This is a genomic window from Flavobacterium circumlabens, from assembly GCF_004345565.1.
Taxonomy (GTDB): Bacteria; Bacteroidota; Bacteroidia; order Flavobacteriales; family Flavobacteriaceae; genus Flavobacterium; species Flavobacterium circumlabens.
On the sequence record NZ_SLWA01000008.1, the window covers coordinates 1 to 57,671 of the forward strand.

At 37.2% G+C, this 57,671-nt stretch carries 38 protein-coding genes (1 of these 38 running past the window's edge); 24 read left to right on the top strand and 14 right to left on the bottom strand.

Going from position 1 to position 57,671, the window contains the following annotated elements; all coding sequences use genetic code 11:
• Window positions 1-215: 215 nt before the first annotated feature.
• Both EV142_RS17625 and EV142_RS17630 read left to right on the top strand, forming a co-directional pair.
• Window positions 216-4,016 carry a T9SS sorting signal type C domain-containing protein gene (locus tag EV142_RS17625; protein WP_238698764.1) on the top strand — a complete coding sequence of 1,267 codons (3,801 nt, stop codon included), beginning with the start codon at window positions 216-218 and terminating at the stop codon, window positions 4,014-4,016.
• Window positions 4,017-4,557: 541 nt separating this feature from the next.
• Entirely contained in the window at window positions 4,558-8,964 is a 4,407-nt protein-coding gene (locus tag EV142_RS17630) for a T9SS sorting signal type C domain-containing protein (RefSeq protein ID WP_132037167.1), read from the top strand.
• Window positions 8,965-9,021: 57 nt separating this feature from the next.
• On the opposite strand, the gene EV142_RS17635 is transcribed toward EV142_RS17630, so the two are convergent.
• From EV142_RS17635 to EV142_RS17650, 4 genes are all read right to left on the bottom strand, one after another.
• Window positions 9,022-9,900 (bottom strand): cupin-like domain-containing protein, encoded by an 879-nt coding sequence (locus tag EV142_RS17635; protein ID WP_132037168.1) that lies wholly within the window; start codon window positions 9,898-9,900, stop codon window positions 9,022-9,024.
• Between the two features lie 80 nt (window positions 9,901-9,980).
• On the bottom strand, window positions 9,981-11,069 hold the full coding sequence (bioB, locus tag EV142_RS17640; protein ID WP_132037169.1) for a biotin synthase BioB: 1,089 nt from the start codon (window positions 11,067-11,069) through the stop codon (window positions 9,981-9,983).
• 171 nt (window positions 11,070-11,240) lie between these two features.
• Window positions 11,241-11,678: a hypothetical protein gene (locus EV142_RS17645; protein ID WP_132037170.1), complete on the bottom strand. Its 438-nt coding sequence runs from the start codon at window positions 11,676-11,678 to the stop codon at window positions 11,241-11,243.
• 119 nt (window positions 11,679-11,797) lie between these two features.
• On the bottom strand, window positions 11,798-12,727 hold the full coding sequence (locus tag EV142_RS17650) for a bifunctional riboflavin kinase/FAD synthetase (RefSeq protein ID WP_132037171.1): 930 nt from the start codon (window positions 12,725-12,727) through the stop codon (window positions 11,798-11,800).
• A gap of 196 nt (window positions 12,728-12,923) precedes the next feature.
• Here EV142_RS17650 and EV142_RS17655 point away from each other — a divergent pair, with 196 nt between their 5' ends.
• Entirely contained in the window at window positions 12,924-15,689 is a 2,766-nt protein-coding gene (locus EV142_RS17655) for a zinc-dependent metalloprotease (protein ID WP_132037172.1), read from the top strand.
• Between the two features lie 11 nt (window positions 15,690-15,700).
• Here EV142_RS17655 and EV142_RS17660 read toward each other — a convergent pair whose 3' ends face one another.
• Window positions 15,701-16,318 carry a ComF family protein gene (locus EV142_RS17660; protein WP_132037423.1) on the bottom strand — a complete coding sequence of 206 codons (618 nt, stop codon included), beginning with the start codon at window positions 16,316-16,318 and terminating at the stop codon, window positions 15,701-15,703.
• Between the two features lie 161 nt (window positions 16,319-16,479).
• Here EV142_RS17660 and EV142_RS17665 point away from each other — a divergent pair, with 161 nt between their 5' ends.
• From EV142_RS17665 to EV142_RS17685, 5 genes are all read left to right on the top strand, one after another.
• Complete coding sequence (locus tag EV142_RS17665) at window positions 16,480-18,018, top strand: glycine--tRNA ligase (RefSeq protein WP_132037173.1); 1,539 nt, start codon at window positions 16,480-16,482, stop codon at window positions 18,016-18,018.
• A 202-nt stretch (window positions 18,019-18,220) separates the two neighbouring features.
• Window positions 18,221-19,030: a LytR/AlgR family response regulator transcription factor gene (locus EV142_RS17670; protein WP_132037174.1), complete on the top strand. Its 810-nt coding sequence runs from the start codon at window positions 18,221-18,223 to the stop codon at window positions 19,028-19,030.
• 111 nt (window positions 19,031-19,141) lie between these two features.
• Window positions 19,142-19,459: a hypothetical protein gene (locus EV142_RS17675; protein ID WP_132037175.1), complete on the top strand. Its 318-nt coding sequence runs from the start codon at window positions 19,142-19,144 to the stop codon at window positions 19,457-19,459.
• A gap of 188 nt (window positions 19,460-19,647) precedes the next feature.
• On the top strand, window positions 19,648-21,612 hold the full coding sequence (locus EV142_RS17680; protein ID WP_306462580.1) for an ATP-binding protein: 1,965 nt from the start codon (window positions 19,648-19,650) through the stop codon (window positions 21,610-21,612).
• Window positions 21,609-22,307, top strand: a complete 699-nt coding sequence (locus EV142_RS17685; RefSeq protein WP_132037177.1) for a response regulator — start codon at window positions 21,609-21,611, stop codon at window positions 22,305-22,307. The genes EV142_RS17680 and EV142_RS17685 overlap by 4 nt, the downstream gene beginning before the upstream one ends.
• A gap of 82 nt (window positions 22,308-22,389) precedes the next feature.
• On the opposite strand, the gene thiL is transcribed toward EV142_RS17685, so the two are convergent.
• The gene (gene thiL / locus EV142_RS17690) at window positions 22,390-23,436 is read right to left on the bottom strand and encodes a thiamine-phosphate kinase (RefSeq protein WP_132037178.1); all 1,047 of its coding nucleotides are present in this window, start codon (window positions 23,434-23,436) and stop codon (window positions 22,390-22,392) included.
• Window positions 23,437-23,645: 209 nt separating this feature from the next.
• On the opposite strand from thiL, the gene EV142_RS17695 reads away from it, so the two are divergent.
• Window positions 23,646-24,125: a DinB family protein gene (locus EV142_RS17695; RefSeq protein WP_132037179.1), complete on the top strand. Its 480-nt coding sequence runs from the start codon at window positions 23,646-23,648 to the stop codon at window positions 24,123-24,125.
• Window positions 24,126-24,194: 69 nt separating this feature from the next.
• On the opposite strand, the gene EV142_RS17700 is transcribed toward EV142_RS17695, so the two are convergent.
• The 4 genes from EV142_RS17700 to EV142_RS17715 all read right to left on the bottom strand — a co-directional run bounded on the left by EV142_RS17700 (window position 24,195) and on the right by EV142_RS17715 (window position 28,892).
• Window positions 24,195-25,151 (bottom strand): helix-turn-helix transcriptional regulator, encoded by a 957-nt coding sequence (locus tag EV142_RS17700; RefSeq protein ID WP_132037180.1) that lies wholly within the window; start codon window positions 25,149-25,151, stop codon window positions 24,195-24,197.
• Between the two features lie 328 nt (window positions 25,152-25,479).
• Window positions 25,480-27,276: a translation elongation factor 4 gene (lepA, locus tag EV142_RS17705; protein ID WP_132037181.1), complete on the bottom strand. Its 1,797-nt coding sequence runs from the start codon at window positions 27,274-27,276 to the stop codon at window positions 25,480-25,482.
• Window positions 27,277-27,441: 165 nt separating this feature from the next.
• Complete coding sequence (locus EV142_RS17710) at window positions 27,442-28,176, bottom strand: NUDIX hydrolase (RefSeq protein ID WP_132037182.1); 735 nt, start codon at window positions 28,174-28,176, stop codon at window positions 27,442-27,444.
• Window positions 28,176-28,892, bottom strand: coding sequence for an NUDIX hydrolase (locus EV142_RS17715; RefSeq protein ID WP_132037183.1), 717 nt, complete (start codon window positions 28,890-28,892; stop codon window positions 28,176-28,178). The genes EV142_RS17710 and EV142_RS17715 overlap by 1 nt, the downstream gene beginning before the upstream one ends.
• Before the next feature lie 393 nt (window positions 28,893-29,285).
• On the opposite strand from EV142_RS17715, the gene EV142_RS17720 reads away from it, so the two are divergent.
• The 11 genes from EV142_RS17720 to EV142_RS17770 all read left to right on the top strand — a co-directional run bounded on the left by EV142_RS17720 (window position 29,286) and on the right by EV142_RS17770 (window position 51,096).
• Window positions 29,286-30,782 (top strand): xylulokinase, encoded by a 1,497-nt coding sequence (locus tag EV142_RS17720; protein ID WP_132037184.1) that lies wholly within the window; start codon window positions 29,286-29,288, stop codon window positions 30,780-30,782.
• Complete coding sequence (gene xylA / locus EV142_RS17725) at window positions 30,782-32,104, top strand: xylose isomerase (RefSeq protein WP_132037185.1); 1,323 nt, start codon at window positions 30,782-30,784, stop codon at window positions 32,102-32,104. The genes EV142_RS17720 and xylA overlap by 1 nt, the downstream gene beginning before the upstream one ends.
• 49 nt (window positions 32,105-32,153) lie before the next feature.
• Complete coding sequence (locus EV142_RS17730; RefSeq protein ID WP_132037186.1) at window positions 32,154-35,282, top strand: SusC/RagA family TonB-linked outer membrane protein; 3,129 nt, start codon at window positions 32,154-32,156, stop codon at window positions 35,280-35,282.
• Window positions 35,283-35,292: 10 nt separating this feature from the next.
• Entirely contained in the window at window positions 35,293-36,864 is a 1,572-nt protein-coding gene (locus tag EV142_RS17735; protein WP_164502539.1) for a RagB/SusD family nutrient uptake outer membrane protein, read from the top strand.
• A gap of 22 nt (window positions 36,865-36,886) precedes the next feature.
• Entirely contained in the window at window positions 36,887-38,257 is a 1,371-nt protein-coding gene (locus tag EV142_RS17740) for a hypothetical protein (RefSeq protein WP_238698762.1), read from the top strand.
• Window positions 38,258-38,381: 124 nt separating this feature from the next.
• Entirely contained in the window at window positions 38,382-40,868 is a 2,487-nt protein-coding gene (locus EV142_RS17745; protein WP_132037188.1) for a glycoside hydrolase family 2 TIM barrel-domain containing protein, read from the top strand.
• 10 nt (window positions 40,869-40,878) lie between these two features.
• Window positions 40,879-42,471 carry a GH39 family glycosyl hydrolase gene (locus EV142_RS17750; protein ID WP_132037189.1) on the top strand — a complete coding sequence of 531 codons (1,593 nt, stop codon included), beginning with the start codon at window positions 40,879-40,881 and terminating at the stop codon, window positions 42,469-42,471.
• 45 nt (window positions 42,472-42,516) lie between these two features.
• Entirely contained in the window at window positions 42,517-44,754 is a 2,238-nt protein-coding gene (locus EV142_RS17755) for a glycoside hydrolase family 3 C-terminal domain-containing protein (RefSeq protein ID WP_132037190.1), read from the top strand.
• Window positions 44,755-44,933: 179 nt separating this feature from the next.
• The gene (locus EV142_RS17760) at window positions 44,934-46,445 is read left to right on the top strand and encodes a cellulase family glycosylhydrolase (RefSeq protein WP_132037191.1); all 1,512 of its coding nucleotides are present in this window, start codon (window positions 44,934-44,936) and stop codon (window positions 46,443-46,445) included.
• Between the two features lie 100 nt (window positions 46,446-46,545).
• Window positions 46,546-48,495: a sialate O-acetylesterase gene (locus EV142_RS17765; RefSeq protein ID WP_132037192.1), complete on the top strand. Its 1,950-nt coding sequence runs from the start codon at window positions 46,546-46,548 to the stop codon at window positions 48,493-48,495.
• Window positions 48,496-48,687: 192 nt separating this feature from the next.
• Complete coding sequence (locus EV142_RS17770; RefSeq protein ID WP_132037193.1) at window positions 48,688-51,096, top strand: glycoside hydrolase family 95 protein; 2,409 nt, start codon at window positions 48,688-48,690, stop codon at window positions 51,094-51,096.
• Between the two features lie 79 nt (window positions 51,097-51,175).
• Here the strand turns inward: EV142_RS17770 and EV142_RS17775 are convergent, their stop codons facing one another.
• Window positions 51,176-51,727 (bottom strand): CvpA family protein, encoded by a 552-nt coding sequence (locus EV142_RS17775; RefSeq protein ID WP_132037194.1) that lies wholly within the window; start codon window positions 51,725-51,727, stop codon window positions 51,176-51,178.
• 333 nt (window positions 51,728-52,060) lie between these two features.
• Here EV142_RS17775 and EV142_RS17780 point away from each other — a divergent pair, with 333 nt between their 5' ends.
• From EV142_RS17780 to EV142_RS17795, 4 genes are all read left to right on the top strand, one after another.
• Complete coding sequence (locus EV142_RS17780; RefSeq protein ID WP_132037195.1) at window positions 52,061-52,417, top strand: hypothetical protein; 357 nt, start codon at window positions 52,061-52,063, stop codon at window positions 52,415-52,417.
• Between the two features lie 170 nt (window positions 52,418-52,587).
• A complete protein-coding gene (locus tag EV142_RS17785; protein WP_238698761.1) occupies window positions 52,588-53,037 on the top strand; it encodes a hypothetical protein in 450 nt (149 codons plus the stop codon).
• 99 nt (window positions 53,038-53,136) lie between these two features.
• Window positions 53,137-54,156 (top strand): phenylalanine--tRNA ligase subunit alpha, encoded by a 1,020-nt coding sequence (gene pheS, locus EV142_RS17790; RefSeq protein WP_132037197.1) that lies wholly within the window; start codon window positions 53,137-53,139, stop codon window positions 54,154-54,156.
• A 137-nt stretch (window positions 54,157-54,293) separates the two neighbouring features.
• Window positions 54,294-54,701, top strand: a complete 408-nt coding sequence (locus EV142_RS17795; RefSeq protein WP_132037198.1) for a hypothetical protein — start codon at window positions 54,294-54,296, stop codon at window positions 54,699-54,701.
• A 183-nt stretch (window positions 54,702-54,884) separates the two neighbouring features.
• Here the strand turns inward: EV142_RS17795 and EV142_RS17800 are convergent, their stop codons facing one another.
• The 3 genes from EV142_RS17800 to EV142_RS17810 form a co-directional block, all read right to left on the bottom strand.
• Window positions 54,885-55,880, bottom strand: a complete 996-nt coding sequence (locus EV142_RS17800) for an NAD(P)H-dependent glycerol-3-phosphate dehydrogenase (protein ID WP_132037199.1) — start codon at window positions 55,878-55,880, stop codon at window positions 54,885-54,887.
• A gap of 362 nt (window positions 55,881-56,242) precedes the next feature.
• On the bottom strand, window positions 56,243-57,400 hold the full coding sequence (locus EV142_RS17805) for an iron-containing alcohol dehydrogenase (RefSeq protein ID WP_132037200.1): 1,158 nt from the start codon (window positions 57,398-57,400) through the stop codon (window positions 56,243-56,245).
• Between the two features lie 95 nt (window positions 57,401-57,495).
• Window positions 57,496-57,671, bottom strand: the 3' portion of a protein-coding gene (locus EV142_RS17810; RefSeq protein ID WP_162304652.1) for a type 1 glutamine amidotransferase domain-containing protein. It continues 589 nt past the right edge of the window; 176 of the gene's 765 nt are visible here — the last part of the coding sequence; the start codon falls outside the window, past its right edge — the gene reads right to left on this strand; it ends in the stop codon at window positions 57,496-57,498.

Consider the following 57,671-nt stretch of genomic DNA (forward strand, 5'->3'; position numbering starts at 1 on the left):
TCATACGACGACTAAGAAAGTTATATTTCAATAAAACACAAACACTTTGTGTACTCCATAAAAAAAAACCATTCGCCGCGGCGAATGGTTTTTTTTATGCTCTTTCTTCTCATTTAAATAACGGCAAATATCCCCTGAAGTTGGTATTGCAACATTTGTGCAAGAATATTAAATTGCAGTAAAATCTTATAATTAGTAATTAAACATATTTCACTGTGATTAAAAAATTATTCTTTTTAGTAATGGTAATCAGTTTCTTTAATAGAACAGAAGTATATGCACAACAAGGAAAAGTAGACCGAACCTTTAATACAGCTGACGATGGAGTAATCGGTGATGGATTTGATAATAGTGTAAGAACTTTATTTTTACAATGGGATGAAAAGCTCATTATTGGCGGAGATTATTTAAATCTAAACGGAATACCATCGCCGTATTTAACCCGTTTGAATGCCGATGGTTCAATTGATGAAAGTTTTAACACAGGAAAGGGTTTAAATGGAAAAGTTTACAGCTCTTATGTTCAGTTAGATGGTAAAATTATCATTGGAGGAAGTTTTACAGCTTATAATGGCACAAGTTCAGGAAGGCTGATTCGTTTAAATAGCGATGGCTCACAGGATCCATCATTCAATACAACGATTGGAGCAACAAACGGAATCATATATAAAGTCTGCCAGCAAACGGATGGAAAAATTCTCATTGTTGGCAGTTTTACCAAATACAATAATGTTACCGTAAACAGAATTGCACGCCTTTTACCCAATGGGGAATTAGATACTTCTTTTACTACAGGAACTGGTTCTCCCTTAACTGTTACCAATGCTGAAATTTTAAACGATGATAAAATTCTTCTGACTGGAAATTTTACTGCTTTTAATGGAATTTCAACCAACAGAATTGTTCGCCTGTATCCTGATGGGAGAGTTGATCAGAGTTTTAATATCGGAACAGCTTTTAATGATGATGTAAATGCCATTGCAGTACAGCCGGATGGTAAAATTATCGCAGGCGGAAAATTTACAGCGTATAACGGAATTATAGCCAACAGAATTATTCGGTTAAATGAGGACGGAACCCTTGATAATACCTTTTTTTCAGGCTTAGGTTTGAATAAAGACGCAGTTCATATTATTAAAGTTGATGCTTCAGGTACTATTGCGATTGGTGGATCATTTAACGGTTTCTATGATGATAGTGAGGTCAACCGGTTATTTTTTTTAAATCCGGATGGGACTCTGAAAAGTGATTTTTATACAGAATCAGGGCCTGGTTCTGCTTCCGTTCTGGCTTTAGAAAATAATGCAGATGGATCTTGGTATGTCGGAGGATCGTTCTCCGTTTTCGATGGTCTCAATCAGGGCAGACTGGCTAGAATTAATGCTGATGGAGAATATGATACAGCTTATTTATCAGCAGGAATTGGTTTTAATAATTCTGTTTTAAAAGTTCTGGCATTAGAAAATAAACAGACTATGGTGTTTGGGAATTTCAATAAATTCAATGGAAAATTAACTTCAAAAATTGCGAGGCTTCTGGAAAACGGAACAGTGGATGATACTTTTAATTTGGCGCAACAGGGTGCCAATAATGTTATAAAAACAGCGGTTTTGCAAGAGGATGGTAAAATTGTTTTTGCTGGAAATTTTACAAAATACAATGGATTGACTTCTAATAGAATTGCACGCATCTTATCTGATGGAGCAGTTGATGCAACATTCAATTTAGGTTCAGGATTCAATAATCAGGTATATGCGATGGCGATTCAGCCGGATCAAAAGATTATTGTGGGGGGTAATTTCAGTTTTAATGTTGGTTTGGGTGCTAACGCGATTATTGACGTTATTATCATTCAGCCCGATGGAAAAATTTTGGTTGGAGGTCGATTTACTTCTTTTAATAGTCATCTATTTCCGGGTTTAGTACGCCTGAACAGTAACGGAAGTATAGATTCCAGTTTCAGTACAGGAGCCGGTTTTGATAAAAATGTTTATGCATTAGCCTTGCAGTCAGATCAGAAAATAATTGTTGGGGGATCTTTCCTAATGTACAACGGTGTTTCTCAAAAACGGATTCTCAGATTGAACCCAAACGGAGATTTAGACACTACATTTGATTCAGGATCAGGATTTAGTAAAGGAAATGTTTTAGCCATTCTCATACAGCCTGATGATCGCATTTTGTTAGGGGGAACTTTTTCGGGAACTTATAAAACGAAATCCTCCTTAAGAATGATAAGGTTACTAAAGACAGGAGAATACGATAGTAATTTTCAGGCTGCTTTAAATAATAAGTTGCACACCATGACTTTTACATCTGATCATAAACTGATGATTGGAGGAGATTTCAATTCTGTTTCCGGACTGTCCAAACATAGAATTGCACGTTTAAAAATTTGCCTTGAAAAGACAGTCTGGGATGGTATTTCCTGGTCTAATGGCTTTCCGTCGGGAGGCAAAGAAGTTACTTTTACAGAAGACTATTCAAATTTAACAACGGCTAATACCTGCAGTTGTACAATTAATGAAGGAAAAACGGTCACACTTTTAAGTGGAAATACTTTAAAAATTGAATTCGATTATAATGGTTCAGGAACTTTGATCTTAAATGATACAGCCAGTTTGTATCAGGATGATGATGAAATCATAAATAAGGGAATTGTCCGGGTTATTAGAAAATCGTCTCCTGTTTTAAAATTTGATTACACCTATTGGTCGTCTCCTGTAGAAAATCAAAAGTTAATTGATGTTTCTCCAAATACATTGGCCGACAAATTTTTCTCCTATAATTATCTACTCAAAGACTGGGATGTCGAAAATCCATCAAACAGTATGGTTTTAGGAAAAGGATATATTATTCGGGCCCCTCAGGATTTCTCCACAACAGTAGCTTCCAGATTCGAAGCCCTCTTTAAAGGGATTCCCAATAATGGAAAAATTACGTTAGATTGGGGAGAAGCGGATACTTTTAATTTGATTGGAAATCCGTACCCATCGGCTATTAATGCAGATTTATTTTTAGATAAAAACAGTGAAAACATTAAAGGAACTCTTTATTTCTGGACACATAACACTCCAATTACCAACTATGAATATTCTTCAGATGACTATGCCGTTTATAACTTACTGGGAGGTGTAGGGACAAGACCAGCATTATCTTCAGGCATAAATGAAACAATACCGGACGGAAGAATTGCTTCCGGGCAGGCCTTTTTTGCGCTGAGTAAAAATAGTGGAACTGTTGAGTTTAATAATAGTATGCGAATTATCGGCAGGAATTCGATTTTTTTTAAGTCAGATACAAACCTTAAAAACACAGAAAAATCAGGAATCGAAAAACATCGTATTTGGCTGAACCTTGAGAATACAAAAGGCGTTTTTAAACAAATTTTGATTGGGTATATTCAGGGAACATCTGATTTGACAGCAGATAATGATAAGTATAACGCTGAATCACTTAATGGGAATGAATATGTAGATTTTTTCACTATTCTTGAAAATAGAAATCTTGTCATTCAAGGCTCCAGTGCGCCTTTTACTATGTCAGATTCTGTTTCAATCGGGTATCATACAACTGTTGATGGGGATTTTACTATCAGAACAGATCACATGGATGGACTATTCGAAAATTTGAATGTTTATCTCGAGGATAAAACGTTGAAAGTAATCCATAATTTAAAAAATGGCCCCTACTTATTTAAAACTTCCGAAGGTACTTTTAAGGAACGTTTTATAATACGCTATAGCGACAGGAGTTTAAAAAATATAAGCTTTGGAAAACCTGACGATTTGGTTTTGATCGCAGTAAAAGACAGAATAATAAAAGTACAATCGACAAAAGAAAAAATTCACGAAATTGCTGTTTTTGATATTTCAGGTAAGTTGATTTATACTAAAAAAACAATTAATGAAGGAGAGTTTCAGTTGCCAAATTTACAACTGGGGAAACAGATTTTGCTGTTAAAAATTATGTTAGAAAATAATTACAAAATAACCCGAAAAATTGTTCTGCACTAATAAGGCATCGTATTACTTCTTAAAAAAAAATCATTTTAGACAAAAAAAAGCAACTTTTACGGATGTCTAAATGTTAAAATATATTTCTTTTTATATTCAAAATTGAAGATTTTGCTGTTTTTTAGGACAAAAGATTCACCTCATTTCAAAAATGCATTTCGTCGACAAACTCTTATTTTAAAGGCTAATAAGTTCTTTTTGAGTGGTATGTAAATATGGTTAGTGTTAAATTCTTACAATTTAATTTGAAATATTTGACCACTGTGTAAATAAAATCGTACCTTGTTGTAATACTTTCATAATCAACGTATTTATAAGCCAATCAGGGACATTTTGTGTTACGAAAATTGTTTCTTTTTTATCTGCCGAAATATAGATTGCTATTTTAAATACCACTAAATAAAAACAGCATTTTAGTAGTTTTATTAATAAGATGGGTTTTGTAATCAGTATTACTTTTTATGGTATTTAGAATTTAATGTTACCAGACTTCCCCCAGTGTTTGGTTTTTATTTTTTCTTTTAACTTAAAAACTAGTCTGATGAAAAAAAAATTACCATCTTTTCTGTTTTCGTTTTCAATGCATTATTCTTCTCAAGCTAATTTGCATTATTTAGAAATTCCGTTTTTTAAGGCAAAACTTTCTTTTCTTTTTTTATTTGTTTTTGCCTCCTCAGTAGCGCAGACCATATCACATACCTACACAACAAATACTTCAGTATTCGTACCTCCGGGATTGAGTACGATGACTGTTCAGGCATGGGGAGCCGGAGGCGCCGGAGGAGGTTCCAGTGTTCCCGGATCTGGTTTTGGAAGAGGAGGAGCCGGCGGTGGTGGTGGCGCATACGCAACAGCTACGATATCAGTTTCTACCCTAACCAATACCAATATAAGTGTAGTTGTAGGGGCACAAACAGCCGGTACAACTGGTAATGGTGCAAATGGAGCCAGCTCAACAATTACAGGTTTTGAAACTGTAATTTTAGCAGCTGGAGGATCAGGTGGTACAGCAAATACTACAGGTGGTAGTCCAGCTGGCGGTACGGGAGGTCAGGCTTCTGCCTCATTTGGTAATCCCGGTACAAAGACTTCGGGTAGTAACGGTGATCCTGGAGGAACTTCACTGTTGAGTCTTTTGTTTTCATCCGGTAAAGGAGGAACTGGCGGTACACCTGGTGGTGGTGCGGGGGGAGCTGCTATTGCTAGTGTAATTTTAGGTGTAAATAGTGTGGGTAATGATGGAACCGGCCCTGGCGGTGGTGGTGGTGGTGCAATGACGGCAGGTACAACGGGACCATTGGCTGGAGGTGCAGGTGCTCATGGGCAAATTAAAATTGATTATACTTGTCCGACTTACAGTATTACCGGAATTTCAGCAGCAAATGCTTGTAACTCAACAGGCACTTCCCTGGTCACAGTAACAGGAAGTGCTGCTTCTTTACCGGTAGGTACCTATACCGTAACCTATAATCGAACTAATCCAACTGGCACCGCACTTACCGCAACTTTAACTGTTGCTGTGGCGGGAACGGGGACTTTTACAGCAATCGGTTTAAGTGCTGCCGGTGCATCTACTATTACGGTTACAAATCTGGCTTCGGGTGAATGTACATCAACTATTAGTTCTAATAATGTAGCTAACTTAACAGTTTTCGGCCCAACAGCTGGAGGAGCTGTAACTGGTACCTCACCAATTTGTTCCGGGGCAACGAGTGGTTTGTTAACCTTAAGTGGTCATACCGGAACAATCTTAAATTGGGAGTCATCAATTAGCCCATTTTCAACCTGGACAAATATTAGTAATACAACTACAACTTACACTTCTGGGCCTCTTACTGCTACTACTCAATTTAGAGCGATCGTTCAAAATGGACCCTGTACTTCCACACCTTCAACTCCTGTAACGATAACCGTAAATCCGCTGCCACAGGGAAGTTTAACCGCTAATGGTCCCTTTTGTGCAACAGGAGCAGGACAATTAACCTTTACAGCAACAGCCGGAACAGGTCCCTATACCATAGTTTACAAAGAGAACGGAGGAGCCGATCGTACTGCAACCAATATTACCAGCGGAACTCCTTTTGCAACATTTACAACTCCGGTTATTGCTTCCACAACCTATACTTTGGTTTCTGTTACGGGCTCGAATAGTTGTGTCCAAAGTTCTGCATTTACCGGAGGTTCTGCCACTATAACCATAAATCCGCTGCCACAAGGAAGTTTAACCGCTAATGGTCCCTTATGTGCAACAGGAGCAGGACAATTAACCTTTACAGCAACAGCCGGAACAGGTCCCTATACCATAGTTTACAAAGAGAACGGAGGAGCCGATCGTACTGCAACCAATATTACCAGCGGAACTCCTTTTGCAACATTTACAACTCCGGTTATTGCTTCCACAACTTATACCTTGGTTTCTGTAACAGGAGCAAATACTTGTGTGCGAAGTTCTGCATTTACCGGAGGTTCTGCCACTATAACCATAAATCCGCTGCCACAGGGAAGTTTGACTGCGAATGGTCCCTTTTGTGAAACAGGAGCAGGACAATTAACCTTTACAGCAACTGCAGGAACGGGCCCTTACACCATAGTCTACAAAGAAAATGGCGGAGCCGATCGTACTGCCACAAATGTTACGAGCGGTACTCCTTTTGCAACATTTACAACTCCGGTTATTGCTTCCACAACCTATACTTTGGTTTCTGTTACGGGCTCGAATAGTTGTGTCCGAAGTTCTGCATTTGCCGGAGGTTCTGCCACTATAACCATAAATCCGCTGCCACAGGGCAGTTTAACGGCTAATGGTCCCTTTTGTGCAACAGGATCAGGACAATTAACCTTTACAGCAACGGCTGGAACAGGTCCTTACACGATAGTTTACAAAGAAAACGGAGGAGCCGATCGTACTGCAACCAATATTACCAGTGGAACTCCTTTTGCAACATTTACAACTCCGGTTATTGCTTCAACAACCTACACTTTGGTTTCTGTTACAGGATCTAATAGTTGTGTCCGAAGTTCAGGATTTACAGGTGGTGCTGCAACAATTACAATTAATCCCATACCGGCTACTCCGATTAACGGTGGAATTACACAGCCAACATGTGCCCTACAAACAGGTACTATAGTTTTAACAGGATTACCCAACATTAGCAATTATACGATCGTGCAAAGTGGTTTTTCTTCGAACACTTACAATGGAGGCAGTGGTCCCGATCCAACAACCTACACCGTTACGGGACTTGCGGCCGGAACATATAATTTTACTGTTCAGTATACCGGCAGTTGTGTTTCATCGTCCTTATCTAATATTACAATAAATCCGCTTATAACGAATACCTACACTATCGCCGGAGGCTGGTCAAACGGAACACCTACCATAAATCAGAATGTTATTTTTGCGGACAATTATGCCATAACGGGAGATTTAAACAGTTGTACCTGTAAGGTGAATCCGGGAATAAAAATAACCGTAACGGCACTAAATACTTTAACGGTAAACAATGGTTTAATTGTTGATTCAGCATTAGGAACAGAATTAATATTTGAAAATAATTCGAGTTTAATTCAAATCAATAATAATCCAGGCATAAATTCCGGTGCTATCACTTACAAACGTACTGCGAAACAAATTCTTTTGGCTGATTTTGTATACTGGTCGACACCAGTAAGCCCGCAAACATTATTTGATGTATCTCCTTTTACTTTGGCGGATAAATACTTTGGCTATAATGGAACAAATTGGGTGATTACTCCCGGAAATACTACGATGGTTGTTGGTAAAGGCTATATTATTCGCGGACCGCAAACATATTCAAATGGAACAAGAGAAGATTATACTGCTTCTTTTAATGGTGTTCCGAACAATGGGACGCTGTCTGGCGAGATTATGGATGCTGGTAAGTCCTATTTAATCGGGAATCCATACCCTTCTGCGCTGGATGCAAATTTATTTTTAGACGGAACCATCTTTTTTTGGACTCACAATACTCCTGTAGGAACATCGGCCCAATACGAATATAGCGACGATGATTATGCCAGTTACAATAGGAGTGGAGGTGTTGGGATATCTGCAAAAAGTTCTCCCGGACATACAGATAATCCGGCAACAGATGCCGGAGTAAAACCAACCGGCAAAATTGCTGCGGGGCAGTCTTTTTTTGCAACAACTATTAATTCCGGAACACCTGTTTTTAATAATACGATGAGATTAGGAGGTACAAGTAATAATCAATTCTTTAAAACAGCAAACACATCAAAAAAAGCAGATTTGGAGAGACATCGTTTATGGCTTAATATGACAAACGAAGGAGGGGCTTTTAAACAATTGTTAGTGGGTTATATAGAAGAAGCGACAAATGGTTTCGACAATAGATTTGACGGAATAACCCTTGATGCCAATCCGTTTCTTGATTTTTATAGTATAAACGGTACTTACAAATATGTTATTCAGGGTCGCGCACTGCCTTTCTCAGATACCGATACGGTTCCCTTGGGGTATCGTTCTGCTATTTTAAGTGATTTTACAATTTCAATTGATGATTCGGATGGTAATTTAGTAAATCAGGCTATTTACATCGAAGATAAAGTAACAGGACTGGTACATAACTTAAGGGACAGTAATTATACCTTTTCAAGTACGATAGGAGTTTTTGACAATCGCTTTATATTGCGTTACAAGGATACATCGTTGGGAATAGATGATTTTGAAAACTCCGGAAAAGAAATGATAATAAGTACGAAAGATAAAACAATCAGCATTTATGCTCCTGAAAAAATAATTAATGAGATTCTTATTTATGACGTAACAGGGAACATGATCTATAAAAAATCAGATCTTAACGATCCTGCCTTTCAAATTGTAAATTTAAGATCTCAAAATCAGGTTCTTCTGGTGAAGGTGAAGTTAGCCGACAATACGATAAGCACTCGGAAAGTTATATTTTAGATTTTAAAAAATACTTGTAAAAAGGCAGTTTTACTATTTGGTAAAACTGCCTTTTTTTTAGGATCTGTTTAAAGAAGTCTGGTGCAAATTTTCATGAGTATTCCGGATTGCTTTTTCATTTTTGTAATCAATCCATTTTTGGCCTTTGAATTTCCGCATCATAATATCAAAATGACGCATGATGAAAACATTATAAAATGCTTTTAATAAATTCGAGATATTTGTTGGGAAAGAACGGAGACTCATGGAAAATCCGGGTGTCAGATATTTCATGTAATGCCAATAGCCTTCCGGCATGTACAACATTTCACCATGTTTGAGATTTGTAATATACCCTTCTGCATTTTGGAGTGCCGGCCATTTTTCGTAATCAGGATTATCAAAATCGATGTCTTCTCTTGAAATTAGTGCATGCGGAACTTTGTACATATATTTTGATTGTTCGGGAGCAAACAACATACATTGTTTTTCTCCATGAAAATGAAAATGTAAAATATTGGAATAGTCAATATCGTAATGCATAAAGACTTTCGAATTTTGCCCTCCAAAAAACAACATAGGCATTTGCCGGACTAATTTTAAGCCGATATCGGGCCATAGAAAATCCTTGTTTAAGGCTGGCACCTGCTTCATTAAATTATAAAGAAAAATACGGTAATTGGTAGGTCTTTGTTCTAAAAGATCAATATAATCGCTCATTTTCATCTTGGTATGAGCTTCGTTAAAGCCATCCTTGTGATTTACGGGCCTGTTGTCGTATAAGGGAACAATTGTATTACCGGCGATTTCTTTTATGTAGGAAAGTTTCCATTTATCATAAGCCGGCCAGTCTTCGGTCAGCTGTTCAATAACAACGGGAATTTGTTTTTTGACGTATTGGGAAATAAAATCAGTTTTTGAGATTTTATTGACCCTTTCGATTTCTTTTAACTTCATCTCTTAAATAAAAAAATTGCTTATAACTCTGTGTTACAAGCAATTTAAAAATATTGGTAGAGATTTATTAACTCTTTTAATTAATTTTTTGATTTAATCGAAGCCTCAAGATTTCTTTCAATTGAATGTCCCGGTCTTGACCATTTTGGTTTTTCACCTAACGGAGCAAATTGAGAATCTCCTGCTTCAACGGTTTTTGGCTGTGAAACCTTAGTAAATGGTTTCTGCGGATTCAATCCCAATAACTCAAACATTTTCATGTCTTCCTGTACATCCGGATTCGGAGTAGTCAATAGTTTGTCTCCCGCAAAAATAGAATTGGCTCCTGCAAAAAAGCACATGGCCTGTCCTTCACGGCTCATATTGGTTCTTCCGGCAGACAAACGAACCTGCGTATCCGGCATTATAATTCTTGTGGTAGCAACCATACGGATCATTTCCCAGATTTCAACTGGTTTTTCTTCTGCCAGAGGAGTTCCTTCAACAGCCACTAATGCATTAATAGGTACTGATTCCGGCTGCGGGTTTAATGTAGAAAGAGCTACAAGCATTCCTGCTCTGTCTTCGATACTTTCTCCCATTCCGATAATTCCTCCGCTGCAAACCGTAACATTGGTTTTACGAACGTTTTCAATTGTTTCTAAACGGTCTTCAAAAGCACGTGTCGAAATTACATCTTTATAATAATCTTCAGAAGTATCTAAATTGTGATTGTAAGCATATAATCCTGCTTCTGCCAAACGTTGTGCCTGGTTTTCGGTAATCATTCCCAGCGTACAGCACACCTCCATATCGAGTTTGTTGATGGTACGAACCATCTCTAAAACCTGATCAAATTCCTCTCCGTCTTTTACGTTTCTCCACGCAGCTCCCATGCAAACACGAGATGATCCGCTGGATTTTGCACGCAAAGCCTGAGCTTTTACCTGGCTTACGCTCATTAAATCATTTCCTTCAACACCTGTATTGTATCGGGCAGCTTGTGGGCAATAACCGCAATCTTCAGGGCATCCTCCGGTTTTTATCGATAACAGCGTAGAAACCTGTACTACGTTCGGATCGTGTTTTTCTCTGTGAATCGTTGCTGCTTCATAAAGCAGGTCCATCATAGGTTTATTATATATGGCGATTATTTCGTCTTTTGTCCAGTTGTGTTTTGTAATGCTCATTGATACAATTTTTTGATGCTTCAAAAGTAGTTAAATTGTTCTAATCAACCAATGATGTATTCTGTAAATGAATATTTAGCAGGTTTTTTCAAAAAAGAAACACTCTAAAATCATAGAATTATATTTTTTTATGATTTTAGAGTGCTAAATTGTTGGTTTTATTTTGAAAAACTAATCCGCTACATATTTATTATTCCAATACAACATCATCATTAAAGTGACAATTACCGATGATGCTATTCCTTCAAATAATAAACAGATGCAATAGGTTGGTACAGAAGGATCTCCGCCAAACATAAAAGTCGACGAAAGTGTTTTTACATACGCATCACCGCCTCTTGCATAACTGTAAACCAGTAATCCGAATACACTCAATGCCACACCAACCACAGAAGTTGCCATTGCAGAAACGGCATTTGAAACAAAATTGGTTTCACCTTCCTGCAGGTTCATTCGCATGGTTTTATTTACACCATAAAATATAAAAAAAACATTGAGGGTACGCAGGTAAAACAAATCGGCAAGCCCTAATACATTCATCAGTAAAAAATAGATGCCAATTCCAAGGAATATTAAAAAACCGTTGGTGATTTCTTTAGGTAGTTTCATAATGGTTATTTTTAGAGAAGTTAATAGTAAACAATTGACAAACAGTGCTGTATATCAAATTTACTAAAAAAATAACTACGATGATTTAAAAAATAACAAAAAGTACGCTGTGGAGTTTTCTAAAGCTGACCAATAAAAGCCATTGCCGTTTTTTTATCCTGATTTAATTGCTCTTTCAGCAGCTCAACAGAACCAAATTTTTGTTCTTCACGAAGATAATTCAATAAAGAAACTTCAATTTTGTGCCCGTAAATATCAGCATCAAAATCAAAAAGGTGTACTTCTATGGTTTGTCTTTCTCCATTTACAGTTGGGTTGAAACCAATATTCATCATTCCGAAAACCTCTTTTCCATTTATCAGGGTGTGAACGACGTAAACGCCATTTTTTGGAATTTTTTTATAGTCTTCTTCAATCTGAATGTTGGCCGTTGGAAAACCTATAGTGCGCCCAAGTTGTTTTCCTTTTACCACTTCACCACTCAGGAAATAAGCATAACCTAAATAATCATTGGCCAGAGCAATATTTCCTTCGTCTAAAGCTTTTCTGATTTTAGTAGAACTTACAGAAACATCCTGGATCTCTTCAGCTGAAATTTGCTCCACCTCAAAACCATATTCTTTTCCAAAAGCAATTAAATCATTAATATCAGCAGTTCTGTTTCTGCCAAAACGGTGATCATGACCAATAATTATTTTTTGAATGTGAAATTGATCTACCAAAATAGAATGCACAAACTCTTCGGCAGTTAATCTTGAAAAACTTTCGTTAAACGGATGAATAACAAGATTTTCAATTCCGGTTTGTTCGAGAAGTTTTGTTTTTTCGGAAATCGTATTTAAAAGTTTTATTTCTGATTTTTCCTGGAGGACCATTCTCGGATGCGGGAAAAAAGTAAGAACCAGACTTTCGTATTTGCCGTTTTCAGTGTTTTGCGTAATTCGCTCCAGAATTTTTTTATGACCAATATGCACACCATCAAAGGTGCCAAGAGTTAAAATAGTTTTCTTGGTTGACCGAAAATCGTTTATAGAATGAAAAAGCTTCAAAGCAAATTATTTAAGATGGTGCAAATTTATACTATCTATTTTAAAATTGATGCTCAGCTGAATTGATTTTTAATGAAATTTAGTTTCTTTTTGTTAAAAACAGGCCACTCGTCGATGAAAAGCAATTAAATGTCTAACATATGTAAGAATTTAATTTAATTGGTTTATTTTTGATGGCTTCAAATACCACTGATTTATGAAAAAACTATTACTTTTTATAGCAATTATTTTCTCTTGCGCCAATGTGAATGCTCAAAACGATGCTTTGTGGCAAAAAGTGAACGCAACTTCTGTTTTTAATAGAAAAGTAACTGCTGAAGATTCAGAAAAGTTGTATTTTAAATTAAACGCAGATTTCCTGAAAGAAAAACTGACAGCGGCAACGGATAAAAAATCAAAAAGTAATACTTCAGAAATTACTGTCCCTAACACAAATGGAGTTTTAGAGCGATTCACTATTTGGGAGTCCTCTAATTTTGACCCGGAATTACAGGCGAAATACCCGGATATCAGAGCGTATGAAGGAGCAGGGATTGACGATAAATCGGCAAAAATTCATTTTAGCCTTTCGCCGGCCGGATTGCAATCTATGGTACTTCGCGTAGATAAAAGCCCGGAATTTATAGAAAGCAATCCTGATGATAAAGCGCAGTATGTGGTTTTTGCTTCTAAAAGTACTCTTGCAAAAGCAACATTAAATTGTTCTACAAAAGAAGTTTCAAATAATCAAAAAGCAGCAAAAAACGTCCTTGCCGCCAAAGAAGCCTCCAACAATAAAGTTTTTAAAACTTTGAGACTGGCCCTGTCTTGTACAGGAGAATATACAGCTTATTTTGGCGGAACTAAAGCAGGAGCACTGGCTGCAATGAATTCCACATTGACCAGAGTAAATGGAATTTTTAACAGAGATCTTGCGATCAAATTAGTTTTGATTGCAAATAATGACGCCCTTATTTATACCAATGCAGCTACTGATCCCTATTCTAATGCTTCTGAAGGAACGGATGGCGCCTGGAATCAGGAAGTTCAAACTACTCTGACAAACGTAATTGGAAATAGTGCGTATGATATCGGACATTTATTTGGTGCTTCAGGCGGAGGAGGAAATGCAGGATGTATAGGTTGTATTTGCGTGAATCCGACAGCTTCCGAACCTGACGGAAAAGGAAGTGGTTATACCTCGCCTTCTAATGCAAAACCGGAAGGAGATACTTTTGATATTGATTTCGTGATTCACGAATTTGGACATCAATTAGGAGCCAATCATACATTTTCATATGATGGCAGTGAAAGAACAAATGTAAATGTGGAGCCGGGAAGTGGTTCTACCATTATGGGATATGCCGGAATTTCTGAGGATTATGACGTACAAAATAACTCAGACGATTATTTTGCCTATGTTAGTATTTTACAAATTCAAAATACACTTTCAAGTGTGAGCTGTCCTGTAAGTACGACTTTAACCAATAACCCGCCAACCATAAGTGCAGGTCCGGATTATACAATTCCAAAAGGAACTGCTTTTGTGCTAAAAGGAACAGGCTCTGATGCCGAAGGAAATACAATAACTTATTGCTGGGAAGAAAACGATAATGCAACAAGCACATCCGGGGAAACCAGTAAAGCGTATCCGACAAAACCGGACGGAGCATTGTTCCGTTCTTTTCTGCCGGTTAGTTCGCCGATTAGATATATGCCACAATTAGATGCTGTGCTGCAGAATAAATTATCATCTACCTGGGAGTCTGTTTCAAACATTGCCAGAACTTTGAATTTTACTTTAACGGGACGTGACAATGCTGCTCAGGGAACAGCGCAGACCAGAACAGATGCTATGGTCGTGGTGGTGAATGCAAATGCAGGACCATTTGCAGTTACTTCTCAAAACACAGATAATATTGGCTGGGCAAATGGAAGCCAGCAAACGATTTCCTGGAGTGTTAATAATACCACTGCTTTAGCAGGTTCTGCTAACGTAAATATTAAACTTTCTACAGATGGTGGTTTAACATTTCCAATCACATTAGTATCCGGCACACCAAATGACGGTTCGGAAATTATCACTGTTCCGGCTGACATTAAAGCAACGACCTGCAGGCTATTGATTGAGCCAACGGCTAATATTTATTACGCTGTAAACAGCAATCAGTTTGCGATTGGTTACACCGTTTCAACAAATTCGAATACGTACACCTTCAATACTCCAATCGCAATTCCCGATGGAAATTTAACTTATACAACAAGAATAATTACGGTGACTGCTCCTTTTAGTAGTACAGCAAAAAACAGCATTACGGCAAGCATGAGTGATGCTCAGAAAACGGCAAAAAATGCAGTTGCTGAAGATGGAACCGCTATTAGTGATGTAGATCTGAATATTAATTTTACACATACTTATTTATCAGATGTTCAGATTAGTATTATGAGTCCTGAAGGAACTATTGTTAATTTGTTTGACGGAAGTTGTGGCAGTGCTTCAAATACGTTGTCTTTAAAATATGATGATGCGGGAACTGCAATCTCTTGTGCTGAAACAACGTTGCAAACCGTTTCCCCGGCGGGTAAATTAAGTGCGTTTAATAATGAAAGCCCTTACGGTGACTGGACCTTAATGGTTCGCGATATTGATGCCGGACAAGGAGGAACTATAAACTCGGCATCGATTACAATTCAGGCTCAAAAGTATACTTTAGGTACTGATGAAGTTGAAACAGCTCTTGATTTTGCTCTTTTTCCAAATCCAAATAAAGGAAGTTTTACGATTCAGTTTACACCGGAATCCAATTCGGGAGTTCAAGTTTTGGTATCTGATATTTTGGGAAGAACGATTTATTCACACGCTTTTGAACCGTCAGCTGATTTTAATGAAAACATTCAGCTTTCTAATGTGACTTCAGGAATTTATCTGGTAAGCGTTATTGATGGTAACCGAAAAACAGTTAAGAAGATAGTAATTAACTAATTTGTAAAATTTTAGTGCGCCATTGCCATACAAACGATACTGATTTTTGCTCCCGGAATTTTTAGCAGGGCGCGTGAACAAGCTTCGAGTGTGGCTCCGGTAGTCAGAACATCATCGACAATTAAAAAATGTTTATGATGGTTTTCTGCTGAGAAAGTGACGTCAAATATATTTTCTATATTTTCGGATCTTCCTAAAAGATTCTTTTTTGATTGTGTTTTCGAATATATTTTTCGATATAAAACAGCATCATCATAAGTAATGTGTAAACCTTGAGCTAAGGCTTTTCCAAAAGTACTGACCTGATTATAACCTCTTTCTTTAAATTTTCTTTTATGGAGCGGAACCGGAATTACAACATCAAAAGGAGTTTCTAATTTTAGTTTTTTTAAATCTTCCACATACCAGTTTCCTAAAATAGTTCCGATTTCCTCCCGGGCTTTGTATTTTAGGTTGTGAATGAGTTCCTGAACAATACCTTTTTTATTAAAGTATAAAAAGGCAGACGCATGCTCAATGTCAATTTTTCCATAAAACTTTTTGACAGCTTCATTTTTGGAATCCAGGTAATATTGCGTCAAAGGCATTTCATGTCGACATGTACTGCACAAGACCGTTTCATAAGTCATTAAAACTGTATGGCATCCGGCGCAAACTTTAGGAAAAAACAGGTCAATAATATAATTAAACACAAATAGAAAGAATTTGGTTACAAAAATAACGAAATCAACGCTTCAATCTTTATTATTTTTCTTTTTTTTAAACGTACTTTTTATATTTTTGCATCACTATGGCAAAACAAGAAGATATATTTAAGAATGTGGTTTCGCACGCAAAAGAGTACGGATTTATTTTTCCGTCAAGCGAAATATACGATGGATTAAGTGCAGTGTATGATTATGCACAAAATGGCGTCGAGTTAAAAAAGAATATCCGTGAATATTGGTGGAAATCAATGGTTCAGATGAATGAAAATATTGTTGGCCTTGATGCTGCAATATTAATGCATCCGACTACCTGGAAAGCTTCAGGTCACGTGGATGCATTCAATGATCCGTTAATTGACAATAAAGATTCGAAAAAAAGATACAGAGCTGACGTTTTAGTGGAAGATTATGCTGAAAAGTTAAATCTAAAAGCTAAAAAAGAAATCGAAAAAGCAAAAGCTCGTTTTGGTGATGCATTCAACGAACAAGAATTTATTACGACAAATGCTCGTGTAGTTGAATATTTAGCCAAAGAGAGAGAAATTCTGGAAAGACTTGCAAAAGGTATGAGCGAAGATCTTCAGGATGTAAAAGCGCTAATCGAAGAATTAGAAATTGCTGATCCTGAAACAGGTTCAAGAAACTGGACAGACGTAAAGCAATTCAACTTAATGTTTGGTACTAAACTTGGAGCTTCTGCAGACTCTGCAATGGATTTATATTTACGTCCGGAAACGGCGCAGGGTATTTTTGTGAATTTCCTGAATGTACAAAAATCAGGTCGTATGAAAATTCCTTTTGGAATTGCCCAAACTGGTAAAGCGTTTAGAAATGAGATTGTGGCAAGACAATTTATTTTCCGTATGCGTGAATTCGAACAAATGGAAATGCAATTTTTCGTTCGTCCGGGTGAAGAAATGAAATGGTACCACTACTGGAAAGAAACACGTTTAAAATGGCATTTGTCGTTAGGTTTAGGAAAAGAAAATTACCGTTTTCATGATCATGAAAAATTAGCGCATTATGCCAATGCAGCAGCAGATATCGAGTTTAATTTTCCTTTTGGATTCAAAGAATTAGAAGGTATTCACTCGCGTACGGATTTCGACTTAAAAGCACACGAAGAATATTCAGGAAGAAAATTACAATATTTTGATCCTGAACTGAATGAAAACTATGTGCCATACGTAGTAGAAACTTCAGTAGGTTTAGATCGTATGTTCCTGTCTGTTTTCGCCACTTCTTTGCAGGAAGAAACATTAGAAGACGGTTCAACAAGAACAGTTTTAAAATTACCATCAGTTCTGGCGCCAACAAAAGCAGCCGTTCTGCCATTAATTAAAAGAGACGGATTACCTGAAATTTCCAAAAAAATCATCGAAGATTTAAAATGGGATTTTAATGTTGCTTATGATGAAAAAGATGCGGTAGGACGTCGTTACAGAAGACAGGATGCTCTTGGAACTCCGTTTTGTATTACAGTAGATCACCAAACAATCGAAGACGAAACAGTAACCATTCGTCACAGAGATTCAATGAAACAGGACCGTGTAAAAATAGCGGAATTAAAAGACATTATTGAAAACGAAGTTTCGATGAAAAACTGGTTAATGAAAATGTAATTTTTTTTACAGAAAAATAATAAATAATCCCAAATTCCGTCTTAGGAGTTTGGGATTATTTTAATTTAGGCGATACATTGATCAGATGTTTTTGTGTTTTGTCTTTTTATGTTAACATTTGCCTGTAATGTATCAACAATTAAATTTTTAAATAATTGTTATTCGTAATTTTAGTGGTAGATAAAATCAAGACCTTCCCATATTGAAAAAGTATTCGTATATTATTATTGATGATGATGCTGAAAGTAGTCTGAAGACCAAAACTGTTGCAGAAGGTTTTTCAGAGTTAACTTTTGTGGCGTCAGCTTCGAATGGGCAACAGGGATTAACTTTGATTTTACAGCACCAGCCGTCACTTGTTTTTTTAGAAATTGATTCCAAAAATACATCAGGCGATTTATCGCTTTCCTTCATTAGTGAACTGTACCGGTATTTGTCGGTCCTGCCCAAAATTATTGTTACGACCTTAAAAAAAGAATTGGCTTACGATGCGATTCAATATGGTGTTTTTGATTATTTGCTAAAACCCGTTTTGGAAACGGATTTGCTTAAAACTATTTTAAAATTAGATAAAATAGCCCTGGAGGCACGATTTCTTAAAAGAGCGGACGATTATAGTACTGCTGCTATTCCCTTTATTAAAAGAACCACGAATACCGAAAAACCTCTGGTTATCTGTATAAAGTCGTACGGTGATTATCGCTATCTTAATGCATCTGAAATCAGTTATTTTCAGGCAGATAATAATTCAACCGATATTTATCTTAATTCCGGTGAAATGGTTACTGCTTTTAAAACACTCAAGTATTTTGAGAATGTACTTTCCTATCCTTTTTTCCGAATTCATAACAGTTACATTATTAATCGAAATTATGTAGCACGTATTCATAGCGGTAACTCAGTTTGTTACATCAAAAACTCTTCAAAAAAAATTCCTTTCTCAAAAACCTACAAATCAAATGTAGACTTAATTATTGCTAATTTTTCTGAAGGTAATTACTTAGAAGTCTAAAAATTAAGTAATTACATACAATTCACGCTCATTGACTATCAATTGGGTATGTTCTACCACAAACTGATTTTTTCGTACAATATTTTTTGGTTCTCCACGTAGATTTGTCCCATGATTGCAATAAAGCAGTCGTATACCCCAAATAAATCACAAACAAACACCCCAAAAAACATGAAAAAAGCAGCTTTAACAATCGGATTATTTTCTTTAGTAATGGTAACAACTTCTTTTACTACTCCTGACACTACAAAGAATATCGCTAATGACGAATTAAGTATCATAACACCAATTGATGGTCAGGGTACAAGAGATGGCAGACAAAAGCACGATTTTACACGAACTGTAAATCAATCAGATTTAAATAATAATCATTCAAGTAAATTAAGCGCTGATGGTCAGTCTTTAAGGATGAATGTCAAAATGGATTAATCAGATAAAAGTTAAAAATTTAAGAAAAGGCTGTCAATTTTTTGACAGCCTTTTTTTTTCGTCTTTAGTTTTACTATTTTTGGTAAAATTCAAGAAAGCTGTTGAAAAATAACTATTTAATATTATTCTTTTTATGTGTTGTTTTTTATGGTTGTACCCAAAAAAATCAAAGAGATAAAAATGTAAGCTTGTCAAAAGATAGCCTCGCTACGTACTTGTCATTAGCAAGTGATATAAATCTGCCTTTTAACTACAGGCAGCAATATAATAAAAAAGCTTTAAGCACAATTATAGAGCAAAAAGACGATTCTATTAATAAAGTAAATCTTTTTAAAGTCGCCAATCGATATTATAACATGAACGATTGGAAATCTTATCTGCAAACCACAAAATTAATTTTAGAAAGGGCAACGAATTCCCGCGACTCCATCCACATGGCTAAAGCATATAGCTATTTGGGAGACTATTACAGATCTCAATCTATATCAGACAGTTCATTTCTGAATTATTTTAAAGCTGAAAAAATTTATCTGAAGATCAATGATCGAAATAATCTGGCTAAAACCTTTCTGGATAAAGCAAATCTTCAATATAATGGAGGTGATTACTTTGAAAGTGAAATCAGTGTTTTTAAAGCGCTTCGTATTCTGAAAAAAGAAAATAATGTTAATGATGTGCTCTTTGACTGCTATAATTTACTCGGAATATTGTACAATGAACAAGAGGAATTCGATAAGGCTCTTCAACTGCACAAAATTGCCTTAAATACCCTTGCAGACAAATCTATTCCAGCCGATTATCAATTGGAAGCAACGTCATTAAATAATATAGGATTTGTTTATTTAAGAATGCAAAATTACAGGAAAGCCAAATTATACTTTCAAAAAAGCTTAAATCAAAAAAATTTATTCGAAGAAAATACTACTTTATATGCTATCGTATTAGACAATTTAGCTTATTCGAAGTTCAAATTAAAGGAATCTGACGGGTTGCCAAAACAATTCTTTGAAGCTTTGAAAATAAGAGATAGTCTTGGACTAAAATCAGGAGTTGTATTAAATAAAATACATTTATCTGAATATTATGCTTTTAAGAAAGATACTTTCAAGGCCATTCAGTATTCAAAACAAGCATTAGTTTTATCTAAAAATTCAAATAAAATAAGGAACATATTAGAAGCTCTTAAACAAATTGCCGTTGTTGATCATGCAAATGCTTCTGTTTATTCACGGGAATATATCCGGCTCAACGATAAAATGCTGAAAGCAGAGCGTAAAATGGGCGAAAAATTCTCCCGTATTGAATATGAAACGAATGAGATAAAAGACCAAAACTCGAATCTGCAGGAAAAGAATAAAACCCTGGTGTATGTTTTTAGTATTTGTACTTTGGTGGGTTTGTTTTTTTATGTGTACAAAACCCAGCAGGCCAAAAACAGGGAATTACTTTTTAAGCAACAGCAGCAAATTGCCAATGAAGATATTTATAACCTGATGATTTCCCAACAGAATGATATCGAAATGACCCGTATCAGGGAAAAGAAAAAAGTGGCTCAGGAACTGCATGATGGTGTTTTGGGAAGAATGTTTGGGGTACGGATCAGTCTGGACAGTTTGGATAAGATCGATGAAGCGGAAGCTGCCTTAAAAAGGAAAAAATATTTAACGGAACTAAAAAATATAGAGGAAGATATACGCGAAATTTCACACGATCTAAATAGGGAAAAATCAGAATTAATTAATAATTTTGTTTTGATTCTGAACAAATTGTTTGATAATCAACAAAACACCTATCCTTCTCAACTCATCACTGCTTTTGATTCTCAGATTAAATGGGAACTGGTTAGTAATGCAGTTAAGATTAATTTATACAGGATTGTTCAGGAAGCATTGCAGAATTGTAATAAGTACGCAAAAGCCAAAACGATAAAGGTCGAATTTAAGAGTGAAATAAATTACCTGGTTTTATCTGTTTTTGATGACGGGGCTGGATTTAATCCCCAAAGAACAAAAAACGGGATAGGATTGCATAATATCGAATACAGAGCTGCAGAATGTAAGGGTACCGTAACCATTAAATCTGCCAAAGGAGAAGGAACCCTGCTTTTAGTAAAAATACCCATCGATCAAAAAATTAACCTACAGAAGAAATGACAGTTGACCCCAACACTTTAGTTTCACAATTAATAAAGCAAAATATATTAATTGTAGATGATCATCCTTTTATTATTGAAGGATACAAAAATGCGATTACGCGTTACAATACGAAACAATACGAATTTGTGATTTCGCAGGCCTACGATTGCAGATCCGGATATGATTTGATACAAGATGAAGCAACGCCGGATTTTGATATTGCTTTTTTAGATATCAGTATGCCATCCTATGAAGAAAAGGATATTTTTTCAGGAGAAGATCTGGCCAAATTAATCTCAAAAAAAATGCCGCGCTGCAAAATCATTTTATTGACGATGTATACCGAATTGCTGAAAATTAAAACAATAATCAGGACCATAAGCCCGAATGGTTTAATTATTAAAAACGATCTGACCTTTGATGAACTGCTTTTTGCATTCGACAGGGTAATGAAAAATGAAAAATACTACAGCCAGTCGGTTCAGAAAATGTTGAGTCAGGCGCCGCATAATTCGATAGAAATTGATGAATTCGACAAACAGATTTTATTTCATTTGTCAAAAGGAACTTCAGTAGCCGATATGCCGCAGTACATTCCAATTTCTTTAAATGCCATAGAAAAGAGAAGAACCAATTTGAAAGAACTTCTCAAAATAAAATCAGGATCTGACGAGGATCTGCTAAAGGAAGCCAAAAGTAAAGCACTTTTCTAATGCAAAATTCCAAATAAAAAATTCCAAATTCCAATGACAGCATTATTGGAATTTGGAATTTTTTATTTGATTTTTTTTAAATTTATTCACTCAAAGCATCCCATCCACGGGCTTTTAAGGCAATTTTAGTATTCGCACGCGTCACTAAATGGATTCCTTCACTTTCATCTGCCATATGACCAATAACAGAGAAATTTGGATTTCCTTTTATTTTATCGAAATCATTAATGTCAATCGTAAATAACAATTCATAATCTTCCCCGCCATTAATGGCAACCGTAGTACTGTCAATATTAAATTCTTCACAAGTCGATATAAATTGCGGATCCAACGGAAGTTTGTCTTCGTATAAATTACAACCCACTTTGGACTGTTTGCACAGATGAATAATTTCAGATGATAATCCGTCCGAAATATCAATCATTGAAGTTGGCTTGATTTCAAGAGCATGCAATAAAGTACGGACATCTTTTCGCGCTTCAGGTTTCAACTGACGCTCGATCAAATAACTGTACATATCTAAATCCGGCTGGCTGTTTGGGTTTACCTGAAAAACCTGTTTCTCACGTTCCAAAACCTGTAATCCCATATAAGCAGCACCGATATCTCCGGTAACAACAAGCAAATCGGTTTGTTTGGCACCATTTCGGTAGACAAGCTCTTCTTCATTCGCTTCCCCAATGGCAGTAATGCTAATAATTAAGCCTTTTTGCGATGAGGTAGTATCTCCGCCAATAACATCCACTTTATATTCTTTTGCAGCGTGCGTAATTCCTTCAAATAATTCTTCTAAGGCTTCCAGTGGAAAACGATTAGAAACAGCCACAGAGACCGTTATTTGAGTTGGTCTGGCATTCATCGCGCAAATGTCAGATAGGTTTACAACAACAGATTTATATCCTAAATGTTTTAAGGGCATATAAGCCAGATCAAAATGTACGCCTTCAATCAGTAAATCCGTAGAAACGACTACTTTTTTGTCTTTAAAATCAAGAACAGCTGCATCATCTCCAATACTTTTTAAAGTAGATTCCTGAGTAACATCAAAGTTTTTGGTCAAATGTTCAATCAGGCCAAATTCTCCTAATTGCGCTATACTGGTACGTTGTGGATTTTTATCTTCGATCATTTTTTCTATGTTCCAATGTTTTTAAGTTGCAAAGGTACAAAGTTGTAAAGGTTTTGTCTAATTTTAATGGAAATGCTTTAAACCGGACAGGTTTTTAAAAACTGTAGGGTTTACTGAAAAAAAACAATTTATTTTTTTCTCTGCTGACAAACTGTTGTCACCGGCCCTTAATAATTTTGAAGTATTAAAATAATTAAAACTTTAAAACTATGAAAACATTAGCTGCCCAAGTAATTACTCCCGAAGATTTGTTGAAACACTGGCAAGGACACCGCGCGCTGACCCGTCGTGTAATTGAGCTTTTTCCTGAAAAAGATTTTTTTGAATTTTCGATAGGAGGTATGAGAACCTTTTCAAAATTAGTAGATGAGCTTTTAGCTATTGCTGCTCCGGGTTTAAAAGGAATTGTAAATAAAGAAGTGAAAGGATTCGCCGAAGAATCGGATAAACTGATTTTTAAAGCACAATATCTTGAAAAATGGGATGAAGCAACTTCAGAAATTAATCAGTATTGGGAAAAATTATCAATTGAAGATTTTAATGAAACCTTTAATCTTTTTGGACAATATGAATTTCCTGTAATTCAGAATATCCTATATTTTGTAGATAACGAAGTGCACCACCGCGGACAAGGTTATGTGTATCTGAGAGCCTTAGGTATTGATCCGCCTTTTTTCTGGGAAAGATAGCATTCCTGAAGATTGGCCAAATAAAAAAACTCCTTAAAGTGAACGCTAAATTCACTTTAAGGAGTTTTTTTATAAAAGTCTTTTTCTGTTGAGTTCCAGTAATTCTAAAGTTCGGACTTTGAGACTCTCCGGTTCCAGAATTGTAGCGTAATCCCCAAACATTAAAAACCAACGCGGGAAGCCACTTTCGATATCCCGGCACATGAAGGTCATTTCTATTTGTCCGTCGATTTCTTTTTCAGAAACAAAACCATGATATTTTCTCTCGAATTCCAGGTATCGGGCAATTTTTTTCTCAATCAGGATTCTGATTTTGGTCGTCGGAATTGTTTCGGTTTTGTTTAAATAGGTGTCCAAAGAATCATGTTCTATTGTAAAATCAAATTCTGTTTTTTGAATACCCTGAATTCTGTCGGTTCTAAATTGACGATAATCCTTTCGCAGATGGCAATACCCCAGAAAATACCAATTGTTATGATCATGAAAAACGCCGACAGGTTCGATATTTCTATGGGTCGGTTGTTCAGCTTCTAATGTTTTATAAGATAAAATGATTTGTTTTTTCTCGGCAATACTTTCAAACAAAAGCGCCAGCGTATTGGGTGATTTGTCGTGAAATAACGGGTCTGCCGATTGCATTACGACTCGTGATTCAATGTTCGAAAGCCAGTCCTTATCGGTACTTCTCAAAACCGATTTCAATTTAAACATCGCTGATGCATAATGTGATCCAAGAGACGGATCGGTGAATTTCTGCATCAGTTTTTCGGCCGCAATAAAACTGCTCACTTCTTCGCGTGTAAACATAACCGGAGGCAATCGATAACCTTCCATCAACGCATAACCCACTCCGGCTTCACTGTAAATGGGAACTCCGGAAGCTTCCAAAGTTCGGATGTCCCGATAAATAGTTCGCAAACTAACTTCAAAACGATCAGCCAATTCCTGTGCTTTTACAATTTTCTTGGATTGTAATTGAATCAGAATAGCGACAATTCGGTCAAATCGTTTTGGGGTTTCGTCCATTTTTTTTTCTTTTGAAGGTGCTGAGTTACTAAGGTTTTGAGTGGCTGAGGTTCTGAGTTTTTTTTCTGGTTACAATGGTTCAAAGATACAAAGGTTCAGCGTTTAGAGAAGTAAAAAATTGGTTCCAAATTAGGACAGATTTATGGGTTGAAAACATTATCCGAAATTTGCATTTGTCGTAGACGCAAAGCTATGCACCTCTACAATATACTTTGAGAATATAATATAATGTTTCTCCTGTAGGTTTTAAAAACAAAAAACCCAACAACTTTCGTCATCGGGTTTCAATCTATATTCTATTCTCTTTATTCCTTCTTCTAAAAAAGACTTAGTCGTTCAATTTCAAAACAGCCATAAACGCTTCCTGAGGTATTTCAACATTTCCTACCTGTCTCATACGTTTTTTACCTTTTTTCTGTTTTTCCAAAAGTTTACGTTTACGGGAGATATCCCCACCGTAACATTTTGCGGTAACGTCTTTACGAAGTGCTTTAATGGTTTCACGGGCAATGATTTTAGCACCAATTGCCGCCTGAATCGGAATATCAAATTGCTGTCTCGGAATCAATTCACGTAATTTCTCGGTCATTTTTTTACCGATGTTGTAGGCGTTGTCTTCGTGAATCAAAGCAGAAAGTGCATCAACCGTTTGGGCATTCAGTAGAACATCCAGTTTTACTAATTTTGAAGTTCTCATTCCGATTGGAGAGTAGTCAAAAGAAGCATATCCTTTAGAAACCGTTTTAAGACGATCGTAAAAATCGAATACAATCTCGGCCAGAGGCATATCAAAATTCAATTCAACTCTTTCTGTCGTTAAGTAGGTTTGATTGGTAATTACGCCACGTTTTTCGATACAAAGACTCATTACATTTCCAACAAAGTCAGCTTTTGTAATGATTGTTGCTTTAATATACGGTTCTTCAACCCGGTCTAAACGAGAAGGTTCCGGTAAGTCAGAAGGATTGTTTACCACAAATGGTGTTTCAGGATCTTTTTTGGTATACGCCAAATACGAAACGTTAGGAACCGTAGTAATTACAGTCATATCAAACTCACGCTCTAAACGTTCCTGAATAATTTCCATGTGAAGCATTCCTAAGAATCCGCAACGGAAACCAAATCCTAACGCCGCAGAACTTTCAGGTGTAAAAACTAACGAAGCATCATTCAACTGCAGTTTTTCCATAGAAGAACGCAAATCTTCATAATCTTCTGTATCAACAGGGTAAATTCCGGCAAATACCATTGGTTTTACATCCTCAAAACCTGTAATCATATTGGTAGTAGGCGTTTTAGCATCCGTTAGAGTATCTCCAACTTTTACATCTTTGGCTTCTTTAATTCCAGAAATCAAATAGCCAACATCACCTGCAGAAATCACACTTTTAGGAACCTGATTTAATTTTAAAGTTCCAATTTCATCGGCAAAATATTCATTTCCTGTGGCCATGAATTTAATTTTTTGCCCTTTTTTAATCTGCCCGTTTTTCACACGGAAAATAACCTCAATTCCACGAAACGGATTGTAATGGGAATCGAAAATCAAAGCCTGTAATGGCTCATCAACATTTCCTGATGGAGGTGGGATTTTTTCGATAATGGCAGCTAAGATATTCTCAACACCAAAACCTGTTTTTCCGGAAGCATGAATAATATCTTCCAGTTTGCACCCTAATAAATCAATAATATCATCACTAACTTCTTCAGGATTAGCACTTGGTAAATCTACTTTATTCAAAACCGGAATAATTTCCAGGTCATTTTCTAAAGCCAGATATAAGTTAGAAATCGTTTGTGCCTGAATGCTCTGTGCAGCATCAACAATCAAAAGTGCACCTTCGCAGGCAGCAATAGATCGGGAAACTTCGTATGAAAAATCGACGTGACCGGGAGTGTCAATTAAATTTAAAATATATTCTTCTCCTTTATAAGTGTATTCCATCTGAATGGCGTGACTTTTTATGGTGATTCCACGCTCACGCTCCAGGTCCATGTTGTCAAGCAATTGTGCTTTTTCTTCACGGGCTGTAACGGTTTGTGTAGCGCCCAATAATCGGTCTGCCAATGTACTTTTACCGTGGTCAATGTGTGCAATAATGCAAAAGTTACGTATCTTCTTCATTTTTTATATGTCAATTCTCTATGCGAGTTTTTAGGTATTTCCGGGTATAATTTTACGCTGCAGCAATTGCTGCAGAGCGTGTTATTAAGGCGCAAAGATAGCGGAAAGTTTTGGATTCTGGAATGTAGTTGTCCGATAGTTAGATTCTGGAATATAAATTGAGCCTTAAAATTCAAAATTAAATCCTTTTTCAGTCAGTTTTTTATAGATTTCGGGATCAAATTTGTACAATTTTGCCGCTCTGTGTGAAACATCTTTTTGCTTTTCGTCAAGTTCAACTAATAATTTCATATGAAGAATCTTTCTGCGGAAATTTGATTTGTCCATTTCGATTCCCAGAATTTCTTCATACAAATGCATTAATTGTAATAAAGTAAATTTTTCAGGTAAAAGATTAAAACCAATAGGAGCCTGACGAACCCGGTTTTGAAGTTGTTTTAAACTATATGAAAGGATTTCGTTATGATCAAAGATTAAATCCGGAACCTCATTAATTTTAAACCATTTGGCTTCAAATACTGAAACGCTGGCCTTAATATTATAATCTTCACGGTTTACTAAAGTGTAATATCCAATAGTTATAACTCTCTCGCTCTTTACACGATCAGGATCTGTAAAAGCTTTTAATTGCTCCAGATAGATATTGTCAAGACTCGTGAGTTCATATAATATTCGCAGTGCAGCATTATCAATACTTTCGTCCAGTTCCGGATTTCCACCAAGAACGCCCCATCTGCCGGCGCTTTCTCCTATGGCGTGATGAACTAAAAGAACTTCAAGATTTTTTTTATCAAAAGAAAAAATAACGCAGTCAATCGAAATGCCCTCTATAAAAGATTTGGAATCAGCAGTTACAGGAGTATTAATTTTCGGAATGTTTTTAGAAAAGGAAGAAGTCATTAAAACTCAAAATTAAATCCTTTTTCAGTAAGTTTCCTGTAAATGTCCGGGTCAAATTTATATAATTTTGCAGCCCGGTGCGAAACATCCTGTTGTTTTTCGTCAAGAGCAACCAGTAATTTCATGTGAAGGATTTTACGCCTGAAATTTGATTTGTCCATTTCTACACCCAGAATTTCTTCATACAGATGCATGAGTTGCAGCAAAGTAAATTTCTCAGGAAGAAGATTGAATCCTAACGGCGCCTGGCGAACCCTGTTGCGAAGATGTTTCAGACTGTACCCTAATATTTCGTTGTGATCGTAAATTAAATCGGGGATGTTGTTTATTTTATACCATTTGGCATCAGCAGCGGTAAAACCGGCTTTAATATTATAGTCTTCGCGTTTTACCAAAGCATAATAGCCAATGGTGATAACACGTCGAAGCGGGAAACGATCCGGATCGCCAAATGCTTTTAATTGCTCTAAGTAGATATTGTCAAGGCCGGTCAGCTCATTCAATAAACGATGGGCAGCAGAATCGGTACTTTCTTTTTTATAAATCCATCCTCCCGGAAGTCCCCATTTTCCTTTACTGATTCCTTCCCCGTGCTGTACCAAAAGCACTTCCAGACTTCCTTTGTCAAAACCAAAAATGACACAGTCAATTGTGATTGCATTCATCGCGGTCTGTTCGCTTTTTAAAAGAGAGTCCTCATCTTCATTTTTAACCATAACCTACTTTAAATTTTGACAAATTAAATAAATAAAATGAATAGTTGGCGTTATAAATCTTTTATATTTTTTTTAACGTAACAATTTTCTGATAATCAGGAGGTTGTTTTATTGTCGATTATTTCCTTTTAATTTATTTTTTCTTAAACGTCTGATTGTCAAATCGCTGATTCGATATTTTTTTAATAATTTTTATTTCACTTTCGTCTCCGTTTTTAGTGTATTGATAAAAATCAATGTGCATTAATCGGAATAGCCAAAAAAAATATCTAATATTTTGTTAATATAGAAAAAATGTTTTACACTTGTAGTCAAATTTACCATAAGATAAGTTCAATTTGACTATTAGTTTGCAAAACAACAATAATTCTTTAATTAAATAAAATATAGCTGATGTTATTTTTAGGAATTGATTTAGGAAGCTCCTCTGTAAAACTCTCTGTTTTTGATCCGGAAAAAGGGTCAACAATTGGAGCGGTTAGTGTTCCTGATTTTGAAATGCCAATTATTGCCCAAAAATTTGGCTGGGCGGAACAAGATCCCGAATCCTGGTGGCAATTTGTAAAAGACGGCATACAGCAATTAGGTTTAAAATCGAATATTGATTTAAAAAAGATTGCCGGAATCGGGATTGCTTATCAAATGCATGGTCTGGTTTTAACCGATGAAAATCTGAATCCCGTTCGCTCTTCCATTATTTGGTGCGATAGCCGTGCGGCCATTATCGGAGATGAGATTTACGATAAAATGGGTGCTGAGAATTGTCAGCAGCAAATTTTAGGGAGTCCGGGAAATTTTACGGCTTCAAAATTGAAATGGGTAAAAGAGAATGAGCCACAGGTTTTTGAAAAAGCAAAATACATGATGCTTCCGGGCGATTTTATTGCTGCGAAATTATCAAAAACAGCACAAATCAGTACTTCAGGACTATCGGAAGCGGCTTTATGGAATTTCTCAGAAGGAAAACTGGCCACTGAAATTCTTTCCCAAATGGGATTACCGGAAGCCATTGTTCCTGAGATTGTTTCCAATTTCGGAATTCAGGCGACCGTTCACGCTGAAATCGCCCAGGAACTGGGATTAAATCCAGCTGTAAAAATTACCTATCGCGCGGGAGACCAGCCTAACAATGCCTTATCACTGAACGTTTTGAAACCCGGAGAAATTGCGACAACAGCCGGAACTTCGGCAGTAGTGTATGCCGTGAGTGATCAGGATGCCTATGACAAACAAAACAGAATCAATACTTTTTTACATGTCAATAATACAGAAGCCGAGAAACGCAACGGCGTAATGTTGTGTATTAACGGTTCGGGAATTTTATACCAGTGGTTACGTAAAATCATGTCGGTAGACAAAGCGGAACTGATTGCTTATGAAACATTAAATGCCGAAGCGGCAAAGGTGGAAGCCGGAAGTAACGGACTTCGTTTTTATCCTTTCGGAAATGGTGTCGAACGTATTTTTAATAATAAAAATGCGACTTCGGGAATTCAGAATTTAAACTTCAATATTCATCAGCCGTCCCATTTGGTGCGCGCGGCCTGCGAAGGAATCGTGTTTGCGATGAACTACGGTTTTGATGTTATGAAAGAAGTCGGAGTTTCGGGAACGGTGGTGAGAGCCGGAAATTCAAATCTCTTTTTAAGTCCGGTTTTCAGGGAAATCTTTACCAATACGACACAAACGACTTTAGAATTATACAATACTTCAGGAGCTGAAGGTGCCGCAAGAGGCGCTGCTTACGGTTACGGATATTACAGTTCGCTGGAAGAAGCTTTTCAGGGATTGCAATGTCTGGATCGAATTGAACCCAATAAAATCCTGACCAGTCAATACCAGGATTTATATCAGGAATGGAAAAATCACATTAAAATCGAACAACAATAATGAGCACAACAAAACAAACTTATTTCAAAAACATAGACACGATTAAATTCGAAGGAAGAGAAAGTGATAATCCACTGGCGTTTAAATGGTACGATGAAAATCGTGTCGTTGCGGGTAAAACATTAAAAGAGCATTTGCGTTTTTCAATGGCTTACTGGCATACGCTATGTAACACGGGAGGAGATCCGTTTGGAGCTTCGACGGAGACTTTTTCATGGGATAAAAATGAAAATGCAATTCTGAGAGCAAAAGACAAAATGGATGCGGCTTTTGAATTTATGACCAAGCTTGGTTTGCCGTATTATTGTTTTCATGATGTTGATGTAGTGGATGATGCACCGACTCTGGCAGAATTTGAAACCCGTATTCAGACTATGGTGGAATACGCTAAACAAAAGCAACAGGAATCAGGGATTAAATTGTTGTGGGGAACTTCAAACTTATTCAGTAATCCCCGCTATATGAATGGTGCTGCGACGAATCCGAACTTTGATGTTTTGGCTTATGCGGGTGCTCAGGCAAAAATTGCAATTGATGCTACTATTGCTCTTGGTGGTGAAAATTATGTTTTCTGGGGAGGCCGTGAAGGATACATGAGTCTTTTGAATACAGACATGAAAAGAGAACAGGACCACTTAGGAAGATTCCTGAATACCTGTAAAGATTATGCCCGCAAAGAAGGTTTTAAAGGAACCTTTTTAATCGAACCAAAACCAATGGAACCGACCAAACATCAATACGATTTTGATGCAACGACTTCGTTAGGATTCATTCATAAATACGGACTTCAAAATGATTTCAAATTAAATCTTGAAGTAAATCATGCAACTCTTGCCGGACACTCTTTCGAACACGAATTACAAGTTGCCGTTGATGCCGGAATGTTAGGAAGCATTGATGCCAACAGAGGGGATTACCAAAATGGCTGGGACACCGATCAATTCCCGATTAATCTTCAGGAAGTTACTCAGGCGATGCTGGTGATTTTAGAAGGTGGCGGAATTCAGGGTGGCGGCGTAAACTTTGATGCAAAAGTGAGAAGAAATTCAATCGATTTGGAAGATAAATTTATTGCACACATTTCAGGAATGGATGTTTTCGCAAGAGGATTAATCTGTGCAGATCACATACTACAAAATACAGATTACAGAAAATTACGCACGCAGCGTTACAGTTCCTTTGACAGTGGTAACGGAGCCAAGTTCGAAAACGGAGAATTGTCTCTGGAAGATCTTAGTAAAATTGCCCGTGCAAGTGGAGAACCTCAGCCCTTAAGCGGCAGACAGGAATTATTCGAACAGATTATTTCGAATGCATACTAAATTAAATTATAAGGTAACTAACTATAAATTTAACCAATTCTTAATTATTATGAAAAGCAAATATTGTATAAAAACAACAATGCTTCCGTTTTGTATAGCGCTGCTGCTGAGCGTTTTTACGATACAATCTGGTTTTGCACAGGAGCAATCCCAATTTGTAAGCGGAAATGTAAAATCGGCAGAAGACGGTATGGGAGTTCCCGGTGCGACCGTTGGAATTGAAGGAACGAAAACAGCAACCTCAACAGATTTTGACGGAAACTTCAAACTGGAAGTAAAAACAGGCAATGTACTTGTGATCAGTTTTATGGGATTTAAAACACAGCGTGTAACCGTTGGAACTCAAAAGACGATTGCTGTCACTTTACAGACTGAAGCGGCAGATCTTAAGGAAGTTGTCGTGATAGGATATGGTTCACAGAAAAAAACACTGGTAACGAATGCTGTTACTCAGGTTAGTGGAGAAAATCTTGCCAGAACCAATACAACAAATGCACTTCAGGCACTTCAGGGTCAGGCAGCAGGAATCCAGATTACTTCTACTTCAGGGCAACCGGGAGAAGGTTTAAATGTGGTGATCAGAGGGGTTGGTTCAACAGCAGGAAGTAGTCCGTTATATGTTGTTGATGGAATACTTACTACTGATATTTCCTATTTAAGTAATTCAGATATAGAATCTATTTCTGTATTAAAAGATGCTGCATCTGCTGCAATTTATGGTTCGCAGGCTTCTAACGGAGTTGTTTTGGTAACCACTAAAAAAGGAAAAAGAGGTTCTGCAGGACAAATGACTTTTGATCAGTATTATGGTGTACAATCAGTATCGAGAAAAGTAGATTTGTTAAATGCCACTGAATATGCGACTATACTAAATGAGGCGAGAGTAAATTCTGGCAATACGCCCTATTTTACTAATGCTCAAATTGCCGGAATGGGTTCCGGAACAAACTGGATGGATAAAATGTTGGTTGATAATGCAGCTACTAAAAACTTCTCATTTGGTGCTTCCGGTGGTTCAGATACTTCTGTTTATTCGTCATCTTTGTCTTATTTAGGACAGGAAGGAGTTGTAGGAGGTAAAGATTTATCGAACTATGAGCGTTATAATTTCAGATTCAATTCAGAACATAAATTATACAAAGATGTAGTGACTTTTGGTCAGAACTTAAGTTTTGCTTACATCAATAAAAACGGAATCGGAGTTGGAAATCAGTACAGCAATTCTTTAAGAAGTGCTTTTCAGGTATCACCATTATTACCAATGTACGATGCCAATGGTAATTATTATGATAGTACCAAAAACAGTGAACCCTGGTTGGCAGGTCAGGCAAATCCTTATGCATTAATGGTGTATAATAATCAGAATGAAAGCAATAACCAAAAATTGCTTGGAAATGTGTACTTACAAATAGAACCAATAAAAAACTTAACGTTCAAAACTACTTTAGGACTTGATTATTACGCAGGTGAAGGACATTCTTACCTCCCTAAATATCAATTATCGATTTATGCCAACAGTGTTGCAGATAAAGTAACTCAAAACATGAACAAAGGTAAAACACTTACCTGGGATAACTTATTGACTTATAAGTTTAATGTTGCAGAAACGCACCGTTTTGAGACCATGGTCGGAACATCATCTATTAATTTTGACGGAACTACGATACAGGCTTCTAATGCAGATTCATTTTTTAGTGATCTGGAACATGCCTGGTTAGACAATACAACCAATAAGGACGGCGCCAAAATAGCCTTAAATGGTATCAAGCAACAGACTAAAAGAATGTCTTATTTCGGAAGATTAAATTATAGTTTTAAAGAAACTTATTTGTTAAATGCCACTTTTAGAGTCGATGGATCTTCCATTTTTGCCAAGCAAAATGAGTGGGGCTATTTCCCATCTGTTTCCGGAGGCTGGATTGCTTCCAACGAAGCATTTTTAAAAGATTCAAAAGTGATCAATTTTCTTAAATTGAGAGCATCCTGGGGGCAAGTTGGGAATCAGAATGCAAGAGCTTTTCAGTACTTATCACCCATAAAAGTAGACGATACTAATTACAATTTTGGAGAAGAAGGAGCTCTTACTCCGGGAGCCTACCCAAACAGATTATCTAATCTGGATTTAAAATGGGAAACTTCAGAGCAGATTGACCTTGGTCTGGATGCCAGATTTTTAGACAATGCATTAAATTTTACAGTTGATTTTTATAAGAAAACTAACAAAGACTGGTTAATATTAGCACCAATTTTAGCAACTGCAGGTGCTGATGCACCATTTATTAACGGAGGAAATGTTGTCAATAAAGGGGTTGAGGTAAGTTTGAATTACCAAAACAATATTGGAGATTTTAAATACAGTGTGAGTGCAAATGGCGCTTATAACAAAAATACAGTGGGTGCAATACCTACAGCAGACGGAATCATTCATGGATTGCCTAATGAACTTTATGACAATTCAAGTGAATTCTACAGAGCACAAAACGGATACCCGTTAGGCTATTTCTGGGGATATAAAACCGGAGGTGTTTTTCAAAACCAGGCACAAATTGACAATTATAAATCGGCAAACGGTGTAGTATTACAGCCTACTGCAGCTCCAGGGGATCTTATTTATGTCAACACAAACGGAGATGATAAAATTGACGCTACTGATAAAACCAGTATCGGAAACCCTAATCCGGACTTTACTTATGGGTTCTCCTTATCAGGTAGTTACAAAGCATTTGACTTTTCGGTTTTGGCGAATGGTGTAGCAGGAAACCAAATTGTACAATCCTACAGAAACCAATCCGGTGCTTACGGAAATTATACTTCTGCCATATTAGATCGTTGGCATGGAGAAGGTTCTTCGAACACAACACCAAGAGTAACAGAAGACAACAGGAACTTTACACAGTTTTCAGATTTATATGTTCAGGATGGGGATTTCTTAAGAATCAGTACGGTGACAGTAGGATTTGATTTGGCAAAAATGAAACAATCTAAACCGTTTTTTGCAAGCCAGTTCAGACTTTACTTTTCAGTATTAAATCTGTACACTTTTACAAAGTATAACGGTATGGATCCTGAAATTGGATTTGGCTCTTCCAACGATGACCAAAAATTTTCATCAGGTGTAGATGTTGGATATTATCCACGACCAAGAACATTCATGATGGGATTAAATGTTAAACTTTAATAATAAAAAGATGAAAAATACATATTTATATATTTTCTGTTTGAGTTTATTATCTCTGGGTTCTTGTAGTTTAGAAACAGAGCCGATGACACCAATAGATACAAGTTTTTATAAAACCAAAGAAGATGCTTATGTAGCATTAGTAGGTTGTTATGACGGAATGCAGGTGGCAACAGGTGGTGCAGGAATGGGAGTTCCGGTATTAAGTGAAGTAATGTCTGATGATTGTTTTGGAGGTACCGGAAATTCAGATGGTTACAATTATGCAGCCATAGATGAGTTCGATATTACACGATCTCCTGCAGATGTTGATTTGCTTAACACCAACTGGATCGCTTATTACAAAGGAATTTATCGTTGTAATATGTTATTGTCCAAAATGGATCAGATTGAATGGGGAGGTGATACCGCATTAAGAAATACATACGAATCAGAAACTAAATTTATCAGAGCGTATCTTTATTTTGAAATGGCTCGTTTGTGGGGCAGTGTGCCTTTGTTAACAGCACCTTCTTCTGAGAACGTACCACAGGCAACTCCGGAAGAAATTTATAAAGTAATTGCACAAGATTTAGTATTTGCTTCAAACAATTTACCTACAGAAGCTTATAATGCGAAACCAAACGGACGCATTACAAAATGGGCAGCAAAATCTTTACTGGGACGTGTTTATTTATATTACACAGGATATTACGGAAAAACGGATTTGGCCGGTGTAGTAAACAAAACTCAGGCCTTAGCACATTTAGAAGATGTTATTGCTTCCAGTCGTCATGGTTTAGTAGCTGATTTTTCTACTTTATGGCCGGCATCTTCAGTAGAAAAGTATGCAGGCGAAGCCAATAAAGAATTTGTTTTTTCTATTAAATACACGTATACAAGTGATTATAACGGAAATACAGATAGTAACCAATGGATGGTAATGTTTGGAATGAGAGAATTCTCCTCGTATCCGTATGGCCGTGGTTGGGGTGTTACCGTAAATTCAAAGTTATGGAATGCTTACAGTGCAACAGATACGAGACGTACAGCAAGTATAATTGGAATTGATGAAGAAAAGATCAAATTTGATAAAAAGAACAGCCAGAGAGAATACACTGGATATTACAACAAAAAATATTCTCCAATGGTGAATAAAGACGGAGTAGATCTTCCAATTGCGTTGGGAAGCCAGTTTTGGGACATCAGTCAATTTCAGGATTATGTAGTCCTAAGATATTCAGACGTTTTATTGATGGCTGCAGAATTGGGAAGCGGAAGTGCTCAGCTTTACTTTGATGAAGTTAGAGAAAGAGCGTACAAAGAGAATTTTGTAGCATTACCGGTAAATCCTGAAAATATTATGAATGAAAGACGTCTGGAGTTTGCTCTTGAAGGGATAAGATACTACGATTTATTACGTCAGGGTGTTGGAAAAGCTTCTTCTACAATTGCAGAAACAACAACTTTGCTAAATGGAGGAGTACCTGCAACAAAAACAATTTCTGCAGGTAAGATTCAGGAAACAAAAGGACTGATACAAATTCCAAATACTCAGATCACATTATCAGGTGGAGTATTGAAGCAAAATGCGGGTTGGTAATTTTAACTTAAAAGGAAAAGAAATGAAAAATATTAAATTATTAATGACATCATTTGTGATGTTAGCAGCATTGCTGATATCCTCTTGTTCTCCGGACACCTATTCTCTGGAAGAGCCGATGGCTAAATCGGATATACATTTTGAAATTACTCAGGATTTAGTTACCGATCCGGGAGGAAATACAGTACTATTAAAAAATACAACTCCCGGAGTGGTATTAAACTGGGATTATGTTACCGGAAAATCTAATAAGGCAGAACAAAAAGTGCAATATGCTTTTAAAGGGAACTATACTATTAAAATTTCAGCTGTAACCGATGGCGGGATCGTTGAGTTAGATCCGGTAACCATTACAGTTAGTAAGGACAACTTAAATTATGTTAATGATCCTCTTTGGACGGCATTATCAGGTGGAGTTGGTCACAAGAAATCATGGATCCTTGATAACGGGAAGTATGGTTTAGCTCCGGGTGCCATGTCTTTTGCAGATCCAAACACGGTAGTAGAATGGGGTAAATTTTCTCCAAACTGGGAACCTGCAGGAAATGCCAATTCAAGTACAGATGCAGATATGCATTGGGGAAGATACATGACATTCAGCCTTGACGGAGGACCTTTTATGACTGTCCATGAAGCAAACGGAACCAGTATTGAAAGTGGATCTTATTTCCTGGATATTAATGCGCATACTTTAACCACAACAGGAGCAACAATTCTTAGACCGGATAATTACATTGCAAATGCAAGTAATTGGAACACTGATATTAAAGTATTAATACTTACTGACAATCAGTTACGAATTGCTATTAAGAGAACCAACAGTGAAGGTCCATGGTGGTATATCTGGAATTTCGTTTCTAAAGAATATGCAGACAACTACGTTCCTGTAGTTACAGAACCTGTTCTTGACGAAGGTTTCAATCCTACTTTTGCCCCGGGAGAATTGTTGACCATGTTAACTGGTGGAGCCGGTGCAGGAAGAGTATGGAAACTCGACGCTGCAGGAAACCCGATAGACTGGGTTGGAAAAGGGATAGGCTGGACTAAAGGACCTAATGATTCTTATAACTGGGGATGGAACGATGATTGGGCAGCAATCGCCGGTAATTCATGGATACGTTTTGATCAGTGGGAAGGTAAACTGAACTATACCCGAAGCCAAAACGGAGTGGTTACTACGGGTTTATTTACCATAAATGCAGCAACCAACGAAATTAATTTAGGAACAAATACATTGCTTCAAAATTCAACAAGCTGGATGAATCCTACTACGAATGTGATCAAAGTAGTGAAAGCATTCAATAAAGACTATCTTCAAAAAGGGATCTGGCTGGGAACATCTTATGATGCGACTAAGGATGAATGGTTTGTTTTCCATTACATCATTCCTTAAATAATTACGGTTTTTCAGAACTAAAAACCACATTATTTAAAAGTATAAAACAACCGGTAGGGGATTTACAAAGTCGCCTATCGGTATGTTTATATTTGTTTTTAAATATTAAAATCCCTTTCAAATGAATAAAAGAAAATACTTCAATAACGGATTGCCATTATTAATGCTAGTCGGAATTATCTTATTGGGCTCCTGCAGCAAAAAAGAAGATACTTTTGTTAACCGAAAAGTCTCTTTTAATTCAGATTGGAGCTTTCATTTAAATGATAGTATTACAGATAAAGATACCATCGGAACTTCAACAAAGTGGAGAACTTTAAATGTACCCCACGATTGGAGTATCGAAGGAAAGTTTGATGAAAAAAGCCCTGCCGGATATGGAGGCGGAGCGCTAAACGGAGGTTTAGGCTGGTATAAAAAAACATTCAGAGTTGCAGCCGCAGACAGCAGCAAAGTAACATCGATTACTTTTGACGGAGTCTACAAAAACAGCGAAGTCTGGATAAACGGACATTATTTAGGAAAACGCCCAAACGGGTACATTGGTTTTCAGTATGAGATGTCGCCCTATCTAAACTACGGAGATCAAAACAACGAAATAATTGTTAAGGTTGACAATTCAAAACAACCGAATTCACGCTGGTATTCAGGTTCCGGAATTTTCAGAAATGTCTGGATCGAAACTACCGACAAACTACATGTTGGACAATGGGGAACTTATATAACCACTCCAAAAGTTACCGCCGAAAAAGCTTCGGTAAAAGTTGAAACTACGATTCAGAATCAATATTCAGAATCAAAAAAAGCAACCGTAACAACTACTATTTTTAAAGACGACTCTAAAGTAACATCGTTTACTCAAAATATAACAATTGCTGCAAATACCAATCAAACGATTCAACAGGAAGCACAAGTTGAAACGCCCGTGTTATGGTCTGTAGAGAAGCCTGAATTGTATACGGCAGTTACGGAAATTTCGCTTGACGGTGCCCTGATCGATTCGTATAAAACCAATTTCGGAATCAGGGATTTTAAATTTGATACCGATAAAGGTTTTATCCTGAATGGAAAACAAGTAAAAATCAAAGGCGTCTGCATGCACCATGATTTGGGGCCATTAGGATCGGCAATCAATACCAGAGCGATCGAACGCCAGTTGGAAATCCTGAAAGAAATGGGTGTAAACGGAATCAGAACTTCTCACAATCCTCCCGCGCCGGAACTTTTGGAGCTTTGCGACAAAATGGGTTTCATTGTCATGGATGAAGCTTTCGATATGTGGAAACAAAACAAAACCAAATATGACTATGGCAATGACTGGGACAAATGGCATAAAAAAGATCTGACAGATCAATTACTGCGTGACCGCAACCATCCAAGTATTTTTATGTGGAGTATCGGAAACGAAATTCCGGAACAATGGAATGAAAACGGAGTGACAATTGCCAAAGAGTTAGCAGCTATTACCCGTCAATACGATAAAACGCGTCCGATTACAGCCGCAATGAATCCGCCGGTCAATATGAACCTTGATGGTGTTAATCTCCAATTTGAAAAAGCAGCGGTTCAATACAATAAAATTGCAGCTTCCGGAGCTCTGGATATTATCGGATACAATTATGCGCATCAAACCTATGAATATCATAAAAAGAATTTCCCCGGAATTCCTTTTATCGCAACAGAAACCACTTCGGGTTTACAAACCCGTGGTTATTATGATGCTGTTTCAGACACCATTAAAAAATGGCCGGTACGATGGGATCTTAAATTTACAGGAGGAAATCCGGGTAATACAGTTTCTGCTTATGATCAGGTACAGGCGCCATGGGGCTCTACGCACGAAGCCACCTGGAAAGTCATCAAAAAACACGATTTCCTTTCGGGGATGTACATCTGGACCGGATTCGATTATATCGGAGAACCAACGCCGTACGAATGGCCGTCTATCAGTTCGTATTTCGGAATTGTAGATTTAGCCGGTTTCCCAAAAGACGTTTATTATATGTACCAAAGCGAATGGACAGACAAAACGGTTCTTCATATCCTGCCACACTGGAACTGGAAAGCAGGACAAAATGTGGATGTCTGGGCATACTACAATAAGGCTGATGAGGTTGAACTTTTCCTTAACGGAAAATCAGTCGGAATCAGAAGTAAAAAAGGAGAAGATCTGCATGTGATGTGGAGAATTCCGTTTCAGGCAGGAACACTAAAAGCAGTTTCGCGTAAAAACGGGAAAATTGTTTTAGAAACCGAAATCAAAACAGCCGGAAATCCATCCAATTTAAAACTGACGGCAGACAGAAGTACCATCAATGCCGATGGAAATGATTTGTCCTTTGTAACGGTTGATATTTTAGACGAAAAAGGAGTTTTGGCACCAAATGCAAATAACGAAATCAATTTCTCCCTAAAAGGAAACGGAAAAATTGTCGGCGTTTGCAGCGGAGATCCCGTAAGTCACGAATCGTATAAAGGAACAAAACATACGGCACTCAACGGAAAATGCCTGGTCGTAATTCAGTCCGGTGATACAAGCGGAAGACTGGAACTAACTTCCAAAGCAAACGGATTAAAACCGGCTACCATTGTAATTACAGCGGAATAAATAATAGATTATGAAAAGAAATTTAATCGTACTCTTTGTTTTAATAAGCCTGATTAATGGTCAATTGTTCGCGCAGAATTCCGGTGCTCAGAAATCTTCTGAAGACCGGATTATAAAAGTCGATTATAATAAATCGGCAGGAGCATTCAATACCATGTTTAAAGAATGCGTCGGAGCCGGAAGAGCAAATGAAGGATTAAGGGCAGACTGGCAGCAGCAATTAACAATGCTTAAAAAAGATTGTGATTTTAAATACATCAGAATGCACGGTTTATTATCAGATGATATGGCTGTTTATTATGAAGATGAAAAAGGAAATTCACAATACAATTACCAGTATGTAGATGCTTTGTTCGATTTTATTGTGAGTATCAAAATGAAACCTTTTGTAGAATTAGGTTTTATGCCTTCAGGATTGGCTAGTGGAAAACAGACCATTTTTTGGTGGAAAGGAAATGTTACACCTCCCAAAGATTATAAAAAATGGGAAGACTTCATACAACATCTAACGGTTCATTTCACCGAACGTTACGGAGCAGAAGAAGTTAAGACCTGGTATTTTGAAGTTTGGAATGAACCTAACCTTTCGCCGGGATTCTGGACAGGTACTCAGCAAGATTATTTTAAACTATATGAGTATGCAGCGCGCGGCATAAAAAGCGTAAACACAGCTTACAAAGTTGGTGGCCCTGCAACAGCAGGAGCGGCATGGGTTCCCGAAACAATTGATTTTTGTGCTAAAAATAAGGTGCCGATAGATTTTATTTCGACTCATACCTACGGTGTAAAAAGTGGCTACTTAGATGAATTCGGAACTTCGGGAACCATCTTAAATAAAGAAGATACCAGTGTAAGTGGTGATGTTCTGAATTCACGTCAGCAGATTGCGAATTCGGCTAAGCCAAATCTTGAATTGCATTATACAGAATGGAGTTCTTCCTATACCCCCGCAGATCCCATTCATGATAGTTATCACTCGGCAGCTTATATTCTGCAGAAACTAAAACAGGTTGGAAATGCTGCAAACTCAATGTCGTATTGGGTTTTTACCGATATTTTCGAAGAAGCAGGCCCGAGATATACACCTTTTCATGGCGGCTTCGGATTGCTGAATCTTCAGGGGATTAAAAAACCGGCTTATTTCTCCTATTCTTTTCTGAATAAATTAGGCGAAACAGAACTTGAAAATAAAGATACTTCATCATGGGTTTGTAAAAATTCAAAAGGAGATGTTCAGCTTTTATTTTGGGATTTCACCAATACGCATCCCGGAGATAAAGTGTTGAATCAGAACTATTACATTCAGGATTTACCATCTAAGGAAAAAGGAAAAGTAAAAATTGAAATCGACGGACTGCAGAAAGGAAAATACATTTTAGAGATTTATAAAGTAGGCTATAAAGTCAATGACGCTTACGCAGACTATCTCTCGATGGGAAGACCAAAACAATTAACAGTAGCGCAGGTGCATCAAATTAAAGAGAAAAACAGTGGAGCTTTACTGGCATCAGAAAAAGTAATAATTGATTCAAAAGGAACTTATAGTAAGGATTTCAGCATAAATGAAAATGATGTTTTTCTGCTGAACCTTGTCAAACAATAAACGCCTAAATAACGAACACAAAAAACCACCATAAATTTAGTAAGCATGAAAAATAAAATAATATTCCTGTCGGCAGCTTTGGCTTTTATAGCATTTAGTTCCTGTAAAAACGATACACAAAGTTCAGGTTCAGAATCGGTTCAGACGGAAGAATATCAAGGAAAAGAAATAGGCACAGAACATGATGCCGAAATAGATAAACTGATTGCTCAAATGACAATCGAAGAAAAAATCGGAATGCTGCACGGGAACAGTATGTTTAGTACCGGTGGTGTAAAGCGTCTGGGTATTCCGGAATTAAAAATGGCCGACGGACCGCTCGGAGTTCGTGAAGAGATTTCTCGTGACAATTGGGCACCCGCTGGTTTAACCAACGATTTTGCAACCTATTATCCTGCCGGAGGAGGTTTGGCCGCTACCTGGAATACAGAGATGGCACATACTTTCGGAAGCAGTTTAGGAGAAGAATTACGCGCCAGGGATAAAGACATGCTGCTTTCGCCAGCCATCAATATGGTACGAACACCGCTTGGAGGAAGAACATACGAATACATGTCTGAAGATCCGTTTTTGAACAAAAAAATTGCAGTGCCCTTAATTGTTGGTTTACAGGAAAAAGATGTGATGGCCTGCGTAAAACATTTCGCAGCAAACAATCAGGAAACCAACCGTGATTTTGTCGATGTACAAATTGACGAACGCGCGCTTCGTGAAATTTATTTACCGGCATTTGAAGCTGCTGTAAAAGAAGGAAAATCATACGGTATAATGGGAGCCTACAACAAATTCAGAGGCGAATATTTATGTGAAAATGATTATATGCTGAATAAAATCCTTCGTGACGAATGGGGATTCAAAGGAATTGTAGTTTCAGATTGGGCTGCGGTGCATTCAACAGCAAAATCATTAAAAAATGGTCTGGATATTGAAATGGGAACGCCAAAACCTTTCAATGAATTTTTCCTGGCAGACAAATTAATTGCTGCCGTGAAGTCCGGAGAGGTTTCTGAAGCTGAAATTAACCTGCATGTAAAACGTATTTTAAGAATGTTGTTTCAGGTCAAAGCAATGGGCGGCGGAGAACGCGCTAAAGGAAGTATTGCAACAGAAGCACATTACCAGGATGCCTACAAAATTGCAGCAGAAGATATAGTATTACTGAAAAATGAAAATAACGCACTTCCATTAAAACTTGACGGTGTAAAATCTATCGCAGTAATTGGAAACAATGCCACGAAGAAAAATGCTTTAGGCGGATTCGGAGCCGGTGTAAAAACCAAAAGAGAAGTTACTCCTCTAGAAGGCTTGAAAAACAGACTGCCTTCATCTATCAAAATAAATTATGCAGAAGGCTATTTAGAGCGTTACGATGAAAAAAATAAAGGAAACCTGGGAAACATTACCTCAAATGGACCGGTTACTATAGACCAGTTAGATCCGGCTAAATTGCAGGAAGCCATCGAAGCCGCTAAAAAATCAGATGTTGCCATCATATTTGCAGGTTCCAACCGTGATTACGAAACCGAAGCTTCTGACCGAAGAAACTTAAACCTGCCATTCGGTCAGGAAGAATTAATTCAGAAAGTATTGGCTGTAAACCCAAAGACTATTGTGGTTATGGTGGCCGGGGCTCCTTTCGATATTGATGCTGTCAGCAAAAAAACGTCCGCTTTGGTGTGGAGCTGGTTTAATGGTTCCGAAGGTGGAAATGCGTTGGCAGATGTATTGCTTGGAAAAGTAAACCCATCGGGAAAATTACCATGGACAATGCCTAAAAAAATCATGGATTCCCCTGCACACGCGACAAACAGTTTCCCCGGAGGAAAAACGGTTACCTATGCAGAGGGGATTTTAATAGGATACCGTTGGTTTGATACTAAAAATATTGCGCCCTTATATCCTTTCGGATTCGGATTGTCCTACACCACTTTTGCTTTCGATAACGCAAAATCAGATAAATCGGAGTATGCCTTAAACGAAACAATTACTGTTTCTGTTGAGGTGAAAAACACAGGAAAAGTCGACGGTAAAGAAGTCGTACAAGTATATGCTTCTAAAACAGATTCGAAAATTACACGTGCTGCACAGGAATTAAAAGGGTTTCAAAAAACAGCCGTTAAGACAGGAAGTTCCAATACCGTAACCATTAAAGTTCCGGTGAAAGAATTGGCGTACTATGATGTAACGGCAAAAAAATGGACTGTTGAACCAGGGAAATATATTTTGAAAGTAGGAAATTCTTCGAGAGATATTAAAAAAGAAATTACCATTAGCATTAAGTAAAAAAAACAGGAAAGCGGTTTTGACCATATAAGTAATGTGAGGAAATATAAGTTTTACTTAAATACTTATATGACTTATATGGTATTTCAATCGAATAGTTTGAAATGTTTTAATGAATGAAGTAGAAATGAGTTGGCTGAGGGTCAGCGGCTCCCTTAACTAATTTTGATTTATATAAAATGGAAAAGAGAATAAAAAATTATCTTATTACTGCCACACTTTTTATTGTTGTGAGCGGTGTTTTCGCCTGTAGTTCAGAAAAAGAAGTGTCGGAAAACACTATCCAAAAAACGCTTACGGTAAATACAAATAAAATTGATTTTGAAGCCAAAGAAAGCGAAACAAATGTTGTCATCGCGGCAGAGGTTACCTCATGGACGATAAGCGCTTCAGATGCCACATGGATTAAGTTGAGTAAAACTTCCGGAATTAAAGGAACCAGTCTTGTAACCATTACAGCTTTAGAAAACAAAACAAAGGACACCAGAACAGCTACAATCACAATCAGTTCTGGAGAAGCGGCACCGTTACAGGTTTCGGTTTCACAGGCTGGTACGGCTGTTGTAGAAACGGGTTTGTATCCGAATTACAATACCAATCCAATTGCAGCCGATGCTTCAGGAATGAGCAGTACCGCAGCACAATTGGCAGCAAAAATAAAACTGGGCTGGAATATTGGAAATACGATGGAAGCAACCAATGGAGAGACAGCATGGGGAAATCCTAAAGTGACAAAAGCATTAATAGATGCTGTAAAAGCAAATGGTTTTAATGCGATTAGAATTCCTTGTTCCTGGAATCAGTATGTAGCCAATACGGCAACAGCACAAATAAAAATAGACTGGTTAAACAGGGTCAAAGAAGTCGTGCAATATTGTGTCGATAATGATATGTATGTGGTCATTAACATTCACTGGGACGGCGGATGGCTGGAAAATAATATCACAGAAGCCAAAAAAGCAGAAAATAATGCCAGACAAAAAGCTTTTTGGGAACAGATAGCCACACACTTCAGAGGATTTGATGAGCATTTGCTTTTTGCCAGTGCCAACGAACCAAATGTTGAAGATGCTGTACAAATGGCTGTTTTAACCTCTTATCACCAGACATTTATTGATGCCGTTCGTTCGACCGGAGGAAAAAATGCTTACCGAACTCTCGTAGTTCAGGGGCCGGCAACCGATATCGAAAAAACAAACAAACTGATGCTTAATTTGCCTGTAGATAAAATCGCCAACCGCATGATGGTGGAGGTGCATTATTATTCTCCGTGGAATTTTGCCGGTTTAACCAAAGATGAAAGCTGGGGAAAAATGTTCTATTACTGGGGAACCGGATTTCATTCGGCAACAGATCCGGATCGTAATGCCACCTGGGGAGAAGAAACAGACTTGGCGAATAATTTTAAACTGATGAAAACGCAGTTTGTAGACAAGGGAATTCCTGTTTTGTTAGGAGAGTTTGGAGCAATCCGCAGAACTTCTTTAACAGGAGACGCTTTGACCTTACATTTGAATTCAAGAGCCTACTACCTGAAAACAGTTGTAAAACAAGCAAAAGCAAATGGATTATTACCTTTTTATTGGGATGAAGGAAGCACCGGAGACAAGGGTTTCGGAATCTTCAACAGATCCAATAATACGGTTTTCGATACCAAAGCCTTAAACGCATTGATTGAAGGATTACAATAAAAATATTTTACCGCAAAGTTCGCAAGGATTACCGCAAGGAGCGCAAACTATAGCGAACTTTGCGGTAAAATATTTTATACTTAATTTTAAAATAAAAAAAATGAAGAAAAATATCATCTTTCTCTTTCTGGTTTTCAGCATAATGGCCAACGCAAATGTCAGGATGCCTTTATTGTTTTCTGACGGAATGGTGCTGCAGCGCAATAAACCAATTCCGGTTTGGGGCTGGGCAGATCCCGGAGAAAAAGTAGAAATTCATTTTAACAAACAAACCAAAACAGTTCAGACCGACAAAAACGGTAAATGGACCGTTAGTTTAAACCCTGAGAAAGCGGGCGGACCTTTTGAACTAAACATTACAGGAAAAAATAAAATCACCATCAAAGATGTTTTGGTCGGCGAAGTATGGATTTGCAGCGGACAATCCAACATGGAATTTCAGGTTTTTAAAACCGTGAATGCCGAGAAGGAAATCAACGATTCCAATTATCCAATGATTCGTCATTTTGGAGTAGCGCAAGATTTAAGCGGTTCGCCAAAAAACGATTTAAAACAAGGAAAATGGGAAATCACCAGTAAAGAAACGGTTGGTAATTTTACGGCCGTCGGGTATTATTTCGCTAAAAAACTATATGCCGAATTAAAAATCCCGATCGGAATCATCAATACGTCCTGGGGCGGAACCAATGTAGAAACCTGGACAAGTCGCGAAGCCTTTCAGAAAAGTGATGAATTCAAAGCTATTATTGCCGATGTTCCGGTTCTGAATATGGATTCAATTTCGAAATTGTACGCCGCCAAAATGAAGGAAAGAGTAGAAAGAATTCAGGGAACCGAAGTCACGACTACAAACGAAAACACATTCAAAGATCCAGCCTTTAATGATAAAAGCTGGGGAGAACTAAACACACCTGGCCTATGGGAAAATCAGCCATTAGGAGACTTAGACGGTGTAGTCTGGATGCGTAAGACCATTACTCTTTCGGCAGAAGATATTAAAAACAAAGCCGTTATAAGCCTGGCTAAAATCGACGATGAAGACATCACCTATGTAAACGGAATCGAAGTGGGAACAAACAAAGCCTGGGATGCCAGAAGAGTATATGAAATTCCGGCAAATGTTTTAAAAGAAGGAATCAATGTAATAGCCATAAGAATCGTTGACAACAGCGGCGGTGGCGGAATTTACGGAGAAAAAGAAGATTTAAAACTAACAGTCGGTTCCAAAATAATTCCGCTTGACGGAAACTGGAAATTCAAAGTAATTGTCGTGAAAACAGCTTTATCTCCCAATAGTTATCCGTCCTTATTGTACAATGCCATGATAAATCCCCTTGTTCCATATGCGTTCGAAGGTGTTTTATGGTATCAGGGTGAAGCGAATGTAACGAGAGCGAGCCAGTACAAAAAAGCATTCCCTCTGATGATCACAGACTGGAGAACAAAATGGAATCAGGGGAATTTCCCTTTCTATTTCGTACAGTTAGCAACTTTCAACGAGTTTGGAGGCAACAGTCAGAAAGGAAGCCGTTGGGCTGAACTTCGCGAAGCACAAACCGAAACGTTAAAACTACCCAACACCGGAATGGCCGTAACGACCGATATCGGAAATGCAAAAGACATTCACCCGACCAACAAACAGGATGTTGGTTTACGTTTGGCAGCGATCGCGCTGAACAATGTATATGGTAAAAAACAGGTTTTTAGTGGTCCAATGTATAAATCAATGGAAACAAAAGGAAACGAAATCGTCCTCACTTTCGATCATACCGGATCCGGATTAACGGCCTCCGATCATTCAGAAAATGTAAAAGGTTTCGAAATTGCTGGTGCTGACAAAGTATTTCATCCGGCGAAAGCCATTATACAAAACAACAAAATAATCGTTTCCGCTCCTGAAGTTCCAAATCCCGTTTCCGTTCATTACGGCTGGGCAGACGACGATACCGAAATCAATCTTTTCAATAAAGAAAAATTTCCGGCATCACCATTCAGAACCGATAATTGGGAAATGATAACAGTCAACGAGAAATATAAAGTCAGTAAATAGATATTTGGGCGTGACCACATCCCGATAAGAGGGCAAACATACAGGGTGTACATGCGCCCTCTTATCGGGATGCGGTCGGGCTATCCGCTCCGCCGCGGCGGATTGCTCCTATCCCTCACGCGGACAAAGGGAGAAAAATCGTTTTTTGTCCTTCAACGAAAAATATATCAAAAAGCAAAAAAACACCAACTTATGAATCTAACCATCATAAAAAAAACATTTTTCATTTTACTGCTCACTTCTTTCTGTATCAAAGCAACAGCTCAGTCCAGTCATGTTTTGTGGTACAATCAGCCGGCCGAATTCTTCGAAGAAAGCCTGGTTTTAGGAAACGGAAAATTGGGAGCAACCGTTTTTGGAGGTGCCAATTCCGATAAAATCTATCTGAACGATGCTACACTTTGGTCCGGAGAACCTGTAAATGCAAATATGAACCCTGAGGCCTATAAAAATATTCCGGCGATTCGGGAAGCATTAAAAAATGAAAACTACAAACTGGCCGAAGAATTAAATAAAAAAATTCAGGGTAAAAACTCCGAGTCGTTTGCGCCTTTGGGAACGTTGGAAATTAATAACTCCGAGAAAGGAAAAGCCGTCAATTATCACCGCGAACTGGATATTTCGAATGCCATATCCAAAGTAAGTTACGAAATGGACGGTGTAAAATTTACCCGTGAATATTTTGTTTCGGCACCGGATCAGATCATGGTTATCAAATTAACCAGCAGTGAAAAAGGAGGGCTGAATTTCGATATAAATTTAAAGAGTTTATTAAATTCAAACGTTGAGGTCAGAAATAATATTCTGGTCATGACTGGTTTTGCGCCCATTCATGAAAATGCAGGATACACGCTTCTGCCAAAATACAAAGACGTAAAAGAAAGAGGGACGCGATTTACCACTTTAATTCAAATTAAAAAAACAGACGGAAAAATTACAAATTCCAGAGAAACTTTAAGCCTGAAAGAGGCAACCGAAGCTATTATTTATGTTTCTGTGGCCACAAGTTTCAATGGTTTTGACAAAAATCCGGCCACCGAAGGGGTAGACGATGTCGCCATTGCATTGCAAAACCTGAATAAAACCTTTGCTAAACCATTCGATAAAGTAAAAGAAAATCACATTGCAGATTATCAGAAATTTTACAATCGGGTAAATCTGGATTTAGGAAAAACAACAGCGCCGGATCTTCCGACAGACGAGCGTTTATTGCGCTACGCTGACGGAAAAGAAGATAAAAACTTAGAAATCCTGTATTTTCAGTACGGGCGTTATCTGCTCATCAGCAGTTCAAGGACAATGGGTGTTCCGGCCAATTTGCAAGGCATCTGGAATCCTTATCTTAATCCGCCCTGGAGCAGTAATTATACGATGAATATCAATCTGGAGGAAAATTACTGGCTGGCCGAAAACACCAATCTTTCAGAAATGCATTTGCCGCTTTTGAGCTTTATAAAAAACCTTTCCGTAACCGGAAAAGTGACGGCAAAGACTTTTTATGGAGTAAACAAAGGCTGGGCAGCAGCTCATAACTCAGATATCTGGGCAATGTCAAATCCTGTGGGGCAATTTGGAAAAGAAGATACAAGCTGGGCCTGCTGGCCATTATCGGGTGCGTGGCTCAGTACGCATATCTGGGAACATTATGTTTTTACGCAGGACAAAGAATACCTGAAAAAAGAAGGGTATCCAATTATGAAAGGTGCATCAGAATTCTTTTTGGAATGGATGATTACCGATAAAAACGGTAAATTAATAACATCGCCATCTACGTCTCCCGAAAATAAATACATCGCCCCCGATGGTTTTATCGGATCAACGATGTATGGCGGAACAGCCGATCTGGCCATGATCCGCGAATGTTTTGAGAAAACCATTAAAGCAGCAAAAGTTTTAAATACCGATGCCGATTTCAGGACAAAGCTCGAAACGGCACTTTCTAGATTGCACCCGTATCAAATTGGTAAAAAAGGAAATCTGCAGGAATGGTATTTCGACTGGAATGACGAAGACCCCAAGCACCGTCATCAATCCCAATTGTTCGGACTTTTTCCGGGCGATCATATCACGCCATTAAAAACACCGGATTTAGCGAATGCTTCCAGACAGACGCTCGAAATAAAAGGAGATGAAACGACAGGCTGGTCAAAAGGCTGGCGTATTAATCTCTGGGCAAGACTGTGGGATGGCAATCGCGCGTACAAAATGTTCCGGGAATTATTGCGATACGTAGATCCGGATGGTAAAAAAACAAAAACACCAAGAAGAGGAGGAGGAACGTATCCTAATTTATTCGATGCGCACCCGCCTTTTCAGATCGACGGGAATTTTGGCGGTGCGGCTGCAGTTGCAGAAATGCTGGTGCAATCGGATGAAAACGAAATCAGGTTATTGCCGGCCTTACCTGACGCCTGGGAAAGCGGTTCTTTAAAAGGAATCTGTGCCCGTGGCGGATTTGAAATTGAAATGCAATGGGAGAATAAAATGCTGAAAAAAGTTTCAGTTTCTTCCAAAACAGGAGGGAAAACAACCCTGATTAACGGAGATAAAAAAGAAAATGTCGTTTTGAAAAAAGGACAGCAACTGGAAATAAACTGGTAGATACTGCTTTTGAAAACGCCTGATAAAAAAAGTAAACCCGACAGATTTTAAAACCTGTCGGGTTTAATCGTTACGGATATTATTCTTTTGCAGAAGCTTCAGTTTCTTTTTCTTTATCGTTTTTCTTTTGACTTTCTTTAAAAACCTCGTACCATTTTTCAATCGAAGGATAAACGTAAGCCGCTACTTTCTTAATCGGATTGTAAAAGACTGATTTATCTAGAGTTTCTTTTTTGGCGAAAATATTGTTGAAGTTTATTTTTTCAAAAAGAGCAATTACAATACTCAGAATCAGGATTGTTCTCAAAACCCTGAAAAAACCGCCGCCTAATTTATTCGCCCATCCCAGCATCGCAAAATCAGCAATTCCGGTTAGGAATTTGGCCAGTAAATAAACGCCAATCACAACCAGGATGAAAGTCAGGATAAAAGCCGTAATCTGAATATTGGTCGGATTCCAGCTGACATGTTTTGCAATCAGGTCTTTCATGAAAGAAGAGAATTTTATCGCTAGATAAATTCCCAGCAGCAAAGAAACAAAAGAAGCGATTTCGACAAAAAGTCCGTTTTTAATCCCTTTGTATAAGCTAAAAGCCAAAAGTGCCCCTAAAATAATATCTAAAAAACTCATATTTCCTTTGTTTTACTGAGGCGCAAATATAAAAGAATTATCCAATTTTTAAGGGACAAAGGTTCAGAGATACAAAGGTTCATAGGTTTGATTTTGTATGCCTTTTATTTAAAAGAATACATAAACCAAAAATAACCGGTGTTAATCCGTTAAACCCGCTAAATCAGTGGATAATTTATTCAATACAATAGTACAAACAGTTAATTCTAGGTCTTTGGATTGAAGTTCCTATCTTTGCACTAAAAATTTTAGGGTTCAGATTGTTGCTTTTAGATTTAAATAATCATTAAATCATTGCGCAGTCTAAAATCTAAAATCTAAAATAAAATAAAAATGTCCAGAGATACACAACTAAAAGAGCGTTGGGAAAAGCTCGTCAACATACTTTCAAATCAATTCTCACAAGGCGAAGACCTTGATTTAGATGCCATTATTTACCTGATTGGCGTTCAGGAACTCGGAAAAGTACATCGTGAATTCAAAAAAGATGAAAAACTTAATTTGATGCACATTGCGATTTGCCGATTATTGGAGCCGTATGGTTTTTATGAATTCGAATTTTTTGATGAAGAAGGCTGGCCGCATTATAAGGTAAAAGAAGAACTACCGCCACTAAAAGCAGGGGAGCAATCGGTTTTAATGAAAGAAGCGATTGTAAATTATTTTTTAGAAAGAGAAGTTATTGAGTAGGTTTTAGTCTCGGTCTCAGTCTCAGTCATAGTCTCAGTTTTCAGTGCCTGTTAATTGTAAACTGAAAGCGTGACTTTAAAATTTAAAAAAAGATGTGTAGATATGCAATGGTTTCCTATAAACCACATTATGCTTGTTTTAATTGTCGTAAGACATTTAAGAGAAGATTGATGAATGATATAGAAAGAGGCGAGAAATCGGTTCTCGAAGCAAAGTGCCCACAATGCGGGGATTTAATGGCCAATATGGGTCTTGATTTTGAATCACCAAAAAAGGATGATCTTAAAAAATGGGAACATTTGAAAAGTTTATATTCTGTTGGAATTGCTTTTCATTCTTGCGGCTGCAGCGGTCCGGGATACATTCCTAATTCAAAAGAAAAATTAATTGAATATTTTGAATATTTAAAAACGAAGTATCTTAAAAATATTGATTTTTGGAGAATGAGAATAGAACCCACCACTAAAGCGGAGCACGATAAAGAAAATCAGAGAAACTGGGTAAACTTAGGTACTATTTCATCAAACTTTAGAAAAGAGATTGTTAAGAATCAGGATGGAATAGATTTTTGGCTCAAAAAAGTGCAGGAAATAGAAAGCAAAATAAGTCTGATAAAATAGTTATGAATGAATATCATGGCTTGCAAAGGAAACTTTAAACTTTAGACTTTAAACTTGAAACAAATTATGTAAATTTGTATTCTCAATTATTGAAGGAAAATGATAGATAAGATAAAAGACTATATTGGCGAAGCAGAAGCTTTTTCAACAGAAAATGCTGCAGAGCTGGAAGCATTCCGTATTAAATTCTTAGGAAAAAAAGGCGTTTTGAATGACTTTTTTGCTGAATTTAAAAACGTACCAAACGATCAGAAGAAAGAATTCGGACAAGTTATAAATGCATTAAAAACAACCGCTGAAGATAAAGTAAAAGCAATTGTTGACGCATTAGAAAGCAAAGAAGAGTCTAAAGGGATTTTTGGTGATTTAACACGTGCGGCTGAACCGGTAATTATAGGTTCACGTCATCCTATTTCGATAGTTAAAAATCAGATTATAGATATTTTCGCGAACATCGGATTCAACGTTTCCGAAGGACCGGAAATCGAAGACGACTGGCATAACTTTACCGCTTTAAACTTACCGGAATACCATCCGGCACGTGATATGCAGGATACCTTTTTCATTCAGACCAATCCTGACGTGTTGTTGCGTACGCATACCTCATCTGTACAGGTGCGCTACATGGAAAATAACAAACCGCCAATCCGTACGATTTCTCCGGGACGTGTTTTTCGTAACGAAGCTATTTCTTCACGTTCGCACTGTATTTTCCATCAGGTAGAAGGATTGTACATTGATAAAGACGTTTCATTCGCAGATTTAAAGCAGACTTTGCTTTATTTCACAAAAGAAATGTTCGGAAAATCAAAAATCCGTTTACGTCCGTCTTATTTCCCGTTTACAGAACCAAGTGCCGAAATTGATATTTACTGGGGTTTAAAAACCGAAACCGATTATCGTATCACAAAAGGAACAGGCTGGCTGGAAATTGGAGGATGTGGAATGGTAGATCCAAACGTTCTTAAAAACTGTGATATCAATCCGGATGAATACAACGGTTTTGCTTTCGGAATGGGAGTAGAGCGTATCGCGATGTTGTTGTATCAAATTGGCGATATCCGTATGTTTTACGAAAATGACGTTCGTTTCCTAGAGCAATTTAAATCGAATATATAATTCCAGATATTAGATGGAAGACTTTATATTTCAGATTAATCTGGAAGATTTAAAGCCGTAAATCAGTATTAATTACAATACAATAAACCTTTGTTGAAGTTTAGACTTTGACAAAGGTTTTAAAGCTTTTAACAAAAATGAAAAAAGACATAACAATCCCGGAAGTAGAAAATGTATTCCTTGCTGCCGTTCAGGAATGGAGCGATGATTTTATGGAAAAAGTATGGTACGCTTATCTGATCAACGACAGCGACTTTAATTTAGACAGCGTAATGGTCGTTTCTAAAGCATTTGGAACAATAGACGGCGAAATGAAAAAAACGTCTGTTTTACGTCATGCTTTTGTTGAAGTTCCTGCTGTTTCTGTAGTGAAAATCGAAATGATTGAAAAAAGCCTTTTGGTGTTAAATAACGAATTCATGGTAACATTTTTTATCGGAAATACGTTATACGACAAGAAATTCATCTTCAAATCAAATCTAATCAACGATAACAATACGGAAGAAGTGCCGATTTTGTTTGTGGATGGGATTATGGTGAAGTGATTTTTTTAGTTTTCAGTCGCGGTTTTCAGTCTTCAGTCGCAATCTTAGTCACAGTTGACAGTCTGAATGATGACATTTTAAGTAAAAAAGGAGTCAAAATAACTTAGTTATTTTGACTCCTTTTTTTTTATTTTTCAAAGTTTACCGGCACTACAAACTGAGACTGTAAACCGCGACTGAACACTAATCTAAGGATTCCGTTAGTTTTTTGAAAACCGATTTAGCATCTTTACCTTCATATAAAATGCTGTAAACGGCATCTATAATTGGCGTTTTGGCACCATAACCCTGATTTAGTTTATAGGCACTTTTGGTGGCGTAATACCCTTCGGCCACCATGCTCATTTCCATCATGGCGCTTTTTACCGTATACCCTTTTCCGATCATGTTTCCGAACATTCTGTTTCTCGAAAATACAGAATAGCCCGTAACCAATAAATCGCCCAAATAAGCAGAATCATTGATGTTACGTTTCATTTTATGTACTTTTCTGATGAATTTCTTCATTTCGCGAATTCCGTTACTCATCATAACCGATTGAAAATTATCTCCATAGCCTAAACCATGTGCAATTCCGGCAGCAATAGCGTAAATGTTTTTAAGCATTGCAGCATATTCAGTACCGATAATATCATCTGAAATTTTGGCTTTAATGTAATTTCCGGAAAGTGATTTGGCCACAATACTGGCTTTATCAGGATCGCCACAGGCAATGGTCAGATAAGAAAGTCTTTCTAATGCTACTTCTTCAGCGTGACAGGGACCTGTAATTACACCAATGTTATAATAAGGAATGTCGTATTGAATGTGGAAATGTTCCCCAACGATTAAACTGGTTTCCGGAACAATACCTTTAATAGCAGAAAAAATAATTTTATCAGCTAAAGAAACCGTTAGGTTTTTAAGTTCTGCATCCAGGAAAGCAGAAGGAATAGCAAAAATTACATAATCTGCATATTCAACAGCTTCATTTATATTGTTGGTCAGTTTAAGTTTTTTGGTGTCAAATTCAACCGAACTTAAATAATTTGGATTGTGTTTGTATTTTTCAATGTGTTCTATGGCAGCATCGTTGCGCATGTACCACGCAATTTCGGAAAGATTTACACAAAGCATTTTTGCAATTGCCGTAGCCCAACTTCCTCCTCCAATTACTGCAAATTTTAAATTTTCGCTCATTATTTTAATAATTTAAAACAAAAGTACTTAATAATGTAGTAATAATACAAAATCTGATTTAAGAAATTTAAAAACGTCCTTTAATTGCAATGGTTTTCAGGGACTTTAAAATAAAGATGAAAATATTTTAACAGGAACACAATAAAATTGTAATCCGTACGTTCTAAGTGTTTACAAATTAGAATTTTAATGAGTTTAGCAAAAATTGAGTTAGTTAGTTTTGTTTTAGTATTTTAAAAAGGCGTTCCTAAATAAATTAAGAACGCCTTTTTTTGTGTCTTATCTTTTGAGTCGCAGTTTACAGTCTCAGTATTCAGTGTACAGTGCGGTATTCAATTGAGACTGTAAACTGCGACTGAGAATTAATAACTCATCTCTACAATAGCTTTTACTTTATCTAAAGTAATCAGTTGTTTTTCTCCCAAACCTTTCCAGCCTCTTTCATCAAAACGATTTACAATGAAATCAGCAGTTTTATCATAGTCGTTGGTGTATTGCGATAATTTGGTGTCCATTCCCATAGTATGAAAGAAAGCCACAGTGTGATTGATCGCTTCCCTGGCCACTTCGTCATCAGAACCTGTTAAGTTGAAAATACGTCTTCCGTACTGGGCTAATTTTTCTTTTTTGGTATCGAACATTACTTTGTACAAACTTGGGCCTATAATCGCCAGAGTACGGGCATGATCAATACCGTACAAAGCTGTCAATTCGTGACCAATCATGTGAGTTGCCCAATCAGAAGGAACTCCTTTTTGAATCAAACCGTTTAAAGCCATCGTACAGCTCCACATAAAGTTCGAAGCCAAAGCATAATCCGTTGGATTCTCAACCACTTTTGGACCAACTTCAATTAACGTCTGTAAAATTCCTTCGGCAATTCTGTCTTGTAAAAAACCTTCGTGCGGATACGTTAAATATTGTTCCATTACGTGTGTATAAGCGTCAACAACACCGTTTTGAATTTGTCTTTTTGGCAAAGATTCAATAACCGTTGGATCACAAATAGAGAATTTTGGAAATAAAGCACTTCCACCAGAAGCTAATTTTTCCTGAGTTGCTTTAATTGTTACGACATATCCGGAATTCATTTCGCTTCCCGTTGCAGGCAATGTCAAAATAGTTCCAAATGGCACTGCATTTTCCTTAATCAGCAAACGTTTTTGTAAAATATCAATCGGATTTCCTTCAAAATTTACGGCAGCCGAAATAAATTTCACGCCGTCAATAACAGAACCACCGCCAACAGCCAGAATAAAATCGATTTTTTCGGCTTTAATAACTTCAACAGCTTTCATCAGAGTTTCAAAATGTGGGTTGGGTTCAATTCCCCCAAATTCCACAATGTCAAAACCTTTTAAGTTGTTGATGACCTGTTCGTGAATTCCGTTCTTAAAAATACTTCCACCACCATAAGCCAAAAGAATTTTTGCCTCTTTTGGAACTAAAGTTGAAAGTTTTTCAATTTGCCCTTTTCCGAAAATCAAATTCGTCGGATTGTATAATTCAAAGTTTAGCATAGTGTTTTTTTTTAGGTGCTAAGGTTCTGAGTTACTAAGTTGCTAAGATTTAAGTGTTTTTACTTAGAACCTTAGCAACTTAGAATCTTAGTACCTTATTTATTTAATTGTTGTAATAATTTACCTGCTACTAATTTAGACGAAGCCGGATTTTGTCCTGTAATTAAAAGCCCGTCTTCAACAGCGTAAGGCTGCCAGTTTCCTATTTTAGAGAATTTTGCGCCATTTTGAGTTAAAGCATCTTCAAGTAAGAAAGGAACAACTTTGGTTA

What these genes read in the sequence shown, in the direction of transcription:
- thiL (WP_132037178.1), bottom strand. Translation starts at nt 23,436, where the DNA reads ATGATCGAAGATAAAAATCCACAACGTACCAGTATAGCGCAATTAGGA.
- EV142_RS17635 (WP_132037168.1), bottom strand. Translation starts at nt 9,900, where the DNA reads ATGAAGTTAAAAGAAATCGAAAGGGTCAATAAAATCTCAAAAACTGAT.
- EV142_RS17700 (WP_132037180.1), bottom strand. Translation starts at nt 25,151, where the DNA reads ATGGACGAAACCCCAAAACGATTTGACCGAATTGTCGCTATTCTGATT.
- EV142_RS17730 (WP_132037186.1), top strand. Translation starts at nt 32,154, where the DNA reads ATGAAAAGCAAATATTGTATAAAAACAACAATGCTTCCGTTTTGTATA.
- EV142_RS17775 (WP_132037194.1), bottom strand. Translation starts at nt 51,727, where the DNA reads ATGAGTTTTTTAGATATTATTTTAGGGGCACTTTTGGCTTTTAGCTTA.
- EV142_RS17755 (WP_132037190.1), top strand. Translation starts at nt 42,517, where the DNA reads ATGAAAAATAAAATAATATTCCTGTCGGCAGCTTTGGCTTTTATAGCA.
- lepA (WP_132037181.1), bottom strand. Translation starts at nt 27,276, where the DNA reads ATGAAGAAGATACGTAACTTTTGCATTATTGCACACATTGACCACGGT.
- EV142_RS17675 (WP_132037175.1), top strand. Translation starts at nt 19,142, where the DNA reads ATGATTGCAATAAAGCAGTCGTATACCCCAAATAAATCACAAACAAAC.
- EV142_RS17710 (WP_132037182.1), bottom strand. Translation starts at nt 28,176, where the DNA reads ATGACTTCTTCCTTTTCTAAAAACATTCCGAAAATTAATACTCCTGTA.
- EV142_RS17665 (WP_132037173.1), top strand. Translation starts at nt 16,480, where the DNA reads ATGGCAAAACAAGAAGATATATTTAAGAATGTGGTTTCGCACGCAAAA.
- EV142_RS17695 (WP_132037179.1), top strand. Translation starts at nt 23,646, where the DNA reads ATGAAAACATTAGCTGCCCAAGTAATTACTCCCGAAGATTTGTTGAAA.
- pheS (WP_132037197.1), top strand. Translation starts at nt 53,137, where the DNA reads ATGATAGATAAGATAAAAGACTATATTGGCGAAGCAGAAGCTTTTTCA.
- bioB (WP_132037169.1), bottom strand. Translation starts at nt 11,069, where the DNA reads ATGAGCATTACAAAACACAACTGGACAAAAGACGAAATAATCGCCATA.
- EV142_RS17685 (WP_132037177.1), top strand. Translation starts at nt 21,609, where the DNA reads ATGACAGTTGACCCCAACACTTTAGTTTCACAATTAATAAAGCAAAAT.
- EV142_RS17630 (WP_132037167.1), top strand. Translation starts at nt 4,558, where the DNA reads ATGAAAAAAAAATTACCATCTTTTCTGTTTTCGTTTTCAATGCATTAT.
- EV142_RS17780 (WP_132037195.1), top strand. Translation starts at nt 52,061, where the DNA reads ATGTCCAGAGATACACAACTAAAAGAGCGTTGGGAAAAGCTCGTCAAC.
- EV142_RS17765 (WP_132037192.1), top strand. Translation starts at nt 46,546, where the DNA reads ATGAAGAAAAATATCATCTTTCTCTTTCTGGTTTTCAGCATAATGGCC.
- EV142_RS17720 (WP_132037184.1), top strand. Translation starts at nt 29,286, where the DNA reads ATGTTATTTTTAGGAATTGATTTAGGAAGCTCCTCTGTAAAACTCTCT.
- xylA (WP_132037185.1), top strand. Translation starts at nt 30,782, where the DNA reads ATGAGCACAACAAAACAAACTTATTTCAAAAACATAGACACGATTAAA.
- EV142_RS17800 (WP_132037199.1), bottom strand. Translation starts at nt 55,880, where the DNA reads ATGAGCGAAAATTTAAAATTTGCAGTAATTGGAGGAGGAAGTTGGGCT.
- EV142_RS17805 (WP_132037200.1), bottom strand. Translation starts at nt 57,400, where the DNA reads ATGCTAAACTTTGAATTATACAATCCGACGAATTTGATTTTCGGAAAA.
- EV142_RS17715 (WP_132037183.1), bottom strand. Translation starts at nt 28,892, where the DNA reads ATGGTTAAAAATGAAGATGAGGACTCTCTTTTAAAAAGCGAACAGACC.
- EV142_RS17795 (WP_132037198.1), top strand. Translation starts at nt 54,294, where the DNA reads ATGAAAAAAGACATAACAATCCCGGAAGTAGAAAATGTATTCCTTGCT.
- EV142_RS17740 (WP_238698762.1), top strand. Translation starts at nt 36,887, where the DNA reads ATGAAAAATATTAAATTATTAATGACATCATTTGTGATGTTAGCAGCA.
- EV142_RS17735 (WP_164502539.1), top strand. Translation starts at nt 35,293, where the DNA reads ATGAAAAATACATATTTATATATTTTCTGTTTGAGTTTATTATCTCTG.
- EV142_RS17645 (WP_132037170.1), bottom strand. Translation starts at nt 11,678, where the DNA reads ATGAAACTACCTAAAGAAATCACCAACGGTTTTTTAATATTCCTTGGA.
- EV142_RS17785 (WP_238698761.1), top strand. Translation starts at nt 52,588, where the DNA reads ATGAATGATATAGAAAGAGGCGAGAAATCGGTTCTCGAAGCAAAGTGC.
- EV142_RS17745 (WP_132037188.1), top strand. Translation starts at nt 38,382, where the DNA reads ATGAATAAAAGAAAATACTTCAATAACGGATTGCCATTATTAATGCTA.
- EV142_RS17655 (WP_132037172.1), top strand. Translation starts at nt 12,924, where the DNA reads ATGAAAAAACTATTACTTTTTATAGCAATTATTTTCTCTTGCGCCAAT.
- EV142_RS17660 (WP_132037423.1), bottom strand. Translation starts at nt 16,318, where the DNA reads ATGACTTATGAAACGGTCTTGTGCAGTACATGTCGACATGAAATGCCT.
- EV142_RS17760 (WP_132037191.1), top strand. Translation starts at nt 44,934, where the DNA reads ATGGAAAAGAGAATAAAAAATTATCTTATTACTGCCACACTTTTTATT.
- EV142_RS17770 (WP_132037193.1), top strand. Translation starts at nt 48,688, where the DNA reads ATGAATCTAACCATCATAAAAAAAACATTTTTCATTTTACTGCTCACT.
- EV142_RS17750 (WP_132037189.1), top strand. Translation starts at nt 40,879, where the DNA reads ATGAAAAGAAATTTAATCGTACTCTTTGTTTTAATAAGCCTGATTAAT.